This window comes from Spirosoma profusum, from assembly GCF_014699005.1.
Lineage (GTDB): Bacteria > Bacteroidota > Bacteroidia > Cytophagales > Spirosomataceae > Spirosoma > Spirosoma profusum.
Window position 1 is genome coordinate 230687 of record NZ_JACWZY010000008.1, and the last position, 57671, is coordinate 288357.

Annotated in this window: 42 protein-coding genes and 2 pseudogenes (1 of these 44 cut by a window edge); 22 read left to right on the top strand and 22 right to left on the bottom strand. The window is 48.2% G+C overall.

Annotated elements, in window-relative coordinates:
* Positions 1-2: 2 nt before the first annotated feature.
* Both IC229_RS12400 and IC229_RS12405 read right to left on the bottom strand, forming a co-directional pair.
* Positions 3-923: a YsnF/AvaK domain-containing protein gene (locus tag IC229_RS12400; protein ID WP_190887295.1), complete on the bottom strand. Its 921-nt coding sequence runs from the start codon at positions 921-923 to the stop codon at positions 3-5.
* Positions 924-955: 32 nt separating this feature from the next.
* Complete coding sequence (locus IC229_RS12405; RefSeq protein WP_190887296.1) at positions 956-1426, bottom strand: YsnF/AvaK domain-containing protein; 471 nt, start codon at positions 1424-1426, stop codon at positions 956-958.
* Between the two features lie 721 nt (positions 1427-2147).
* Here IC229_RS12405 and IC229_RS12410 point away from each other — a divergent pair.
* Together IC229_RS12410 and IC229_RS12415 are read left to right on the top strand one after the other, a co-directional pair.
* A pseudogene (locus IC229_RS12410) lies at positions 2148-2453 on the top strand (IS1 family transposase); the annotation flags it as partial.
* A gap of 24 nt (positions 2454-2477) precedes the next feature.
* Complete coding sequence (locus IC229_RS12415) at positions 2478-2792, top strand: hypothetical protein (protein ID WP_190887298.1); 315 nt, start codon at positions 2478-2480, stop codon at positions 2790-2792.
* A 184-nt stretch (positions 2793-2976) separates the two neighbouring features.
* On the opposite strand, the gene IC229_RS12420 is transcribed toward IC229_RS12415, so the two are convergent.
* Positions 2977-3225, bottom strand: coding sequence for a hypothetical protein (locus IC229_RS12420; protein WP_190887299.1), 249 nt, complete (start codon positions 3223-3225; stop codon positions 2977-2979).
* A 607-nt stretch (positions 3226-3832) separates the two neighbouring features.
* Here IC229_RS12420 and IC229_RS12425 point away from each other — a divergent pair.
* From IC229_RS12425 to IC229_RS36280, 5 genes and pseudogenes are all read left to right on the top strand, one after another.
* Positions 3833-4423, top strand: coding sequence for a DUF3347 domain-containing protein (locus tag IC229_RS12425; RefSeq protein ID WP_190887300.1), 591 nt, complete (start codon positions 3833-3835; stop codon positions 4421-4423).
* Positions 4424-4440: 17 nt separating this feature from the next.
* Positions 4441-5238 (top strand): ABC transporter permease, encoded by a 798-nt coding sequence (locus tag IC229_RS12430; RefSeq protein WP_190887301.1) that lies wholly within the window; start codon positions 4441-4443, stop codon positions 5236-5238.
* Complete coding sequence (locus tag IC229_RS12435) at positions 5228-5971, top strand: ABC transporter ATP-binding protein (RefSeq protein ID WP_223833969.1); 744 nt, start codon at positions 5228-5230, stop codon at positions 5969-5971. Before IC229_RS12430 ends, IC229_RS12435 begins: the two co-directional genes overlap by 11 nt.
* Positions 5972-5998: 27 nt before the next feature.
* Positions 5999-7072 carry an ABC transporter substrate-binding protein gene (locus IC229_RS12440; protein ID WP_190887303.1) on the top strand — a complete coding sequence of 358 codons (1074 nt, stop codon included), beginning with the start codon at positions 5999-6001 and terminating at the stop codon, positions 7070-7072.
* Positions 7073-7110: 38 nt separating this feature from the next.
* Positions 7111-7215, top strand: a pseudogene (locus IC229_RS36280) (DDE-type integrase/transposase/recombinase); the annotation flags it as partial.
* A gap of 888 nt (positions 7216-8103) precedes the next feature.
* Here the strand turns inward: IC229_RS36280 and IC229_RS12445 are convergent.
* The 3 genes from IC229_RS12445 to IC229_RS12455 all read right to left on the bottom strand — a co-directional run bounded on the left by IC229_RS12445 (position 8104) and on the right by IC229_RS12455 (position 15680).
* Complete coding sequence (locus IC229_RS12445) at positions 8104-8439, bottom strand: LytTR family transcriptional regulator DNA-binding domain-containing protein (protein ID WP_190887304.1); 336 nt, start codon at positions 8437-8439, stop codon at positions 8104-8106.
* A gap of 130 nt (positions 8440-8569) precedes the next feature.
* Positions 8570-11548, bottom strand: a complete 2979-nt coding sequence (locus tag IC229_RS12450; RefSeq protein WP_190887305.1) for a putative Ig domain-containing protein — start codon at positions 11546-11548, stop codon at positions 8570-8572.
* 169 nt (positions 11549-11717) lie between these two features.
* Positions 11718-15680, bottom strand: coding sequence for a hybrid sensor histidine kinase/response regulator transcription factor (locus IC229_RS12455; RefSeq protein WP_190887306.1), 3963 nt, complete (start codon positions 15678-15680; stop codon positions 11718-11720).
* A gap of 987 nt (positions 15681-16667) precedes the next feature.
* Here IC229_RS12455 and IC229_RS12460 point away from each other — a divergent pair.
* Positions 16668-17438 carry a hypothetical protein gene (locus tag IC229_RS12460; protein ID WP_190887307.1) on the top strand — a complete coding sequence of 257 codons (771 nt, stop codon included), beginning with the start codon at positions 16668-16670 and terminating at the stop codon, positions 17436-17438.
* 107 nt (positions 17439-17545) lie between these two features.
* Positions 17546-17773 carry an integrase core domain-containing protein gene (locus IC229_RS36070; RefSeq protein ID WP_190887308.1) on the top strand — a complete coding sequence of 76 codons (228 nt, stop codon included), beginning with the start codon at positions 17546-17548 and terminating at the stop codon, positions 17771-17773.
* A 356-nt stretch (positions 17774-18129) separates the two neighbouring features.
* Here IC229_RS36070 and IC229_RS12470 read toward each other — a convergent pair whose 3' ends face one another.
* From IC229_RS12470 to IC229_RS12480, 3 genes are all read right to left on the bottom strand, one after another.
* Positions 18130-18696 carry a hypothetical protein gene (locus tag IC229_RS12470; RefSeq protein ID WP_190887309.1) on the bottom strand — a complete coding sequence of 189 codons (567 nt, stop codon included), beginning with the start codon at positions 18694-18696 and terminating at the stop codon, positions 18130-18132.
* Positions 18697-18768: 72 nt separating this feature from the next.
* A complete protein-coding gene (locus tag IC229_RS12475) occupies positions 18769-20403 on the bottom strand; it encodes a flavin-containing monooxygenase (RefSeq protein WP_223833970.1) in 1635 nt (544 codons plus the stop codon).
* Between the two features lie 109 nt (positions 20404-20512).
* Entirely contained in the window at positions 20513-21757 is a 1245-nt protein-coding gene (locus tag IC229_RS12480; protein WP_190887310.1) for a serine hydrolase domain-containing protein, read from the bottom strand.
* A gap of 259 nt (positions 21758-22016) precedes the next feature.
* Between IC229_RS12480 and IC229_RS12485 the strand changes: the two genes are divergently transcribed.
* From IC229_RS12485 to IC229_RS12500, 4 genes are all read left to right on the top strand, one after another.
* Complete coding sequence (locus IC229_RS12485; protein ID WP_190887311.1) at positions 22017-23921, top strand: sensor histidine kinase; 1905 nt, start codon at positions 22017-22019, stop codon at positions 23919-23921.
* 18 nt (positions 23922-23939) lie between these two features.
* Positions 23940-25814: a sensor histidine kinase gene (locus tag IC229_RS12490; RefSeq protein WP_190887312.1), complete on the top strand. Its 1875-nt coding sequence runs from the start codon at positions 23940-23942 to the stop codon at positions 25812-25814.
* Between the two features lie 90 nt (positions 25815-25904).
* Positions 25905-27764 (top strand): sensor histidine kinase, encoded by a 1860-nt coding sequence (locus IC229_RS12495; protein ID WP_190887313.1) that lies wholly within the window; start codon positions 25905-25907, stop codon positions 27762-27764.
* Between the two features lie 71 nt (positions 27765-27835).
* Positions 27836-28474: a response regulator gene (locus IC229_RS12500; RefSeq protein WP_190887314.1), complete on the top strand. Its 639-nt coding sequence runs from the start codon at positions 27836-27838 to the stop codon at positions 28472-28474.
* A gap of 190 nt (positions 28475-28664) precedes the next feature.
* Here IC229_RS12500 and IC229_RS12505 read toward each other — a convergent pair whose 3' ends face one another.
* Together IC229_RS12505 and IC229_RS12510 are read right to left on the bottom strand one after the other, a co-directional pair.
* Positions 28665-30764, bottom strand: a complete 2100-nt coding sequence (locus IC229_RS12505) for an outer membrane protein assembly factor BamB family protein (protein ID WP_190887315.1) — start codon at positions 30762-30764, stop codon at positions 28665-28667.
* A gap of 447 nt (positions 30765-31211) precedes the next feature.
* On the bottom strand, positions 31212-31763 hold the full coding sequence (locus IC229_RS12510; protein WP_190887316.1) for a dihydrofolate reductase family protein: 552 nt from the start codon (positions 31761-31763) through the stop codon (positions 31212-31214).
* Between the two features lie 380 nt (positions 31764-32143).
* Here IC229_RS12510 and IC229_RS12515 point away from each other — a divergent pair, with 380 nt between their 5' ends.
* Both IC229_RS12515 and IC229_RS12520 read left to right on the top strand, forming a co-directional pair.
* Entirely contained in the window at positions 32144-32569 is a 426-nt protein-coding gene (locus IC229_RS12515; RefSeq protein WP_190887317.1) for a YybH family protein, read from the top strand.
* A gap of 9 nt (positions 32570-32578) precedes the next feature.
* Entirely contained in the window at positions 32579-33169 is a 591-nt protein-coding gene (locus tag IC229_RS12520) for a dihydrofolate reductase family protein (protein ID WP_190887318.1), read from the top strand.
* A gap of 378 nt (positions 33170-33547) precedes the next feature.
* On the opposite strand, the gene IC229_RS12525 is transcribed toward IC229_RS12520, so the two are convergent.
* Positions 33548-33925 carry a hypothetical protein gene (locus tag IC229_RS12525; RefSeq protein WP_190887319.1) on the bottom strand — a complete coding sequence of 126 codons (378 nt, stop codon included), beginning with the start codon at positions 33923-33925 and terminating at the stop codon, positions 33548-33550.
* 86 nt (positions 33926-34011) lie between these two features.
* Between IC229_RS12525 and IC229_RS12530 the strand changes: the two genes are divergently transcribed.
* Both IC229_RS12530 and IC229_RS12535 read left to right on the top strand, forming a co-directional pair.
* Positions 34012-34338 (top strand): cellulose binding domain-containing protein, encoded by a 327-nt coding sequence (locus tag IC229_RS12530; RefSeq protein WP_190887320.1) that lies wholly within the window; start codon positions 34012-34014, stop codon positions 34336-34338.
* Between the two features lie 54 nt (positions 34339-34392).
* Positions 34393-36111, top strand: a complete 1719-nt coding sequence (locus IC229_RS12535) for a beta strand repeat-containing protein (protein ID WP_190887321.1) — start codon at positions 34393-34395, stop codon at positions 36109-36111.
* Positions 36112-36295: 184 nt separating this feature from the next.
* On the opposite strand, the gene IC229_RS12540 is transcribed toward IC229_RS12535, so the two are convergent.
* The gene (locus tag IC229_RS12540) at positions 36296-38113 is read right to left on the bottom strand and encodes an SWIM zinc finger family protein (RefSeq protein ID WP_190887322.1); all 1818 of its coding nucleotides are present in this window, start codon (positions 38111-38113) and stop codon (positions 36296-36298) included.
* A gap of 135 nt (positions 38114-38248) precedes the next feature.
* Between IC229_RS12540 and IC229_RS12545 the strand changes: the two genes are divergently transcribed.
* Positions 38249-40750, top strand: a complete 2502-nt coding sequence (locus IC229_RS12545; RefSeq protein WP_190887323.1) for a phosphocholine-specific phospholipase C — start codon at positions 38249-38251, stop codon at positions 40748-40750.
* Positions 40751-40868: 118 nt separating this feature from the next.
* Here IC229_RS12545 and IC229_RS12550 read toward each other — a convergent pair whose 3' ends face one another.
* The 6 genes from IC229_RS12550 to IC229_RS12575 all read right to left on the bottom strand — a co-directional run bounded on the left by IC229_RS12550 (position 40869) and on the right by IC229_RS12575 (position 49310).
* A complete protein-coding gene (locus IC229_RS12550) occupies positions 40869-41309 on the bottom strand; it encodes a VOC family protein (protein ID WP_190887324.1) in 441 nt (146 codons plus the stop codon).
* Between the two features lie 137 nt (positions 41310-41446).
* Positions 41447-42736, bottom strand: coding sequence for a DUF5690 family protein (locus IC229_RS12555; protein ID WP_190887325.1), 1290 nt, complete (start codon positions 42734-42736; stop codon positions 41447-41449).
* A gap of 95 nt (positions 42737-42831) precedes the next feature.
* Positions 42832-43374, bottom strand: a complete 543-nt coding sequence (locus IC229_RS12560; protein WP_190887326.1) for a phosphonate degradation HD-domain oxygenase — start codon at positions 43372-43374, stop codon at positions 42832-42834.
* Positions 43375-43379: 5 nt separating this feature from the next.
* Entirely contained in the window at positions 43380-44300 is a 921-nt protein-coding gene (locus IC229_RS12565) for a metallophosphoesterase family protein (protein ID WP_190887327.1), read from the bottom strand.
* Positions 44301-44399: 99 nt separating this feature from the next.
* Positions 44400-45962 (bottom strand): SusD/RagB family nutrient-binding outer membrane lipoprotein, encoded by a 1563-nt coding sequence (locus IC229_RS12570; protein WP_190887328.1) that lies wholly within the window; start codon positions 45960-45962, stop codon positions 44400-44402.
* A gap of 87 nt (positions 45963-46049) precedes the next feature.
* Positions 46050-49310, bottom strand: coding sequence for a SusC/RagA family TonB-linked outer membrane protein (locus IC229_RS12575; protein WP_190887329.1), 3261 nt, complete (start codon positions 49308-49310; stop codon positions 46050-46052).
* Between the two features lie 358 nt (positions 49311-49668).
* Here IC229_RS12575 and IC229_RS12580 point away from each other — a divergent pair, with 358 nt between their 5' ends.
* Entirely contained in the window at positions 49669-51027 is a 1359-nt protein-coding gene (locus tag IC229_RS12580) for a serine hydrolase (protein WP_262893388.1), read from the top strand.
* Between the two features lie 205 nt (positions 51028-51232).
* Here the strand turns inward: IC229_RS12580 and IC229_RS12585 are convergent, their stop codons facing one another.
* The 3 genes from IC229_RS12585 to IC229_RS12595 all read right to left on the bottom strand — a co-directional run bounded on the left by IC229_RS12585 (position 51233) and on the right by IC229_RS12595 (position 54836).
* Entirely contained in the window at positions 51233-52378 is a 1146-nt protein-coding gene (locus IC229_RS12585; RefSeq protein ID WP_190887331.1) for a TIGR03364 family FAD-dependent oxidoreductase, read from the bottom strand.
* Between the two features lie 87 nt (positions 52379-52465).
* Positions 52466-53209 carry an HAD family hydrolase gene (locus tag IC229_RS12590; RefSeq protein ID WP_190887332.1) on the bottom strand — a complete coding sequence of 248 codons (744 nt, stop codon included), beginning with the start codon at positions 53207-53209 and terminating at the stop codon, positions 52466-52468.
* Between the two features lie 148 nt (positions 53210-53357).
* Entirely contained in the window at positions 53358-54836 is a 1479-nt protein-coding gene (locus IC229_RS12595) for a nicotinate phosphoribosyltransferase (protein WP_190887333.1), read from the bottom strand.
* A gap of 153 nt (positions 54837-54989) precedes the next feature.
* On the opposite strand from IC229_RS12595, the gene rpoN reads away from it, so the two are divergent.
* The 3 genes from rpoN to IC229_RS12610 form a co-directional block, all read left to right on the top strand.
* Positions 54990-56435 carry an RNA polymerase factor sigma-54 gene (gene rpoN, locus IC229_RS12600; protein ID WP_190887334.1) on the top strand — a complete coding sequence of 482 codons (1446 nt, stop codon included), beginning with the start codon at positions 54990-54992 and terminating at the stop codon, positions 56433-56435.
* 108 nt (positions 56436-56543) lie between these two features.
* Entirely contained in the window at positions 56544-57182 is a 639-nt protein-coding gene (locus tag IC229_RS12605) for a hypothetical protein (RefSeq protein WP_449451357.1), read from the top strand.
* A 114-nt stretch (positions 57183-57296) separates the two neighbouring features.
* Positions 57297-57671, top strand: the 5' portion of a protein-coding gene (locus IC229_RS12610) for an enoyl-CoA hydratase/isomerase family protein (protein ID WP_190887335.1). Its footprint extends 423 nt past the window's final position; only the first 375 of its 798 coding nucleotides appear in the window; its start codon is at positions 57297-57299; the stop codon falls past the right edge of the window.

Here is a 57671-nt window from a genome sequence, read left to right on the forward strand (position 1 = left end):
GCTTATTTCGTCGAATACGTTACGTCGTCATCCAGATCCGTAGACTGGGTACCAGTCGTCTGGTTCGTCGAACCTAAATTCTCAACATCCACTTCGGTCTTGCGAACGGTATCGTGGATGACCTCGTCCCGTTCCGTAACAGCTTTGCCTACCGCAATTTCTTCCACTACGTTGGCCGTCTTCGATACAACCGGCACTTCCGCATGCTCAAACAACTCAATCTGCCCCTCCTGAAAAGCAGTTAGATCAGCTTCCGTTGCCGGACGGTTGACCGGGGTGCGACTAACCGTCACGCGTTCTTCCCGCAGGCGAATGCTTTCTTCAACGGGCTTGGCCACGATGCGGCTACGCAATCGTACTCCACCCGTCTCGACCGTCCGTTTGCCTACTTCCAGATTTTCTTCGATTACTTTGATAGACTGATCGCTCTCGGTATCTAATGCTGCAGGGGTAACTGACGTATCAGTAAAAGCAGCTCCCATAGACGCACTAGGGGACGTCGTTAGACTGTCGTAGCTGGCCGCCCGTTCGTCTACGTCAATTGCACCCGCTTCGTCCAGAATGTCAGCGGCTTGTTCGGCTTCGTCCTCAGTTTCGGCATGTACCGTCACTACTGAATGCTGACTGGCTACCTGGGCGTATTTCCGGGTATCTTCCTCATCGTCGCCCCCGAATAAATTACTGAAGAAATTGCCAATGCCACTACTAGTGTCTTTTGTGTCATTGAAACGGTCTTCAGTCCGGGTTCCGGAGATATTCGTATTGCGATCCTGGCTTGATGAATCGGAGTCACTGGACGTACCAGATACAGCGGCTGAGAGGTCTACCTGACTACTGGCAAAGCCCTTACTTAGTAATTGATCGACGGCTTGCTGAGCTTCCGTAGCATCGTCGAATATACCTACAACAGTTTGTTGGGTCATGATAGCACTAATTAAAAATGAAAAAACTTGATTTATAACGAAGGCCCATGTGGAGCCGGACGTCCTGAGGATGCATCGATACGTTCGATGTGGACGTCTTCCCGGCGGAGTGGCACCGACTGGGTTTGCTGGGTTTGGATCTGTCGCCGGGTAACCCGAATTTCTTCGACCAGCATCAGCCGTTTCTGAATCACCAGTACTTCTTTCATCACTGGATAAATCGTCGTATCCCCTTCCTGACGGGTAAGGGGTGGTTCCTCCACGTATTGATTTAGTTCGACTCGCTCAATCTCGATTGTCTCGCTGATCAGGGGTATCTGAACTGTCTGTGGCTCTTCCCGAACGGTCTTGGTAATTAAGACCCGACTCGTTTCAACAAGCTGTTTATCAATGTGCAACTGCTCTTCAAGTCGCGGAATAAGCAGGGTTTCTTCGTTCGCACTATCGGTTGCTGGCGGTACGTGGAGTAATGGCGTTGTATTGGGAGGGACTGAATTGTTCATCAGCATAAATACGCTCGAGCCGTTTAAGAACGAAACACTGCTGACTCAGGCGTAAGGAACAGCAAGTGCTTAGTAAGCGGACATAGCTAAAGCTGTCTTTATTGACGTGATTTCCTTCACTCATCCATACATCTAACCTATTTGCCTTACCTAATGATAAATTATAGTTAGGCTATGGACTGAATCGTCATCGATAGTCCTTTGCCAAATTTTCAGGATGCGTTTCTAAACTCCAGGGTAGCCGACCTGTTAGTCAGTTTAACCGCACTAGCGTAGAAAGTAAAGCAAAACTGGTCAGCTATCTAAGTCTTCCCAAGTCAGAATGTGTTGGCTTTGTCAGGATAGGGTGGAAAAGGGCGGTCGTTTTTGTATGTACTTCAAAGCGTAGATGAAAATTCATTCTGATTGCTTTATCGCTCAGTAAACGTAGTATGTACCCACTACCATTTTTTAAATCAAATCTCCATTAGACAATCTAAAACATAAAGAAGACCCGTGGCCACCGCCATTGAAGAACAAACCGCGAAACTCCTCTCAGATATATTTCTGTGGGCGGCTCTCGGGTCTATGGGTGTTTCGGCCTATTTACAGTTCACTACTAAACCTAAACGCAGTTTATTTGTGAGCCAATGGGCGGTTCCTTGCTTCCAGGTATGGGTAGTGTCTCACTCAACCGAATAAGGTTTACGGCTCTACAGAGGGCGAAAACAACGATAAGTGGTATTCACCTGCTGATTGTTCGGGCACGATTAAGAAAGTGATTGACGGTCGTCCCGATGAAGCACACATTTCTACGTCCTACGTCGAACAGCAAAATCTGACCATGGGTATGCACATGAGACGGTTTACACGGTTAACCAACACGTTCAGCAAAAAGATTGAGAATCAGTGCCATGCGATTGCGTTACACTTTGAATATTACAACTTCTGCAAGGTGCATAAGACTTTGCGCGTTACCCCGGCAATGGAAGCCGGACTTACCAGCCGCCCGATGAGCATCCAACAGGTTGTTAAACTGACAGGTTAATCTACATCCTTAATCAACAGCCTTATGAAACCCAACCAAGCCGAAACCTTTTTAAGTGCCCGTATAAAATTACTAAAACGCCATTTACTGGAATGGAAGACGCTGTTAATTAATCAGCGTACTGTTCGGGTCTTCGCACATGAAAATATTGATACGCTACCCTCCCTCTATTGTAATGCGATAAAGGCTAGTGCCGACTTGTCAATTAGACAGGCTAGTCGTCTAGGCGGATTATTGATGAGCCAACAAGAAGAACTTGGACAAATGAAGGCGCGCCACCAACAAGAAGACACCGACTTAGAGCAAATCATAAAAATATCCGAAGAAAATTCAAACTGAGACACTACCTTTTTACAATTAGTAGTAGGAAATCGCTTTCTCCGCCAAGTATAGCAACGATGTAAGTAACGTGAATCAGTAAAAGAACAGCCCCAACGTTTGCCGGAGCTGTTTGTGTCATATGTAGATTGACAACAGACATCTCAAACTGGAAGGATTAACTGTTGGACTGGGAATGCAGATACTATTTGTTCAATAACTTTAGAATCTGTTCCTGATTAGCCAGAATCTTGTCTAATGCCTCTTGATTTTTGAGAATACCACCCTGATTACCCAGGATGGAGTCCTGGTTCTGAATAATGGTCTTTTGATTTTCTAGCAGAGAATCCAGAGTTCCCTGATTCGACAAGATTGATTCCTGATTTTTGAGGATAGTTTCCTGATTGGACAAAATAGTTTCCTGATTTTTCAGGACTTGATCGTTACTTTCCATTGGTTTTGTTTTGTAAAGTGAATAAAAGGATAAAAGATTAGGTGACAAATTTACAACGCCTTCACGTTACATGAATCAAGGCTTTTATCTTATCGGACAAGTCAGTAGCCTACTAATCCTACTTGACCATATTAACCAGTTGCTGGTTAACATAAAAATACCGGACCGCTAAGGCACCGCAAATGTCTACCAATGCTACCCACCATGTTGAATAGATACCTCGAAAGCAATCCGTTGACATTCGTTTGTAGAACGGCTATTTTCATCCTAGTATAGTTTCTGAATGAGCTCATTCAGTGGCTTCGATGTTATAAGCAATTCAATAGGCGATTCCCGAAAAACCAATTGATCAGTGAATCATCCAGTACAACTTGGTAATACTTGTTTGTATGAGCTACTAAATTAAGTTGATAAGTTGTTGTAGACCAGGTTAGCACTTGAGAATAAATCGGGCTAGTTTGAAGATCGTCCACAATTCTCGTTATCGATCAATGGGTTAATACGAATGGAGCATCACCCTTTTCGGCAGCCCTGTTGGGGCGGTAACAAAAGCAATGCCTAAGACTACCCTAATAAGATGTCGTTAAGAACATTTACTTTCGTGTCTATGAAACGCTATCCGTTAGCAGTTGTTTGTTCCCTCGTTATCTCGTTACTTTCCGCATGCTCTCAGCACCGACATGAAGCAGACCATGCGTCAGATTCCCAGAACAAGGCTGCCACTGTATCCTTACCCTTATTCACTAGTGCGGAACCCAGGGTTAAAGATCAGATCCGAGATTGGTTAAAAGTCTATTTTACCGTAAACCAAGCTTTGATCAACGATCGTCTGGCCCCAGCAAAGTCGGCAGTTGCCAACCTGTTATCGACAACCAATAAAGTGGTCATGTCGGGACTGACGGAGGAGCAGATGGATTTTTATTTCATTCAATCCGCTAAACTCAAAACGGATTTGCTCATCATCAGCCAAAGTACCGATATTGAACAGGCCCGATCGGGGCTGGCAGGGGTGAGCGAAGCGATGTATGCTCTGGTGAAAGCGTTTCGGGTGAATACCGCTCCGTTGTATTACCAGTATTGTCCCATGGCACGCAATAATCAGGGTGCCACCTGGCTAAGCGAAACCGAAGAACTCCTTAATCCTTATATGGGGCAACTGATGCTCAACTGCGGCAGAACGCAGGAAAAGCTGAACTAAGAATAAAACAAGACAGTATGACTAGACAAAGTTCTCCACCATCAACCCAAAAAGTAAGTTCACGGCTAGGTAGATTCTCTTCCATTCTGGTTTTGTTGGGTTTGATCCTCCTGTGGTATGGAATTTCGGCGCTCAATTTGTTTCCGGCATATGCGTTCCCCTCTCCAGCCTCTGTCTTGGTAAGCTTTCAGGAAGAATTAACCGCCGGGCGGCTGCTGAACGATATCGTTGCTTCACTTTGGCGGGTCGCCATCGGGTTTGTGCTGGCAGTGGGTCTGGGCGTACCGATTGGCTTATGGTTGGGGCAGCATCTTCAGGCGCGCCAGGCACTTGTGCCCATGCTCAACTTCTTTCGATTTCTGTCACCCCTGGCGTGGATACCGTTTGCCATCCTCTGGTTTCACATTGGGGATAAGCCGGCCATTTTCCTGATCTTTATGGCAACCTTTTTTCCGATGACACTCGCCACTATGGTCGCCGTAGCTAGTATTCCGAGCATCTATTTTCGGGTCGCCAAAGATTATAACTATAGCGGCATAGAACTCCTGACTCAGGTGACCTTCCCAGCCGTACTTCCCCAGGTTATAACCGCCCTGCGAATGAGCTATGGAATTGCCTGGGTTGTAATTGTAGCCGCGGAGATGGTGGGCTGTCAAGATGGATTGGGGTATGGTATCTGGGAGGCTCGGAACGGATTGCGCCTGGATTCTGCAGTTTGTTACATGATCGTAATCGGATCGCTGGGCATGGGCATCGATCGTCTTTTTGCTGAGTTAACAAAATTACCGGCAGTCCGGTGGGGCTATGAACGATAAGCAAGCGAGCAAGTTAGTCGTTGATCAGGTATCGCATCGCTATGGCGAGGTAGCGGTCTTGGAGAATCTTACCCTTGAGGTCAAGGTCAACGAAGTGGTAATGTTGGTTGGTCCAAGTGGGTGTGGGAAAACAACCCTGTTGGATTTGCTGTCGGGTCATATGGCGCCGGTGTCTGGAAAGATTACCAGGCAGGGTACTGCCCGTACGGTGTACCAGCAGGATGGATTGTTTCCGTGGTTAACGGTATGGGAGAATGTCGGCATTGGTCTTCGATCGGTGCCAGACCCAAAGCAACGCGACGATGAGATAGCGGAACTGCTCGAGCTGGTCAATCTTACCAGTTTTAAGAATCACTACCCTCATCAATTGTCGGGTGGTATGCGGCAGCGGGCCGAGTTAGCCAGAGTACTTGCCGGTGATTCAGACATCCTATTGATGGACGAGCCCTTCTCCGCGCTGGACTATCAGGCCCGACTGACTATGCGCCGTGAGTTGGCGCGGGTGCTCCAGAAAAGGCCGCGAACAGTAGTTTTCGTGACGCACGATATTGAGGAAGCGGCTCAGTTGGCTGATCGTGTTCTGATATTATCCAAAAGACCGGCCACGATTTGCCAGGAACTACCTATTACCATTCCTCGTCCTCGAGGATTGGCAGACGATGAAGTCGTTGAGGCCATGCGGATGATCCTACGGGCGCTAGGTCTGAACAATACCGATGGCGTGACTGTATAGCAGCGTGTTGACACATCAACCCTTCCTATGTATCTTGCTGGCATGATGAAACGAGCAGGTATAAAAATTGTTATCGGCGTTGTCGCGGTTATTACCGTGCTGGGCATCCTTCGTTATCGGCCCTTTACTGGGTCTGGCGCAGCCGTTGTTCATAAAGGAAGCAACAAGCATGCTGACCGAGAGCTTACGGTGGGCTTTTTACCCGTCACCTGTCACCTTACTTGTCCGGTTACCGACTTCGCATCCAAGACAACGGCAACCAATACCAATTTCAATTCGCGCGTCTTTACCGATTTCCCGACGGTCGTCAGTGCCTTGGAAGCCAAACAAGTTCAGGCAACGTTTATGATCGTGCCGTTAGCGATGAAGCTTCGGGAGCAGGGTGTACCCGTAAAAATTTGTTATTTGGGGCACCGGGACGGCTCGGAGGTGGTAGTAGGCAAGAACAGCAAGATCCGAAGCCTAGTCGATCTGAAGGGAAAGAAAGTAGCCGTTCCCAGTCTGTTCAGTAATCAGAATTTCGTGCTGCATAAGCTGATGGTGGATTATCAAATGAAGCCTACTGACATCAACTTTGTTGTATTGCCCCCACCCGATATGCCAACCTCACTCGCTGCGGGCGCGATCGATGCGTACTTCGTAGGTGAGCCCTTTTGCGCTAAGGCCGAACTCGACGGAATAGGACGCGTGCTGTACTATGCGCGGGATATATGGCCCAGCTTTATTTCCTGCGCGTTAGTTGTCCATGAAGATCTCATTAAAAGCCAGCCCGACATGGTTCAGGATCTGGTCCGGGGAATTGCGCAGTCAGGTGCGTGGGCGGAAACCCACCGGGCGGAAGCAGCCAAATTGGTAGCGCCGTATTACCGGCAAGACGAGAAAGTGCTGAAATATGTGCTCACAGCTGACCCAAAACGGGTGAGCTACGTCAACCTCACCCCAACCGATAAAGACCTGGCCCGCATTGAAGATATGGGCTTGAGCATGGGACTGTTAACAAAACGTACCCCGATGGATGAATTGATCGATCGTAAATTTGTGCCTGACGTGATCCGAGAAGCACCCATCGATGTAGCCCAGATACCCTCTCCCAAAAAATAGTTATATTGAAATTATACCCCTTCGCCTGCTACAAAGATAAGCCAGGTCAGAAGTGGGTGTCCGATATTACTTACATTCCGACCGGTGAGGATTGGCTATATCTGACAACAGTACTGGATTTGGCAGACCGAAAAGTAATCGGATAGGCATTGAATGATGGTCTGAAAGCTGTCGATACGAGCGTAGCAGTATGGCGTATGGCTCTCAAAACAGGAGTATAGAGGGTGAACTTCTATTTCATCGCTCCGGCGACCCGGTCAGATCGCGGTGTCCAGTATGCCTGCAATGAATTTCGGGGTCAGTTAAAAGGCTTGCCTGTCGTGCAAAGTATGACCGGGCTGCCGGAGCAGTCGCAAGGGCAACTGCCGGGAAATGCCGTGTCGGAGAGCTTTTTCAAAACATTCAAAAGCGAATTGCTAAATCATACTGACTTTCCAACCGGGCTGCAGCCCGGTTGGCCACCTCCGAGTATATTGAGGGCTGCCGGGCCGCCGGTGCGGTACAATCGTCGGCGGAGACATTTAAGCCTGAAGTATCAGACACCTGCTCAACAGGAATCTTATTTTTACACCTCTCAGATGGCTGCCTGAAAAAAATCTCCAGTATACTGTTGCAAGTCTAGAAGCGAGTTGTTTCTGTAACGGAAGAACCTTCAGCTTACTCAGATAATGGGCTATTTTTACCTGTGACGGAGACAACTAATTACTACATATCCAAGAAGTTGGTAGCTGACTTTCTCCGTGACGGAAGAAATCCATAACTTTCCCAATACTCAGTCTCACTTTATCTGTCCGTCCACTAGTTCTACTAAGGGTAATGGACAGCGAACAACAAAACCATTTACCTAAGTGGCATATGAGCTGGTAAAAAGAAAGCCCAGTGGTTAGCTGGGCCGTAATGGGATGGTCAAAAAGTAGTTTATTTCTTCTCCAGAAGCTGCTTCATAAGTCGTTCCAATCCGTCAATACGATCCTTGTCTGTTAATTCTAGATAAAGAAATAATCCCAGCTTGTAGTAGGGAAGGCGTGACACTAGACTTGAAGGTGGCGTAAGAGCTGTCTCACCTCACGGATGCGACGACGGGGAACCACCACCATCTGTGGACTACCACAGCCTGCCAGCTCTACCACTAACTGTTTGGACCCGGGCCGGTGCCAGCTTACAATCAGACCAGGATCAACAGCCAACTGCTGGCTCAACCGCACCAGATACGGATAGCGTTGGCAGACTTTGCCCAGGGTGATGGCCGACAGGGAGTAACTACCATTGTGAACATACACATGGGTATAGTTCCCTTCGGCCAGCAGCCAGCTTACCTGGGGCTGACTATCGGGGCGGTGGGCTTTTAAGTGAGGAGTTGACTTCATCAGCAAAGTAGAGCTACTAGAACGTAACTATTGGTGTTAAGGCTTACTGAGACAGTATGGGCTGACCATGTACTGTAGTCGTAGGAGAACTAGGTTTGATTTGTATGCTACAGTACACGTATTGCAGAGGTTAATTGTAATTGGCTCCCAGCCTTAACCGACTACTGGCACCAAATATCAGTCGGCCAGTTGGCGAATAAATCACCCGCAAAGCCTGTGCCTGATAAGTAGACGGCAAGCTCACCGTATGGTTCAGTGTTACTGCCTCAGTGAACACCGGGATACGGCCACACGACCACACACTGGCGTCATTCCAGTTGCCTGCTTTCAGGGTGAACATACTCCCGCAGCCGCCTGGATTCACTACACCCAAGGGCAGAATCGCATCCACCGAACCACTACTCGGATCGGTAGCCGTCACCGTCACACTGTAGAAAGCACTGGCCGAAGCCGACACGGTACCGGCGATGGTAGCTGGGGCCACAAAACTTAGCCCCTCTGGTAGACCCACCACCGAAAGTGTAAGACTATTCGCTGTCTCGGCATCGGTGAACGTAGTGGCCGGGATAGTATAGCTAAACGCCTGGCCTACCGTCGCTGACTGAGGAGGGATTGCATTTTCTACCCTGGGATTGCCGTTGGCACAAAAAGCCAGCCAGTTATAGCTAAAAGTAGCTTCACCAGGAGTACCCTGCTGACGAGCCTTGAAGACAATCACCGGATTGTCGGTGAACAGGTTCAACTGATAGGGCTCATGGATGGCGACAGTCCTGGCCTCATTGACCGCCGAGAGACTAATGGGTTGGCCATTGGTGGCTTCAAAACTAACCGTGAAGTTGATGCGTCGCTCGTAATAGCTGATGTGATTACAGTCCAGCATGGTCACCCCAGTGATGGCAAAGCTGCGGGGCTGCACCGTCAGACTAAAGCTGGTACTGGCCGACAAGCCTCCGGGGTCTGTAGCCGTTACCGTCACACTAAAGGGTGAGCCTACTGTTGTGGAGGGGGTACCCGTAATGGTGTTGGGCGAAACGAAGCTCAAACCAGCTGGTAGTCCACTCACCACTAGGGTAAGGCTGTTGGGGGTTTCGGCATCGGTGAACGTAGTGGCCGGGATGGTGTAGCTAAAGGCGTTCCCGACCGTAGCGGATTGAGGTGGAATGGCATTGGCCACCGTAGGCGCACAGTTCTGATACGTAACGCTGGCACTAGCCGTAGCTGTACAGCCGTTGGAGCCTGTCAGCGTCACCGAATACGTATTAGCCAAACTTACTGAGATACCCGACGTAGTGGCGCCTGTGTTCCAGCGGAACGTACCGCTCCCCACTGCCGACAAGCTCACCGAGGACGTATTACAGGTTAACGTAGCACTATTCGGATTGATAGTTACCGAAGGCGGAGTCTGATCGGCACTCACGCTGACCGATGCTGTATTCGAGCAGCCATTGGCGCCCGTCAAGGTAACAGAGTAAGGCCCTCCTGCCGTTGCACTGATGGAGGACGTAGTAGCTCCGGTGTTCCAGCGAAACGTACCACTGCCCACTGCTGACAGATTCACTGTGGGACTGGTGCAGGTTAACGTAGCACTACTCGGATTGATACTCACCGAAGACGAAGCGATATTCTGTTCTACGGTGAGCGATTGAGTGGTGGTACACCCACTAGCCGTGGTGACGGTGACGGAGTAGAGGCCAGGGCTATTAACCAAAGCGGTACCGGACGTAGGACTTTGGCTGAGAATTCCCAGCGTGGATTCGCCTGGTCCCCTAAATGCGTAAAGACTACCACCGGTAGCCGTCAACGTAACACTCGGGTTAGCACAGGTGAGCGTACCGCTGCTGATGAGACTGGCTGTAGGCGTGGGCAATACGGTGATGGTGAAAGATTCTGGAGTACCTGAGCAGGCGGCCCGGCCCACAAAATCCCCCAAATTCCCCGAAACGATATCTACAAAGTTCAACGTTGTCGATACCGTATTAGTAGCCGCATCAATCACACTCACACTGTTAGAAGCCTGATTAGCTACGTAAACTTTGCTTCCATCAGGTGTAATAGCGATGCCCAAAGGTCGAGAAACTACATTGATGCTAGTTAAGACGGTGCTTGTAGCCGCGTTGATCACACTTACGTTTTTGCTTTCATAATTAGCCACATATACTTTACTGCCATCTGGACTGAAACACAGGTTGCTAGGCCCAATACCCACTCCAATGGTGGAGGAAACCGTGTTAGTAGCCGTGTTAATGACATGCACTTTCGTATCATTAATATTAGCCACATATACTTTACTACCGTCTGGGCTCACCCGCACACCCAGCGGATTGTCACCTACGCTAATCGTAGTTAAAACGGTGTTGGTAGCCGTGTTGATCACACTCACATTATCGTCCACTCCATTGCTCACATATACTTTACTGCCATCCAGGCTTACCCCTACACCCTGAGGGTTATTGCCAACGCTAACTGTGGCAATAACTGAGTTAGTAGCCGTATTAATCACACTTAGATTATCACTCACATTATTAGCCACATACACTTTACTACCATCCGGGCTGATGCCTAGCCCCCATGGCCTATTTCCTACGCCAATAGTAGCGGAGACGGTGTTAGTAGCCGCATCAATCACACTCACATTATTGCTGAGCTGATTAGTCACATAGATTCTGCTACCATCTGGGCTGATGACAGTGCCAAATGGCAAATTGCCCACCGGTATGCTGGTCAGCTCCACATTGGTAGCTGAATTGAGCACATGCACCGTACCTCGATCATTCGTTGGATTATAGGTACTGATGTATACCGTTGGTAGTATCCCTTTCGGGATTACAGTGATGATAGCCTGCTGGGGTGTATTTCCCCCATTCATCGCTGTAAACGAGCTGATATTACCCGTACCACTGGCCGGCAAACCAATCGAAGGATTCGAATTGGTCCAGGAATAACTATCCGTTGAACCGCTGAACGTAATGGCCCCACTCGCTGTACCGTTACAAAGAGTGAGATTAGAAATGGGGTTAACACTAGCTGCACATTGTGCAAGAGTTTGCTGACTAAAAGCGATCATCAACAGGCAGGCTATTACAAAACAGTAGGTAAAGAAAGGCTTCATAAAACGTCTGGTTTACGTGACGGAATGAGCCGTAAAACTGGTGTATGGCTAAAGGAAAGGCTATAAAATTCCTCCCAAAGGCTATAAGAATTTTCCCAAACTGGGCGCCACCAGCGAAATTTTAAGAAAAATCAGAGTTATTGCCGCGTATGATCGGACGTAGCGCAGGTCAACGACGAAAGGACGTAGCAAACTCGGTGGGTGTCAGTTGATACGTATCACGGAAGCATTTGGAGAAATAAGCGGGACTATCAAAGCCTACCCGATAGGCCGTTTCCGAACTATTGTAGCCTTCCAGCAAAAATTGAATAGATCGCTTGAGCCGATACGTTCGGATCAACTCTCCCGAAGACATACCCGTCAGCGCTTTTACTTTACGATGCAGACTCATGCGACTCATCCGGATTTCTTCCATCAATCCATCTGCACCAAACCTAGAATCGTCCAGATTCTGTTCAATTAATGTGTACAAATTAGTCAGAAACGGATCGTCCGTTTCTGGTGTCTGATTCGTTTCTGCTACGTCTACCCGAGTCAGGGATGATCGTATCCAGTCGCGTAGTTGCCGTCGTTGTTCGAGTCGGTTGCGCACCCGAAGCTGAAGTTCCTGCGGATGAAATGGTTTGGTAATATAATCATCTGCCCCCACCGTCAGTCCCGTAATCCGGCTTTCGTGCGACGATTTGGCGGTGAGCAATAGTATAGGAATATGATTCGTCCGTTGATCGGCTTTAAGTTGCTGACAGAGCGTATAGCCGTCCATAATAGGCATCAATACGTCGCTGATTATGAGATCGGGCACTAACTGGATGGCCTGTTCAACACCTTCAGCCCCGTTCGACGTCCGATAAATCTGATAACTAGTCGGTAAACTCTCCGCGATAACTGTAGCCAGTTCCGAATTGTCTTCCACCAGAAGAATAACGGGGCTTTCTCCTGAACGTTCATAAGTAAACGTTTCAGTAGAATCGGCCGCTGATAAAGGCTGTTCATTAGTAACGGGTAGAACTGCCTGCGCTGGTTGATACGGTAGCTTTACCGTAAATGTGGTTCCCTGACCAACCGTACTTTCCACAGAAATGCTTCCTTTTTGCAGATCAACCAGTTCTTTCACTAAAGCCAGTCCAATGCCGGTGCCTTCCTGCTGACGGGTACTTGAATCATCTGCCTGATAAAATCGATCAAAAATGTGTGGCAGTTTCTCCGCAGGAATCCCCACCCCCGAATCGGAAACGGTTAACGTAACGGATGGGGCCAGATGCACCAAAACCTCTCCCCCATCTTGCGTAAACTTAAGGGCATTTGACACCAGATTGTAGATGATACGTTCCAGATTACGGGCATCGAAAGCGTATTGAGAAGCCATATCGGACGTAGTAAAACGGAGTCGAATGCCTTTAGCTTCGGCTTGCGGACCAAAGGACTGAACAACTTCATCCACGAATTGAACCAGATCCCCTAACGTCTCCTCGCTTGAAAGTGCTTTCGCTTCCAGTTTCGACAAATCCATCAGTTGATTGACTAATTCCAGCAATTGATGGGCATTACGGTCAATTGCTGCTAATCGGCGAACATCATCCGGTTCATGCAGTTTCTGCTTCAATTGCTGAGTCGGAGCCAGAATCAGGGTCAGTGGAGTCCGGAACTCATGGGTTATGTTCGAGAAAAAGCGCGTTTTCATGGCATCGAGTTCCTTCAATTGCTCGGCTTCCTTCCGTCGCCAGTAAGCCCGAACCAGGGCGAGTATGATTCCTCCCAACGTAACGACATAGAGCGCATAAGCCCACCAAGTAGCCCACCAGGGGGGGTGAATCGTGATCGTTACGTTACGTATATGCGAGCTCCAGATTCCTGACGTATTGGATGCATTGAGCCGAAGTGTATACGTGCCGGGGCTAAGGTTTGTGTATATAGCTTCGGGGCGGAACGTATAAATCCAGTCGTTGTCCAATCCCTTCAACTGATACCGGTACTGAAGTCGGCTGGTGTTATTGAACTGTAAAGCCGCAAATCCTACGGTTAGGTAATTCTGATTATGAGGTAACTGTAATTCCTGAACCGCCTGAACCGGTAAAGAATCAATCAAGGCTGGTGAGGCTTGTCGGTTATTAATTTCGATAGTCGTTAGTTCGACCGATGGCTGAAAGCGATCATCACTGAGTGCCTCAGGTTCGAAAGCAGTTATGCCTTCCAGTCCCCCCAGTATCACGCGATCATCGGCAGCCCCTCGTCCGGGCAAGTGCAGAAAATGAAACCGGTTAAACTCATCGGCAAGTAAGCCATCCTTCCGGTTATACGTCCTGAACGTAACAGTACCATTGATGGCGTTACGTCGATTCATCCGGCATAAGCCTTTATTGGTGGCAATCCACAAATTACCCTGCTGGTCAGGTATAGCGGTATATACTACGTTGTTTGGCAGACCATGCAGCTTCGTGATACGTTGGCATTTGCCAGTACGTTTATCGAACCGACACAAGCCCCCTCCGAACGTACCAATCCAGAGAATATCTTGGTCGCTGGGGTCGCTGGATAAACAAAACAACGTATTATGACTCAGGGAGGTTGAATCGTTCGGCTGGTGGACAAACTGGCGAACGCGGCCCGAGGAACGGTCGATGCGGAACAACCCCTGCGAACCCGTCGAAATCCAGAGCGCCTGTTTATCGACGACAGCCTGAAAAACAGTCGTTTTTTTTCCGTTTAGCTGAGCCAAATTCGGCTTGACACGGAACGGAAAAGACTGCCAGCTCCGATTTGATTCGTCGTACCACATAGCGACTGAATCACAAACAGCCCACACTTTTCCGTCAGGATCGGTAGTCAGTGAGATCGGGTAGTGGGCGTCGTTTTTTTGCCAGGAAGCTGGAACGGGAATCGTAGTGAGTTGCCGGGATTGCAGATTGAGTTGATAAAAAGGCGTATTTCCTACGTTGAACCACAACTTCTGGTTTCTGTCCAGCGTATACCGAAAATTGTAGACAGACGCATCAACCGGAAAAACAGGCAGTTGTTTGGCTGGAACTCCCAAGTGATGTACAAGTAAATCGGTATGAAAATTCTGGATATACGGATGAACCTTAAAACGAGTGGCTCGCAGGTTGAACTGGCGTATCCCTGATCCGTCGGTGCCAAGCCAAAGTACATCCGACTGATCGATAAAGAGACTCTTGATCTGCCAGGTTTCAGACGAATAAATGATCGGCTGGAGTCCATCCTGATCCTTAAATCGAAGTAGTTGATTTCCAAAGCTGATGTAATCATTACCCTGGCTATCAATGGCAAACCGGACAGCATCTGCATCAGAAACTGGCTTTGGCAGGGGAAACGCCCGCGTTTGACCCGTTTTAGGCTGTAAAACAGTCAGGTAGTTACGCGATATCACCAGCAACGTACCGTTGCTACGTTGGTGAACGCCATGAAGATTCCATTCTGGAAGCGCAAGCTTAGTTGACTGACGGCGATAAGACGTAATTTGATGGGTTTTGGGTGTCAGTCGGTCAAGCCCTTCCGACGTAGCAATCCACAAGAAACCCTGCCGATCTTCCACAATCGACCGAATCTTATCATTGGTTAAGGCAGATGCTACGTTGGGATTTATCGGATAATGATGAATTTGTTGCGTTGTCAGATCAAGTCGGGCAATGCCCTGTTTCATGAAAACCAGCCATACGCTGTTACGTTGGCCAGGGTAAATAGCCGTCAGTCGATAGTCGGAAAAAGGTTTGTAAAATGCTTGCCGAGAGATATTAACAAACGTTTCATGCAACGGATTGAATAAATCCAGGCTACGCTCCCCGGCCACCCAAAGCAGCCCCTGTTCGTTACGTTTTACATGCAGAACCCCCACGCTCGATAGCGAAGGCCGTCCGCTCGATGAAGGTTGTAATACGTTAAAATGATGCCCATCGTATCGGCACAAACCATCCAGAGTCGCCATCCAGATGAAACCACGCTGGTCCTGGGTAATAGCCGGAACGAATGCCTGTGGTAAGCCCTGACGGTCATTAATTACCTCAGGTTCGGGTAAGAGTACAGATTGCCCGGAAAGCAAGGCAGGCATTTGCAGGAACATCAGACATGCCAGCCCACCAACCTGAATTATCCGTTTTATCGTTTCGTTCAGTATCAATCAATTATCAACAAAGTCGATTTGCCTTCAAAAACCGACTTAATCTACAAAAGAAACAGGTAGAAATTCAAATAGAGCTGATGTCAGTCTCATCCTTCCTAAACAATGTATATCGTCAAATAAAAGTGGACAAAAGGATTAAAACAAGCAGAAACACTTTCATATCCCAGGCACCTTATCACCTTCGGCTAGGGGATACGTCACTAGCTTTATGTAGACAGGGGCTTGTTTTGACTGGGTTCCAGTCGCTAAAAACATACTGATGATTCACTGAGGATAAGACATAGACTTATCTAACAGACACATTCGTAAGCTGAGTATTGGTCAATCACTCCCGAATCTCAACTCATTCCCTCCTTACACACAGTCACAGCCAAACCGCCTTGTGGCTTATATTAAATTTAAGTCAACAAACCCAAACGAGAAGGACGAAATGGCCTAACCAGTTAGGTCAGTAAGGCTATGAAGGGCATCATTACATTTCGCGACAGAATGGCTGATTTTATGGCAAATCAACAATGTATTAATGGTTTTTACATCCAATCCATGCTCTATCTGGGCAAGGTTGCTTTCCTGGCTAATCAAACAGCTTACTCGATCAAAGAGGCCCACCTATGTGCTATTCTGGATCAAGTTTATATTTTTCCTCCTATTCAAGTATGAAATTGGCCTAATCCCCTAAAAGTGAGTCAGTGAAAAATAATGCATAAAAACTAAATTTTACTGGATTACATAAGGAAAGCAGCCGCATTGGTGGTCCAAACGATTTACCGAATCCCAGATTGTGGCGAACGCTCCGGCGTCCCGGTCTCAAACAACAGGACAGCGGTCAAATCCAGATGAACGCTTAGAATAAAAATACAAACTTGTTGGTATGGATTTGCCCTACGCTCAGCCGCCATCTTTGTCCTATCAAAAAAAACACATCCATTTCTTATTTAGCAACCAAACAATACCATGAAAAACTTAGGTAGCCCTTCAAAAACTATGAAAACGACAATGAATTGGACACTTGGCCTGACAAGTATGCTGCTGATCGCTTCGTGCGGCAGTGAACAATATCAAACACCAACTCCTGCCGTCAAATTCACCCAGGTGAGCGGCAGCGGAGACATCACGGCCAAACTAAATGAGTTTCGAGCCTTACTCGGCGATCCCCTTAACACCACGCCGGGGCAGACGGGGGGTCGACGGGAAATCAACTGGGATGCCGTGCCAGCAGCACAAACCAATATCAATACCTTTCCCGGTGATTTTTTCAATAGCACAGACCCGGCCGTAGCGGCTGGTCGGAAACGGGGGGCCATTTTCACCACACTGGGTGGCGGATTCCGGGTCAGCGACAACGACTTTACGGATGTATCCAAAGCGTATGGCGATCAGTTCAATGCTTTTAGTCCGGCACGTACGTTTTCACCCGTTGGTAGTACCCAAACCGAGACGACCTTCCGAGTGCCAGGGCAGGCTACAATTGCAACCGTTAATGGCTTTGGCGTAATTTTCTCCGATGTGGATAATGCCAATTCCACAACGCTCGAATTTTTCGAGGGCGACAAAAGTCTTGGCGTATTCAAAGCTCCTGTTCGAAGCGATGCAGCCGGATTTTCGTTCCTTGGGGTGGTATTTCCTGACAATAAAGTGTCACGCGTAGTAATAAAGTCAGGCAGTGTGCCCGTCTCCGGCAATTATTCCGACGGAACGCAGAATGATCAGGTGGTAATGGACGACTTCTTTTATAACGAGCCGAAAGCAAATTAATCATTGATCCAAAGGCGGCAGTGTCCTCCGAGCTAAACCTAAATTGATGGGTTTAGCTCGGAGGACACTGCCTTTTTATAAGTTGCTGTTAATGAAACAGTAACAAATTGAGCGGTAAGCGTTCAGCACTGAAAACATTAAATTGCAAATTAGCCCGTAGCTTCATTTCTTTCTCATCCGTAGAAGAAGCAGTAGCCAGGGCTATCAATGATTATAACACAGTTCGCCCTCATGCATCGTTAGATTACTTAACCGCACCGACGGCCCGTACACCATCAGATGCATCAATGCCAGCGAAAATCCAAGCTGCGCTGGTATCTGCACAAGAAAGGTAGGTACGGAAATTACAATATGGAGCTGTATTTCGGCAATTTTAACGCGAACTATGGGGTTATTTATTTCAATAAAGCGGGGCTGCGCGCCAGCCAATTGTATATAAACGAGTGTGAATAGCATTTGTAGCCTGCAAAATCTTATAGTTCACGTTCATTTTTATACCTGTCCAACTCAACGCGTAGCATACGTGTTTGGTTATATAAAGATAGCAGATGGGGGAAGGCCAAATCCACACTAGCGTGTTTGTTGTTTTCTCGAAGTCAGCTTAAGGTTTGCAAAAAAAACCACTCCGAAGTACGGAGTGGCCGTTTGAACATGTACTGAAAAAGTAGAATCCGTTATGGTATAATAGCCTTTACCGCGGGTCTTTTACAACAGTATCCATCCGGTTAGTTCGGTTAATAGCTTTGAGAATAAGTCCATACCCAATTAGTCCAATGACAACCCCAAACGAGAGCCACTTGGCTAATTTGACTACCTCACACAATACCGCTACGCCAGTTGACTGAGTTGGGTATGTATTGAGCAAAGTGACGATGGCTGCATTTTCGAGGTAGTCAAGCAGTAGGGTGAAAAAGGGTAGTCCGATAAACAGTCGATTCGGTTTGTTGCGGAATAACATCGTTAGTAGTAACGACAGCAACGTACTATACACGAGCGGATAAATTACATCAGTGGTAAGTTCTGTTCGGGCGTAAAAGCTACGGGCCGCAGGGCCGTAATCGGCAATCATAGCCAACGTTCGGGCAGGGTTGAAGCCAAACGTTAGATCGATGGGGCCAATGCGCTTACCCGCCAACTGATTGATCGTATCTTCTGCATTTTTGAGCCAATATGCCGGAAAACTCACGTAAAGTACCAGCAGGGGCAGTACGGTTTTCCAGGTAGCTATACGGTTGAGAAAATTGAATAGTGAATTCATAATCAGAAAGTCATTTAAACGCCTGTACAGACTGATCAGCCGATCAGTCTGTACAAACCTTGTTTATATTTTTTAGGCTTCAACCAGAGGCTCACCCGACTTAGCCGGCGTTTTTACTGAAGGCAGGGTTTGCAATTCCTGCGTAAGTCCTTTGTACATACCCGGATTGAACGGAGCCATAAATTCCTTAATTGGGTTTCGTGTGCGACGCGTGTTCAGGCCCATATCACGCATGAGTTCGTCGGCATGGTGGAATGAGAAGGGAATAATACACGTACCAGACGAATGTCCATGCGGAGCACGTTTGGCCAACCATGCCTGATGCTGTGCAATTTCTTTCTTCATACCCTCAGCACTAGGTACGTTTAGCTGACCTTTAAAGTATTGCGCCGAATAATGTGCGGCCAGTTCAGACGTAAAGGGCGTAAATAAGGACGGATTATAACCCACAAACGAAAGGTTTGGTACGTCGGTTGGCAGTACGTTCCGATACAGTTGGAACCAGCCTTTCGTGTTACGTAGTTTGTAGCTGATCGTCCGATCGAAAAACGGTACAGTCTGCCGGAAACCCGTGGCAAAAACGAACGTATCGGCGGTGATTTTTTTCCCGTTTGTCAATACAACACCATCTGCTACGTAGCGGGAAATTTCACCTTTCTCAAGCTGGATTTCGCCATTGGCTGCCCGCTCGTAGAAATTGTCGGAAGTAAGTCCGATGGAACAATTGGCGATACTATCGAATGGTTTATCGGGCAAAAGACCGCTCTTTTTTAGTTTGAGCTGTGCGGCAACTGCTTTGCCGATACCTTTTACCAACAGATCAGTAACAGGTTTCCCCATCGGTCCATGCAAAAATTTATGAATGCCGTACAGGAATCGGTAAGGAAACAATGATTCACCAAAACGATGCAGCAACAGATATTTGAAGTTCAGACCCAGAAAAATACGCGGCATTTTCCATTTCGCTTCACGATATATACAAACCGGTTTCTCCGATACGTTACTCACCTGCGACAGAATATCGTGGGCCGATTTAGCAAAACCAACCACGGCAACTTTCTGCGTTTTAGCTGCATCGAGATGTTCCTGGCGAAACTGCGTGCTATGAAGAACCTGACCTTTGAAAACGTCCCGGCCCTGAATCTGCGGCATATTTGGCTCACTGAAAACGCCGTTACAAACGACCAGAAAATCGACTGTTACGTTGGTTAGATTGCCATTTTGCGAAATGTGAAGTAGCCAGCCACGTTTGCCGTCCTCGATTGGTTCGGCTAGTTCTACTTTCGTGCTGAACTGAATGTACGGCAGAATCATGAACTCACGGGCGTAGCTCATCAGATATTGTTGAACCTGCTCACCCGTGGGCCATTCGGGAAAATGTTTGGGCATCGGAAAATCCGAGAACGTATACGTATCGCGGGTGTTTTGCGTCGTTACGTTCGGATACCGGCGATTCGAAATCCAGACGCCCCCAAGTTCCGCTTCTTTTTCGAACAGCACGACTTCGAAACCGTGTTCGCGCATGGTTTTGGCCGTTACCAGGCCGCTGACACCTGCGCCAATAATGCCAACTTTTTTCGGGTGGTTCGACGTAGCGTGGATTAAGGTTTCGGGCGTGGTAGGTTGATCCATGTTTAGCGTTTTCATGTCTTTTTCGATGATTAATTGATAGGACAAAGTTGGCACATCGAACAGGCCTGTTTCCATACAAACAAGTTTGTATTTTTCAGGTAATCACTACGTTGATGGGTGGTTGGGGAAAAGCAAAAGGCCACGCTACGTTCGTAACATGGCCTTTTCATTTATGGGTTAGTTGTTAATTCCAGGAAGTATCAAAAGCGTTTTTTAGCCATTCAATTTCCGATACGCCACCATCGTTTTGATTCGTCACTACCACTACCTGCACGTTCGCACCAGTACATTTAAAGTCCACCAGCACACTAGCGAGTCCACCAGATTTGTTATTTGTATTCCAGGTCGCATCGCCGAAGTGGTAAAAATATTGACCATACTTGCCGTATTTTATACCCATGAAGCCTATTGGATGATCTTTATAGCCATTGCGCATAATGTTCATGGATGTACTATAAACAATTTTATTATAGCGGGCGGCTGAAACGATCTGAGCCAGTTCCCAGGCATTGAGGTTGAATCCGCCTGCGCCCAGGTGTTTGATATTGTCCAACCCGCTGATCGCAACTCCACCTGAATTAGGATTATTATTGCTGTAATACAAAGGCGGGTAAGCGATTGAAGGATCAGTAGCGCCCAGGAACTGCCAGGCGGGTAGTCCGGCAGGTTTGAATACATCTTCACGCACTAAATCCAGAAATGTTTTGGCTAGTTGATCATCCAATGTGCTTTTATCGATTTCTAAAGCTGTAAAAAAAAGATCATTCACTTTTATTACTTTTTTCCAATACATATAAGGTATCAGCACGCGGCAGAGTGCAAAATTCATATTGTTATATTGATACTGATCATACATGGCGCTGTTGTCGGTTTCCACCGATTTCTCCATATCCGATAACGAGAGCGATAAATCGCCTATACCGCCAACCAGTCCGGAATGGTGCGAAAGCAACTGCCCAAAGGTGATCTTGCGTACGCCCTCCGAAACATTCATATAGGATGGCAGGTATTTCCAGATTAATTCAGTGTAGGGTAAATCGGCCCGCTCGATCATGCGAAGGGTCGCCAGCGTCGTGATGTATTTTGAGCAACTGGCCAGTTCCTGTCTGACAATGGAAGCATGGTCGTATTTAGGCGCATCTACGGCTTTACGAGCGAATCCACCACCACCTTCAGCAGACGTAACGCGGTGTCCATCAACATAAATGCTGTAGGCATAGCCTGCCAGATTCCGGCCATCCAGGTAAGCTTCAATTTTTGTTTTCATGAGCGATGCATCAAAGCCGCCATTGCTGAGACCAAAGTCGCCGGATCGTGCTGCGCCGGTGGGCGCAACGGGTTGGGGCTCTTCTAGTTTGTCGCAGCTTGAGAGGGTTAATAGTGTGCTGGTTAAAGCTAAACCGGTCAGGAAATTAAGCGAACGTTTCATGATAATTGTGTCGAAAAGGCAGGTAGCCCTGCTATTAGAAAAGTTGATTGGTTGTCGTTTTGAACGATGCAAAATTGGCCAATCGGGCAGGGGCATTTCCATACAGACTAGTTTGTATTTTTAGTCCTGATACGTTTCTTTGATGATTCTTTCATGCGATGCATAACATTAATACGTTGTATTACAAGCAATTGATTTTTTGTGATAGCTGGTATTATTCTTGCGTAATCAAAAAGAACAGCCTAAACCTTCCTACTTAATGAGCCGATTATGGTATTTCTGGCTGTTTGCCTGGATGGTTCAGGTAGCCTGGGCGCAGCCCATTCAACAGCCTTTGCTTGTCGGTGAATCGGCGCTTCCGTCGGGCGAGTTATCGTTACTTGGGTCGATCTATCAGTTTGAGGATACGACCGGGAACGTAACAATTCAGCAGGCGATTCAGCTACGTAACGCCGGGCGATTCAGCCAGTCGAAAAGTGCTACGTTCCGGCAGGATTTTGGCTACACCACGTCTACTCACTGGCTCTTTTTTAGCCTCGAATCAATACAGAAAGCTGACTTATTGCTAGAAATCGAATACGCCAATATTGACCAGGTTGAATTATTTGAGGTAAAAAATGACGTAGTACGTCTAATGGCCCGAACCGGCGACCATTTTCGGTTCAGTCAGCGACCGTTTGCCAACAACAATTACGTTTTTCCGCTACGTATGCCCGTGGGTACGAAAGCCGGCTACTACCTGCGTTTCGGCCGCCCCGACGCTATTCTGTCGTTTTTTATACGGCTCTGGCCCCGCCCCGTTTTTCTGCAAATCGACCGCGACGAGTACTTCGTTTGGGGTATGTACATCGGCATCGTGTGTATTGTCATGATCGTTACGTTGGTCATGTTGCTCGCGACAAAAGACCGTATCTATCTCTGGTACAGCTTATATCTGCATTTCATGACCATGCACCTGTTTTCGGATGCAGGTCTTGGGTTTCAGTATTTATGGCCAAATCAACCGGTCGTCAATGAGTACGCGCCTGTATATCTCTACGTGTGGCTGGGTATGATTGCACAGATTACGTTCTTGCAGTTTTTTATACGACAAACGCCAAAAAATAGCCGTGTACACCGCTGGATTACGGTTTTCAAAATCGTAGTAATCCTGTCACTTGCGGTGGTAGTGAGTATTAATCTGGCCGAATTATCTGGCCGGGAAACATATCTATACAAATTCGTGGCGTCGGCAACGCGCTATTTTGTTATCGGCTTGATGGTACTTACGGTCATCAGTCTCCGGGAAGCCGTCCACCGAAACGAGCAGAGTGAAAAGTTAATAAACTACTACGTATATGCCCTTATTATTGAATTTGTGGGCTTTGCTGTGGTGTCCATTATTAATTTTTGTCAGGATAAAGGCTGGCCGCTTCCGTTCGATGTGGAAACCTATGTGATTATTGGTACGACGGTTTTTCTGGACATTATCTTTTTCTCATATGGGCTGGCCTATCGCTATCGGACGTTCCGGCAAACGAACCGCACACTCGAATTAAATCTACTGGAAGCCAGACAACTAGCCCAGCAACGAGTCATCGATTCGCTGGAAGACGAACGCCAGCGACTGGCGCAGGACCTTCACGACGAAGTGGGCGCTACGTTATCGACGGCTAAAGGCTATCTGTCCAAACTCGCCCGCGATGAAAAATCGGATGTATTGACGCAGTCACAAAAATTAATTGATCAGGCAGCCAGTGAGTTACGAACGATTTCGCACCAATTGATGCCGAAGCATATTGAACAGACTGGACTGGCAAAATCCATCCAGGAAGCCATTGCTAAAGTCTCGACCGATCACGTTCAGTTTGACTTTGTCAGCCTGGGGAAAACCGTGCCGCTGGCGACGCAAACGGAACGCCTGATTCTGAGCATGGCCACCGATTTGATTCGCCACGTTCAGCATCGCGAAGGCGCTACCGAAGCGACGGTACAACTGATTTACCACCCTGATCAACTGAACTTAATGGTGGAAGACAACGGACGTAGTGAGACGCAGAACAAGTCAAATAGCAGCTGGCAAAACCTGCAAACGAAAGCAAATTACCTGAAAGCCGAATTTCTGGTGGATGCCAGTGAACACGGACATTCAGTGATTTTGAGTGTTCCTTTTACGACAACGTAGCACCTAAACGAAACAGGCATGGCTCGAAATCTAATGGTGTTATTTGTGGTGGTTGTCCTCTCGATTTCAGGGTTTGCCTGGTATCATGCCAAATCGATTCGCCCTCTGAAAACGCTGCCATTACGTTTAGCCCATTGGGAAGATACAACCAGTCGGGCTAACATTCAACAGGTGCTACGTTCGACGGGCTTTGAATCAACGAAGGAAGGAAGACAGAATTTCGGTTATACCGAATCAATTCACTGGTTTCGCTGTCATCTGGATTCGGATAGTTTGCCGGAGGAACTGACGCTCGAAATTAGAAACCACGTCATTAATTACGTCGAACTTCTTGTTATTCAGCAGGGTAAAATAGTGTCGCTCACAAAAACTGGCGACTGGTTACCGTTTTCCTACCGCCCAATACCCACCAAAACCTTCGCCTTTCCCATCGACTCTCACGCCAATCCGACGGCTGATTATTACCTGCGTATCGACAACCGCTACGAAAATCTGGCCACCGAAATTCTGCTCTGGCAAACCAGCGATTTTGAAGATAAAGAGCAGCGAGAGTACTTTCTGTGGGGCATTTTTACGGGCGTTGTGGCGCTGGTTGTCTTGCTGAACCTGATTTTCTGGAACGTAACATCCGATAAAGTTTACTTCTGGTATGCGCTCTACATTGCAGGGCTGTCCGTCCGTCAGTTTGCCGATTCGGGATTGGGGTTTCAGTACGTCTGGGCCAATTTTCCGGCTATCAATGCCCCAAATCCGGTCATCGAAGCCATTTGGTTATACATTCCGGCGGCTATTCAGTTTCAGCAATATTTCCTGGATTTACGCCATACCGACCGCCCTCTTTTTCGAACCGGGCAAATTTTAAAATACATACTCTGGATTGGACTGGTCATAATGATTGGTCTGCAGGTAGCCGACATTCCCCGGCACTATCCATCAACAACAGTCGTCATTACGTCGATTCACGCTGTGCTGGCCAATGTAATCATGTTTGTATTTATATGGTCCAGCGTCGTCGCGCTACGTTCGAATGATGATCTTAAACGCGCTTATGGTGCCGCTTTTGCGTTGCAGACGCTGGCGCAGGCCGGCAATGTGATCCAAAACACCATGCGATTTCAGACGGGCAGTACGTATCTGATTGATCCATACCTGATTCTAATAGCCGTTTTCTTTATTGATTTAGTCGTTTTTGCTTACCTGCTGGCCTATCGTTTTCGGCATTCACTGAGCCAGAATCAGCAGCTACGTATCGATCTGGCACAATCGCAGCAGGATATGAATCAGCAAATCATCGGCGTGCTCGATTCTGAACGTCAGCACATTCACCACTTGCTACGTTCGGATGTGGGCCAGCGGCTTCAACAGACGCGACAACTGCTAACCAACGTAGCACCTTCGCCTTTGCTGACTGATTCGGTACGTCTGATAGAGCAGGTCGACAACGATTTAGAGCAGATTGTACAGAATAAATTACCCGTTTCAGTCGTCGAAAAAGGATTGGTAAACTCCCTACATGAGCTGGCAGAACAACTAAATCAGACGCAGTCGGTCCAGTTCACATTCCAGCAGAAAGGCCCAATTCCAAAACTCACGACCGAGCAGGAAGTCCAATTATATCGAATTGGTAATGAACTAGTTAATAACATTCTCAAACACGCTCAGGCGACTTCAGCACAGATCGAATTAGAGACTAATTCTGAAGGGATATTGCTGACGGTACGTGATGATGGCAAAGGCTTCGATACGTCGGCAGTTAGCGAGAAAACGGGCGGAATTGGCGTACGAAATCTCTACACGCGCGTTCGTAATCTTCAGGCCGAATTGCGCATGGAATCAGGACGTAGCGGGACCTCGATAACCGTACGTATCCCGCAAAAAATACAAACTAGTTAGTATGTTTTCGGAGGTATATGTTGGCGTACTTTTGTCCAGATCAGCGCTTTTCATCAAACAGATAATTATGCGATTTAACCTGTACTAGTCTTGAAGAATTTTGCCGCTATATGGATTCTTTTTGTATTGGCTATTGGCTCGTCCAGTGCCCAGAAAACCTATTGGGTTGGCTCAGAGCAGTACCATCGGCTGGATGGATACGTAGCACATTATGAGGACACTACGGCCCAGAAGAACATTCGTCAGATTATGGGTTTGCAGAAAGAACAGGCGTTTTCAACGCTATCGACGAGTTCGCTGAATCAAGGCTATACTTCGTCGCACCACTGGCTCCACATTCGTCTGCAAAGCCGAAAACAACAAACTGTTTTTCTGGAAATTGACAATTCGCGTATCAACGATCTGCGATTTTATCAACTTAATGGCGATTCTTCTGTCCGTGAGGTGATTACGGGCGATTGGAAAGCTTTTTCTTCACGTAAATTCCCGAATAAAAACTGGGTATTTCCGGTAACGCTAACAGGCAAAGTGCCAACTGATTTATACGTAATGGTGGCCAAACAGCACGAAGTGCTGGGCGTTCGGGTCGGGTTATGGGATGCCGATACGTTCGAGCAGCAGGACCGGGAAAGTTATCTTTTCTGGGGAATATTAACCGGTTTCAGCCTGCTGATTCTGTTCATCAACGTAGTAGCTTTTACCGCCACACAAGACCGCGTTTATTTCTGGTTTTGCGGCCTGATTCTTGCTATTGCTTTTCATATTTCGGCGCAGTCGGGATTAGGTTTTCAGTACATCTGGCCAAATTTTCCGGATTTAAACCGACTCGACCCCGCTTTATTATCCGGCTGGCTGATTATGCTGGCTCAGTTGCAGTTTATGCAAGAGTTCATCGCGCAGAAAAAAGGAAAAAGCCGGGCGTATCTGGCCGTCCAAACATTCAAATACGTAGGATCATTGTTACTGATAATGAACGTAGTACTACGTGTATTGGACGTATTTCCGCAAAACCATTTCCGCTGGACATACAACACTACGTTAGCCTTTATGGTGATTTGTATTTCACTGGCCTTCTGGTCGGTTTTTGAGCGGATTCGTCGGCGGGAAAGTGTCGTGATTTTTTACACCGTAACGGTCACGATTCAGTTGGTCGGCTACCTGGTGGTTTTCTTTGTGAATTTGACGTTTATTCGAGGTCAGGAATCTCTTTATCAGTTCGATAGTTACGTAGTGGTTGTGCTGATTTTTCTGTTTGATCTGCTGATTTTTACGTCGGGAATTTTGTATTTCTGGTTCAAGAAATACCGCCAGCAGAACGAAGCTTTATTGATTGCTCTACACCGGAGTGAGCAGGAGCAATCGCAGAAAATTATTGACGCCCTCGAAATCGAACGAAACCGAATCGCTGAAGATTTGTACGACGATGTGGGCGCGATGTTGTCGACGGCCATCGGTTACGTATCGAGTGTTGGGCGCAAACCGGATATTAAAGAGCGATTTCCCGTACTGGCCGAAGCGCGCAAACTCCTCGACCGCGCCGTTGAAAACCTGCGTACCGTGTCGCATAACCTGATGCCCAAGAATTTTGCGCAGCTTGGTCTGGCAAAATCGCTGGGCGAAACGCTGGACAAGATTGCGGATACTACCCCGGTCCGTTTTGAATACGTAGTGGTAGGTGAAGAACGACGACTCGATGCTGCCGTTGAAGTACAGGTATTTCGTATCGCATCGGAGCTTATTAACGATATTCTGAAAAACTCTACGGCAACCGAGGCAACTGTTCAACTAGTGTTCAATCACGAACAGTTGAGTATTCTGGCCGAAGACAATGGCCCACGAACACCGATCTACAATAACCTGACCTCCAAAGTTGATTTTATTCGGGGGAAACTGACTGTCGATGAAACACAACATGGCGTAACGGCCATAGTCGAAATTCCATATCAATAAAAGGTTTGAAGCATAAAAATCACTCTTTCAACATTCGTTGCGGCCCTCTTTCGCACTTTCGCTTTTTGTAAATGGAAACACCAATTAAGATTCTGATTGCCGACGATCACCAGCTTTTCAACGATGGCATGAAAATGATGCTTTCGACCGAAGATAATCTTCAGATTGTCGGGCAGGTTTTTAGCGGAAAAGATGTACTTGAGGCTGTTAATCGATTGATGCCCAACGTTATTCTGCTTGATATTAACATGCCACACATTAATGGCCTGGACGTAGCGTCGCAGTTGCTGAAGGTGGCTCCAACCGTCCGAATTATTGTGCTGACGATGTACAACGACCGTAAGTTTGTGGACGATTGCAAAAAGATGGGCGTACACGGTTATATCCTGAAAAACTCGGGTGTCGATGAAGTCATCAACGCCATCGAGACGGTGACAGCCGGTAAAAAATACTACGATCCTAAACTCACGCAGGCGCATAAAGCGAACCTGCACGCCGATGATTTTTTCATGAAGCAGTTTCAACTGACCAAGCGCGAAATTGAGATTATCGGCCTGATTGGACAGAGTTTCACCAACGAAGAAATTGCCGATAAACTATTTTTGAGCGTGGCTACAGTGAAGACGCACCGCAACAATATCAACCTCAAATTAGGCATCAACAAACCCGCCGATCTGGTGAAATTTGCGGTTGAACATGGGCTAGCGTAGGAGAATAACCGTATGCTGTAGATTGAGTTGGACACGAATTAATACAGGATGCCAACTTGTAAAATCGGCTATCTAAACCGTTCAGAAAAACGTCCGGACGGTTCAGAACAATGCAGTTTCATCTGAGTCTCCAAATTGCGTCCTGTTTCTCATCAAACTGTAGACAACCTTTCAACGACGAAGGAGCTGTTTACGGCAATGCAAACGCCACGTACCGATCCCCCGACTTCGTTTTGAGCTTGCCTCCCCCACAGGCAATCACCACGTATTGCTTGCCATTGACCGCGTAGGTACTCGGCGAAGCATACCCGGCAGCCGGCAGTTTAGCCCGCCAGAGTTCACGACCCGTTTTGCGGTCGAAAGCCCGAATCAGTTCGTCGCGAGAGGAAGCGATGAATAGCAACCCACCCGCCGTGACGGCTGGGGCACCATAGTTGTCGGTGCCCGTCGGGGGAATGCCCTTCGCCACTAGTTCGGGGTACTCACCCAGCGGTACTTGCCAACGGTGTTCGCCTGTATTCATGTCGATGGCTGTCAGCGTTCCCCAGGGTGGGCGGCTCACGGGGTAGCCAGCCCGGTCGTACCAGCGGGTAAATCCGGTGTGGTGGTAGGGCGCTGTGTTAAGGTCCGCTTTGCTGGCTACAGACGTTGTTTTGCCGAACAAAAAATCCACGATGGCCTTGCGCTCGGCTTCCTTGAGGGAGGTGAATGCAGGCATCATGCCTTGGCCTTTGGCCAGAACCTGGGCCACGGACGTCTCGTTACGTTTTTTGGAAATGCCTATCAGGGCTGGATAGCTACCGTCGTGACTGCCTTCGCGGTTTTGGCCGTGGCAGGCGGCACAGTGGGTTTGGTAGAGTTGACTACCAGTGCGCTCAACGGCCTTGGCCGAACCGGCGGGGGTCGGAACCAGCCCCATGGTGACCGGAATTTGCTTAGAGGGAACGTACATAATGCCGGCTTCGTCCACTGCTGCCCCACCCCACTGGGCACCACCGTCGGTGCCGGGAAAAAAAACGGTCCGGTTAGGGCTCAGGGGTAGGGGAATGAACTCCTTACCCGATTGCCAGCGCCGGAGCTGGGCCAGCACCGTATCGCGGTCGGTTACAAAGTCGTTAATATCGCTTTCAGAAAACGATTGCCGGGTAAAAGGCGCGGGTTTGAGGGGAATCGGCTGGGTGGGCCAGGCTTTTTCCCCCGGAACGCTGGAAGCGGGCATGGGTCGTTCCTCGATCGGAAACAGGGGCTTACCCGTGACCCGGTCGAAGACAAACAGGAACCCTTGTTTGGATAACACCGAAACGGCATCCACCTTTTTGCCACCATGAACGACGGTGAATAAATTAGGGGGAGCCGGAATATCGCGGTCCCAGATGTCATGGTGGATCGTCTGAAAATGCCAACGTCGCTTGCCTGTGGCCGCGTCGAGGGCTATAAGGCTGTTTCCGAACAGGTTCTGGCCGGGCCGGGTACTGCCGTATAAATCGAATGCCGCCGTCCCCGTGGGCACGTACACGATGCCGCGTTGACGGTCGATGGCCATGCCCATCCAGTTGTTGGCTCCACCGAAGTTGCGGTAGCCGTCTTTGGGCCAGGTGTCGGCCCCGTACTCGCCGGAGTGTGGAATGGTGTGGAACGTCCAGACGAGCTGCCCCGTGCGCAGGTCATAAGCGCGCACGTCGCCGGGCAGGGCCGGGGCGACCTCCGACACCCGGTGACCCATGATGAGCAGATTTTTATACACCACGCCCGGCGTATTGCTCACCACGTACTCGTCGGCTCCGGGGCGGGCAAGGCCATCTTTTAAGTTAATTTTTCCACCTTTGCCAAAACTGTCCACTGGTTTTCCGGTTCGGGCGTCGAGGGCGTAGAGCAGCGAGCCATAGGCGAAGAAAATTCGGGCCTCCCGCCCATCGGTCCAGTAGGTAACGCCCCGGCTATTCATGGCGAAGGTATCATCAGTGAAGGCCGTTTTCCAAAGTTGCTTGCCCGTGGCCGCGTCGAGGGCAAAGGCCTGCGATCCCGCCGAAACACCGTACAGCACGCCGTCGATGATAAGCGGATTGCACTGAATCTGGGTGTTGTTTTTGAGCGTATCGACCCCACCCGAAGCATATTCCCAGGCGACCTGTAATCCGGCCACGTTAGTAGTATTTAACTGGGTGAGCGGTGAAAAATGGTTACGATCTGGCCCGCCGTTGTATTCGGGCCAGTCGGTGGTGGCTGGTTTTTCGGTTAGGCTGAGCAGGCCAACGGTGAGGAGTAAGGCTGGGTAGGTGAAGCGTTTCATGAATAGGTTTGGAGGAAAGTACAAATGAACACAAAATGACCGAAAATCGCGGTAGCCTCTAGGCCTGGGTGGCTCAGGAACACCAAAAATTCTGTCGGCATTACCTTTTAATTGCCCGTACTACCTCCCGTTTTCCCAGCAGCCAGAGTCTTTTTCCACAGTAAGCCCTACTTGTTTTAGGCTCGCCGTACCCTGTTAGAAGAAGGCAGTTTCCCATACGATTACTCTGTAAAATACGGAATGTCGGCAAGACTGCCTATTATACGTATTGTAACTGAACAACAGTTACTTAATTAAATACCGATCTATCCATGACGACAGCCATCTCGAGAACATCTTCTGGAAAATTCCCGACGCTATGGCAGCCATCGTGTGCAGTAAGCCCTGAAACAACAGAGCGCATCCGCTACGTCCATAGAAAAATTGTACTTGTCATCAATCCCTCCCTCACTGCTTCAAATAGTGAAGCGCCACACAGCCGGATTTGAAAACTAACGTATCAACCAGCTTTAAAGTAAGCTGTTCCTGAAGGCTGCCCCCATCGAGCAATTGTCTCCCTTTACCCACAAACACTGGATGGACTACCAAATGAAATTCATCGATTAGGTCGGCCGCGATCAATTCCGGGAGTAGGCTTACACTGTCAATTGAAATTTTTTTGCCGGGTTGCTGCTTCAGTTTTAGGAGTTCGTCGACCGGGTTGCTACGGACAAGTCGCGTACCATCCTCTACGTTGTCTAATGATCGAGAAATAACAACTTTATCGATAGCCGTCAGTTTTTGGGCAAACCTATTTTCATCGTCTGTGCCGGATTGTTTTTTTGCAACATCGGCCCAAAAAGGAAACATGAGCTCATACATGATCCGGCCGTAAACGATCAGATCAACATCGTTCAACATTTGGGTGAAATAATCATGAACTTCTTCGCTGGGATTGAAGATAGTATGGTCACAATAGCCATCTAGGCTGATATTCATACCGAATGTTACCGTTCTCATTTTATTGGTCTTTGCTTTTTATGCTGGGCAATTATAGCCATTAGAAGTTGCTAAGAAAATGCTAATGGCTCCTTTTTCAAACTACTTGAGCTTGGCAACAGCAATTCTCCGACTCTATAACGAAATGATTTTCACAGAGTAGAAAAAAAGCCTGCTGGATAGACACTTACATAAAACAGGCTCGAACATAATACCCTATTAGCAGGTTGAAAATAAGTACACATCGGCTGTTTAAGGAAATCCATCATTCGACCTTTATACCCTTTAAACTCTAAAATTCAGCAATACGTCGGGTTCACAACCCGCGTACAGTCTATTTTTTTACTAGTAGTAGGGATGGCTTTTGGTGATATTCTATCCGATAAACTCAACCACAAACGATGAACTCAGAACAAGAAATTCGTCAGATTTACACCGGATGGTTCAAAGGTACGGCGGCTAAAGACATTGATGCGGTCATGGCCAATGTTGCCCCCAATGTCATTTCGTACGAACACGACTCACCCTTGCAGTATGTAGGTATTGATGCGGTTCGCGAGGTATGTCAACACGGTTTTGACGTGTCGGATGGTGAACTAGAGTGGGATATTCCTGATCTACAGATTTTGGTGCGGGACGATGTGGCTATTAGCTGGGGGCTTAATCACATGCAGGTACGCCAGCCCGATGGAACGACAATCGATGGCTATTCACGAGGTACTCGGATTTTTCAGAAACTGAATGGGCAGTGGCAGATGATTCACCAGCACGTATCGTATCCCTACGACCTCAACACCGGCCAAGCCAAAACGGATTTGAAACCTTAGTGTACAATCATGAGTAAAGTAATTGTTGAACTCTCCATGTCGTTGGATGGCTTCATTGCCCGTCCCGATGGTCGCACCGACGAGGTACATGCCTGGTACAGCCAGGGAGATACCCAAGTCAAGATGCCCAATAATGAGCTAACGTTTAGTACCAGCCCGGTTAGTGCCGAGGTGATTCGGGAGACATTTCGCCAGTTGGGGGCGAATGTGACGGGCCGCAACACCTTCGATGACGCTCAGGCCTGGGGTGGTCAGGACCCAATGGGCTTGCCCAGTTTTATTGTCTCTCACGACGTGCCTGAGCAGTGGGCGGGCCCTGATTCGCCATTCATCTTTGTGACCGATGGGGTGGCCAGTGCAATTACCCAGGCCAAATTGGCAGCCGGAGAACGAGCCGTTGGAGTAGCCGGAGCCGACATTGCCCAACAGTGCTTACAATTGGGGCTGCTGGACGAAATACAGATTCACTTGGTGCCAGTGTTGCTGGGCGCTGGTATCCGTCTATTTGATCATCTGGGTTCCGGGACGATTCAATTAGAGCAACTGCGGGTGGTGGAAACAAAGAGTGTGACGCATCTTTGGTATCGTGTTATCAAATAGAGATAGTGCAAAGGCTATCCGCCACCGGTTAAAAACTTGTTTAACGGAATAAGCCCGTGAACGAGGAAGTTTGTTTGACTAACGTATCAGCACATTCCATAAATGTGCTGATACAAGAGCAGCTTAGTCGAAGGAGATCAGCAGGCTCAACATCTAGAACAGACTCCCTGACCAGCTCGCCATGCAAAGTGTGTGAAGCGTTTTGCCCTATAAACAATCTGTGCCAGGGAAGGTGGCCAGGCTTCATTTATAGCCCAACTAATAGCTTACCTCCTATTCCAAAGGATATACGGCCACCAGTTCCATACAGAACTGGTCTGGCATTTCCGCTGTAGCTAATCGGAATTGTAAAGATAGGATTCACAGTTACGTTCTCCGTCAAACTTGGAATATGGTTGCATGACTAGATGCACCGGCCTGTGTGCTAATCCATTTTTTGGTGCTGGCATCAACGTAATAGAGCGTGTTATTGACGTCCGGCTCGACGATAAGGTGATAGGGTTCGGCGTAGTCGAATGAATTGGCAATAGTCAATTTAAGCCAGTAGCGAGTAGCCTCGTAAGGCAACAGAGAGTCATTGGCTACCAACCGGATGGACGTATCGGTCAGAATCTGTTCAAACGTGTAATTCCGATCAGGCATTACGTCATAAGCTCTTAGGAACAACGTAGAGCTATCTTTGAGCGTATTGGCTAACTGTGCCATTGCTAACTTCCAGAGCAATAGCAACGTAACGAAAAGAAGCGTCCTGATCAATGAATGTTTTACTAGAATTAACACGTAGTAAATGCTAGCAAAATAATAGCCATAGGACTTCCCGATTTACCAGTCGCGTTATTTCGGTGAGTTTGACCAACGATTATACCATAGCGCTAAAAGCCCTAACAGCTGTCATTGGTTTGGGGGACAGAACCAACGTAGTGACTCCGGTTCAGAGTCTGAAAATCTACGCGGTGAATAAAACCAGCCCTGCGGCCAACACGATCAATACGTATCTGCAACTACGTAACGAAGGCAACGTATCGGTCAATTACGCTGACATCAGGTTGCGCTACTACTTCACCTCAGAGGGCATGCAACTGCTGAACTTCTATTTTGCCCTGAATACGTTTCGCTTTCCGACCGCTTGGGGTATTTTATTCCACAAATCCTACCGAAAAGTAAAGTGAAACAGGAGAATACCAGTTGTCTGCTAGATTTGACGAAACTAAACTTCTGCCTTCATGAAAGCACTTCTTCTGTTTCTATTGGTATTCGTAGCAGCCAGTGGTCCGTTAGTGGCTCAGACTAACTATGTGGTACGAACACCAAACTTAACTATACCTGGTACCAATAATACACTATTGGGCCCCAGCGCGGGAAATCTGACGATGACGGGTCAGAATAATGTATTTGTAGGCACTAACGCTGGAATTAATAACACAACAGCTCTCAATGGCACCTTTATAGGAGCGTACGCAGGTAGCAGCAATACAAGGGGAAGCCTCAATTCGTTTGTCGGAATGAACTCTGGAACCAATAACACAACGGGTAATAACAATACGTTTGTAGGGTTTCAATCAGGAGTAAATAACACCACAGCCATCAATGGCACATTTATAGGTGCGAACGCAGGTGCCAGTAATTCAGGTAATGATAATTCGTTTTTAGGCTATAATGCCGGTGCATCTACCACAACAGGAAATTACAATGTATTTATAGGTAGTGGAACTGGTTTCTACAATACAACAGGATACAACAATACCTTTCTAGGCTTCTATGCTGGGATAGGTAATACAACTGCTTTTAACAATACGTTTGTAGGTACTTCTGCAGGTCAGAGCAATACAACCGGAAATGCGAATACATTTATAGGCGTTGCTTCCGGGTTAAGTAATACAACCGCTATCAATAATACGTTTATGGGCACTTCTGCAGGTCAGAGTAATACGACCGGGAATTATAATACATCCATAGGAGCGGCTTCAGGGTTTACCAGCACAACCGCTTCTAATAATACATTCATAGGCAATTCTGCAGGTCAAAATACGACAAACTCCGACAATACATTTATAGGATCATCGGCAGGGTTACAAAATTCATCAGGTTTTTATAATGAATTTATTGGGTCTAAAGCTGGCTTAAGCAATACAACCGGTGTCAGTAATATATTTATTGGGGCACAGGCTGGTGTTGGTAATAGTAGTGGAGGTGGCAATATTTTTATGGGCTATAATTCCGGTCAGACAAATACCACGGGCTTTGGCAATATCTTCATCGGTGAAATTGCTGGCACTAACAACATATCAGGCAGCAACAATATCATGCTTGGCCTGAATAGTAAACCGGCTAGTAGCAGTCTCCAGAACGCGGTAGCGATTGGCAACAACTCCAGAGTGGCCATAAATAACGCTATCGTGTTGGGTAATCCTGATAACACCAGTATCGCCGTTGGCATTGGGACTGATTCTCCCGAATTTCCGCTGGATGTACGGGGGACCATCAACCTACGTAACAATGGTAAGATCAAATTCGCCCACTTAAATAATCCTCTTTTTCAGGGTACAACCGACCAATTCTTAACCGTCAATGAGCAGGGTGAAACTGTTCTGGCCAAACACCGCCTGCGTATTGATAACGTGAATCAGTGGAGCGACACGGTCTTTTCACCGACGTATCAATTAAAGCCACTATCTCAGGTAGAACAGCATATTAATCTGCATGGCCATTTGCCAGGCGTACCTTCGGCGGATGAGGTGGTGAAAGAGGGGGTGGATCTGGTGAAGATGAACGCGTTACTGCTTCAGAAGGTGGAAGAGTTGACGCTGTACAGTATTCAACTGGAAAAGGAAAACCGCCAGCTTCATCAGCACGATCAGCAACAACAAGCTGCGCATCACCAGCAACAAAAGGATATTGACGAGTTAAAGAAGATAGTTAAACAGCTAGCCGAAAGAAAATAACTAGATGATAAACATGGATAAATCAACGTATTGCTGACGCCAGGGGCTTCGACAGGCGCAGCCTGACAGTCCATATAAAGTTGTTGACTCAAGTTGGTTTGTCAGGCTGAGCCTGTCGAAGCCCCTGGCGTCAGCAATACGTTGTAAATGAATTAATTAATCGACCATTGTGCCATTATTCACCTTATTTAATGGCACTCAGTTCTTCCTGAAAAGCAGGTCGCTTTAAATAAGTGGCTTTTAGTTCGTTTATCAGGGCATCGGTCTTCAAGTGGCTGTTGGCAATGGTTTTTCGAACCAGTTTCAGCCACGACGCTATGCCTTTATAATCGGAGCGCGTATTGGCATGTTCAGCTAATTGGCGAATGGCGGGTATAAGCAAAGCCAGCATTTCGGACGGATAAAGACTGGCTAAATGCGGGAGTGCCTGTTTCAGGGCATCAAGTCGGGGCGCTTGCTGAATCAGTACCAGTAAATCAGGCCATTGCTTTTCTTCCGTAAAAATTGGCCCTAATCGGTTCAGCAGGTCGTCGGCAACATTAATACCCCAGCCAGAACGACGTTTTTTTGTTTCATCTGCAATGTCCTGACGAATCTTCTCCACCAGCCGTTGATATTCGATGGCCCATTCTTCCGGCGAAAACGTAGCTTTCCATCGGCGAAAATACTCGACGTTAAACCAGCGGTCGAACGCAAATTTCTTCGCCCATCGCCGAATTTCATCCGTATCTCCTTCGGCTTCGGCAATGGTGAGAAAAATTTGCTCCCACTGCTGCACTGTGCCCGGATGCTTTTTCCCTTCAGCGATCCGAACGCCGTCGTGCAGTAACTTTTTTGCCCGGTCATACTGCCTGGCCTGAATCGCCTGATTAACCGCCTGCGCCCGAACCGCCACAATATCCATATTGGCCTCGGTTTCCCGATCGGCCTCCTCATCACGACCGATATCGCGCAGAAACTTTACACGCAGGGTCCGCAAAAAATCTTGATAAAACGTACTGCTACCCGATTTATGGATCGGCATCAACTGGTCGAGCAGATCCAAAAACAAGTCGGGTTCATGTAATTTCACGACTGCCTGACGCACTACGTCAAGCAACAAAATGCCCGCATCGCTATAGCCGAAGTAACGTTTATCGAGTACTTCTTTGGCAAGCTGGTCGACCAGTTGACGGCGCAGGGACGGAGCGGCATCCTCCTGTATAGCTATTTCCTGTAATAAATCGATAGCCCCGCTGACTGAGCTACCAATATTTCCGGCCGAATCGTCGCATTCGCCCAAAACGATCATCATTTCCCGAAGCAACACCATACTCAGCGTGAGTGCGTCTTTAAAATTGCGCTGGGCAATCATTTTTACGCCCGTTGCCTGCAACGTATTGATTTCTTTTGCCAGTTTGAACGTACTGCGATAGTCGATAAAACCGCGTCGATCGGTGTGTTCCCGAATGATTTTCCGAACTAAATCGGTGTACTGTTTACCTACATCGATACGTTCGTCTTTATCGGCAAAGTGAAGCTGTAGCTTCGACGCGAATGTTTTATCGGACGTAGCGTGGCCAACGACAAAGGCACGTAGCTCATCGGCGCTCACTTGCTGCACCAGATCAGCAATCGTCAGTTTACCCGATTTTTTGCCGACTTTTTTAGCGGCCTTACCCGACGTTGTCCCCTGTTTCCGAATGGCTTCACGTAGTGCAAACAGCACCGCTACTACGTGCTTACAAGTCGGACTTTCAACGGGGCAATCGCAAAATGAGTCGGCAATGGTACGTCCAGAAAGCGTTATTTCAACGGAGTACGTATCAGAGCCTTCCACCTCCGCCTGCCAGATGCCGTTTGAATCCTGTTCTACATATAACACCTTTTTATTCTGAAAATAAGGCTGTGCTTTTTTCAGTAAATCTTTCGGCAATTGCTGATCGAAATTATCGAGCGTAAGCATGTTCGTAAGCGAATGATCGGCCACAAAAGTAGTGAATCGATACGTGGAAGATTTCATAAAACGCGCATCACCGTGGCCTGACAAGCCAGTAAACCGGTATTGTATAAAATCACGATTTGCTAACAACAAAGCTGTTTCCCAAAAATCCCAATCAACGTACATTTGTATTCGACCTAACGTAACGAAAATCGAATGGATACACGGCGCGAGTTTTTGAAAAAAGCGGCTCTATTGGCGGGCGGTGCAGGCATCTGGGACGGCCTGCCGGAATCTATCCAGAAAGCGATGACCATTGCGCCAGCGCCGGGCAGTACGTATCTGGATGCTGAACACGTCGTCATTCTGATGCAGGAAAACCGCTCGTTCGACCATACGTATGGTACGCTTCAGGGCGTTCGTGGATTTAATGATCCACGCGCCATTACGTTGCCGAACAAGAATAAAGTCTGGTTTCAGAGCAATCCGGCCGGCGAAACCTACGCCCCTTTCCGGCTGAACATACACGACACCAAATCCACCTGGATGAGTTCGCTGCCGCACTCGTGGGCGAATCAGGTGGATGCCCGCAACGGTGGCAAATATGACCGCTGGCTCGAAGCCAAACCGTCGGGGCATAAAGAGTATGCGCACATGCCGCTCACGATGGGCTATTACGACCGAAAGGATATTCCGTTTTATTACGCCCTTGCCGATGCGTTTACCGTTTGCGACCAGCATTTCTGCTCATCGCTGACCGGCACGACACCCAACCGACTGTATCTCTGGAGTGGCACTGTTCGTGAAAAACATTCGATGGACGTAAAGGCGCGGGTACGTAACGAAGACACTGATTATGACAGACTTGCCAGTTGGCCCACCTTCCCCGAACGGCTGGAAGACAACGGCATTTCCTGGCGCATTTATCAGAACGAAATCAACTTATCGACAGGATTTACGGGCGAGGAAGATGGCTGGCTGGCCAATTTCAGCGACAATCCAATCGAGTGGTTTTCACAGTATAATGTTAAGTTTTCGGACAGTTATCAGCGGTATCGGGCAGAAGCGCTACGTACCTTACCCAACGAAATAAAAGCCCTTGAGCAGCAGGTCAGTACGTTAGCCGAGACCAGCAAAGAAGGCGTTGCTGCCCGAAAGACGCTTCAACAAAAAACAGCCTTACTGAAAGAGTTGACCGACGAAGGCGACCGATACGTAGCCAGTAATTTTGAGAAGTTGTCGGCCCGCGAGAAAGCGCTGCACCAGAAGGCGTTTACCACCAATGTCAACGATCCGCACCACCGCCAGTTAGACCGCCTGACGTATCAGGACGGCGACGTAACGCGAAACGTAGCGATTCCGAAAGGTGATACGTTGCACCAGTTTCGAGCCGATGTACAATCGGGAAAATTGCCGACGGTTTCGTGGATTATAGCGCCGGAAAACTTCTCTGACCATCCGGGAGCGCCCTGGTACGGATCGTGGTATCTATCTGAAATTCTGGACATTCTCACCAAAAATCCGGATGTCTGGAAGAAAACCATTTTCATTCTGACTTACGACGAAAACGACGGTTATTTCGACCACGTACCGCCGTTTGTAGCTCCTCACCCCAACCGCCCTGAAACGGGAAAGGTATCTAAAGGCATTGATACGGCGTCGGAACACGTCAGCATGGAACAGGAGTTAAAGCGGAACGTAGCGAATCCGAAAAAAGACGCCCGCGAAAGCTCTATCGGTTTGGGGTACCGAGTGCCTATGGTAGTGGCGTCGCCCTGGAGCCGGGGTGGTTACGTTTGCTCGGAAGTGTTCGACCATACGTCGGTGTTGCAGTTTCTGGAAGGATTTCTGAGTCAGAAAACGAAAAAGCCAATTCAGGAAACCAACATCAGCAACTGGCGACGTACTGTTTGTGGCGATCTGACATCAGTCTTTCGTCCGTACAATGGCGAGAAATACCCATTACCGACTGCGGTTCAGCGTGATACGTTCATCGAAGGCATTCATAAGGCACAGTTCAAGGACGTACCGTCGGGTTACCGGGCGCTGAGTAAAACTGAACTGGAAGCGTTGAATCAATCAAAATCATCGTTGATGGTGCATCAGGAAAAAGGAACCCGCCCGTCCTGCGCCCTCCCCTACCAACTCTCGGCCGATGGTAATCTCAGCTCCGACAATCGCCAGTTTAACATTACGTTTAGCGTGCATAACAACCGGTTTGGAAAGGCCACGGCGGGCGCGCCGTTCACGGTTTACAATATGGCCGATCACTCGGTGCGTGACTACGCCGTTAGAGCTGGCGACGTAGTGAATGATACGTTTCCCGTAACGCCGGATGCTACGTATCATTTTCGGGTGTACGGCCCCAACGGTTTCTTCCGTGAGTTTATGGGAAAAGCGGCACAACCTTCTTTGACGATACGTTGCGTCGATGATAGCCCATCATTAACAACACCCAAACTGACGATTCAACTAAGTAGTCAGAGTGAAAAGCCGTGGAAAATCAGCGTGATCGATAACGCTTACAAACAAGATACACAACGACGCACGCACAGTGGTAAATCTACTACGTTGAGTCTGGACCTGAAAAAAAGCTTCGGATGGTACGATTTCAGTATTCGTGTCGAAGGTGATACGTCGTTCGAACAGCGTTACGCCGGCCGTATTGAAACCGGGGCCAGCAGTATCAGTGACCCGTTTATGGGTGGGGTGGTGTAAACTGACAGGCGTCAGTAGTTAACGTGAATTATGGGTAAGTGAACGTATTGCTGTCGCATAGGGCTTCGACAGCATATAGTTTTAAAATCAGGCGATTACCCTGTCACTTGTCTATCACTTATAAATTATCAATATTCTTGTGGGTAATCACATTGCCACGTTCATCCATGGGAATATATGGATTGTAAGCCACTTCAAGAACATTGTCTTCTACGTCAGCAAAACAGAAGAAGTAACCGCCAAAAGGCGTATCCTGAGGTTCGTTCAGGATTTTAACCTCTTTTGCGTTCAGTTCTTTAAATAATACATCAACCTCTTCCTTCGAATTTACATTGCAGGACAATGTAAGGGATCGGAAACCGTTTCCCGTAGCTGATACGCCTGCTCCTGTTGCCAGGCTATTTCGGTCGAAAAGACTGAACAGAAAACCATTCATCTTATAAAAGACAATATCTTTATTTTCAGCTTCTGTTTGCCAGCCGAGCTTTTCGGAGTAAAAACTCTTCATAGCTGCCAGATTATCTGTACCTAACGTAATAACACTTAGTCTCTGATCCATTTTGTTATCTATTTCACGTTCGCTACTTTGTTATTGTAGGTAACTCGATGCGAGTATAAACAGTTAGATAAAAGCAAGCTCTAACGTGCTAGTCAACTGGCACTAAACCAACAATTTCGTATTCATACACTAAGAGCCTAAATGCCTTCATAGGCGGATTGCGGAGCGTGCGATTTGGCAGAAAAACGCCCTTTGAAATACAGAAAGGAAGCAGCCACCAACACAATGTAGAGAATAGCCAACGTATACGCGCCGTAAATAAAAAACTCCCGGTAACTGATGTTTGCGTGACCGAAGTTTTTATAAAGCAGTACGCCTACGCTGCCAAGATAGCCATACCAGTCGGCTAACGTAACGATAAATCCCACCGTGCTAACGTAGCGAAACGACGCAATCAATCGCTCGAAATAGAGTCCATTGCAGGGCACGTAGGCCATATAAAGTCCCAAGCCGGTGAGCAGAAACCAGTTGCCGGGTGAGAGTGAACCAATTGTATAGGCATACGTACTAAGCCCAACCAATGCACCACCAGCCAGCATCAGTACGTTCAGTAGTGTAAAGGCACGAAAATTATCTGTAACTCGCTGAAGTAAAGCCATAACCACCAGAATACCGAACGCCACCATCGTTTCGGTTTTGGCGAAAATACCAGCGTTTTCGACACCTGCATCCTTTAGAATTTCAGGGCCGAAATTGTCGCGAAAATCGCGGAATGCGGAGAGCAGTACGTAAGATAAAATCAGGAGAATCAGGCCGGGACGAAAGTTTTGTACGAACGCCCTACGTTCGTCGGCATTCATCGGTTTGCGCGTGGTACGTAGTGCCTGGTCTTCGTCGGTTGGCGGAGGTAACAGCGTCAGGCCGTAAATGGAAATGAGCATCGGAATAATGAACAGGCTGCCCGTTACGAAGGGGAGCCAGAACTCCGATATACCCCACGCGCTTTTGATGGTCAACGCCACCGTTTTCACGAATCCCGACGCAAAAATGAACGACGCGGTCAGGCCAGCCACCAGCGCATCGGTTTGCCGACGGCCTTCCAGAAATCTCAGCATAGTGCCATAAATCAGGCCGAGGGGCAGGCCATTCAGAAACAGAAACACGATGTTCCAGGGGGCAGGCACCAGCGCAAAACAAAGCAGCGCCAGCAGCGCAATGGCCACATAAATCAGAATATTGATTGCACGTTTTGCGGGCGACATTTCCGAAACCACTTTCACACCGATACCCTTCGAGACGGCATAGCCAAACACCTGCGCCGTCACCAGCCAGATTTTATAGCTTACTCCGGCAAACGTCATACCTTCGAACGTAACGGCGGTGATACCCCGTCTGAAGGCGTACATACAGGCATATGTACAAAAGGCCACAACGGCCCCGTAAATGACGAACGTAGTAGGGTTACGGAGAAAAGCGGGTGAACGCATAGTTTATTGAAAAGGCTTCGGAACGGCAGAAGCATGACAAAATAGTAAATAATGGCCAGCTCACCAACGCTACGTTCCCCAAACTGGGTAATAGTCTAATAACCAGCGCTCCGCCGACAGATAGCCATGTAGTACTCCATGTCGGGTGTGGGTAATTGGGGAATTTTAGCCTGCTCGTCCCAGGTACGTAGCAGTAAAATTCCTTTAAAATAAGGATTTGTTTCGAAAGCTGCGGCCTCCCCTGCCGTCATCGGACCGCCCTGAAATTCGAGGGTTTTCAAACTAGCTTCCGACAATCGGGCAAAGTAATTCGGATTCTTGAAAACCAGATACCGCTTGGCATTGACGTGGTTTTCAATCAATTGCGCCACTTTTTCCGAGAATCCACGTTCACGCAGGTAGTCGGCACCCAGTTTTTCATGGTCTACCGTACCGTAACCATCCATATAATCACCGGCCAGTTCGGGTGGCAACAGGTGCCCAATGTCGTGCAGAAATGCAGCCGCAATGGTATCATCGTCAGCACCCGACTGCTCCGCCAGAAGAGCACATTGCAGGGCGTGTTCAAGCTGCGTAATGGGTTCACCAAAGTACTCATCCTGACCACTTTGCGCGAATAAATTTCGAATAGATTCCATGCGAGTTAGCTGTATTGCAGATAGGTACGTTCTACGGTGCCGTCATCGTAAAGATCAAAAAGCGCATAGCCCGCTTTGGTTTGCTGAAACGTATCGGCTTTCCACCAGTTTCCGCATACGGCGCCATTGCAGAGATACGTAACACCATTATAATCAACCCGATCCAGTAAATGCATATGGCCGCTCAGGGCTGCTTTTACGTTCGGATACTGATAAAACAGCTTCAGCAATTCCGGTGTATTCGACAAAACGACCGCGCCTGAAATAGACCAGTTACCATTTTCCACATTCTGCTCGTTGAAGAAACTGGTAGGGCTAAAAATAGGAATATGCGACAGAATCAGTACGGGCGTTTTCGAATCAGTTTTTGCCAGATCGCCTTTCAGCCACTCCATTTGTTCCGGGTCAATAAAACCAGTGTACCACTTGTTTTCTGGGGTAAGTTGCACGCTGTCGAGGATGATAAAATGCCAGCCGTTCCGATCAAAACTTCGGTAACGATTGCCGATTTTCATCAGGTCAACGGCCCATTTCTTACCATACATCGGGTCGCTTTTAGCCTGTTCGTACCCCCAGATATCGTGATTTCCAATGCAGTATTCAATGGGCAACGAATTCTCGGCTTTTGCTACCGTATGCCAGGCGTCCCACTGTTTCTGAACTTCAGCCCGGTCTACCTTCAACGCATCCATAATCACATCGCCACCATGCAGAATAAACGACGGCTTATCGGCTTGACTCTGCACCTGATGAAAGCATTTGGCGACGCCTTGCATCGGCGTGGTATCGGGTGTGATGTGCGTATCGCCCATATAGGCAAAACGTAACGAGCGTTTGCGAGCGGCCACAACCGACGCTGGCTGGGTCAGCGATTCGGGCAAGAAAGGAAGCAGCGAAGCTGATTTGAGGAGGGTCCTACGGTTCATAAAGCTTGATGAGTGATAAATGATGAACGATGAGTGACGAACAAAGGTAGCTTGATAATTAAACCGTTCATCACTCATCGCTCATCACTTGTCGCTAATTTACTTCAGCAACCACATTGTGTCGTTAATATCGTCTTTCCCAGCATATTGGCTCTGGATCGACGTAGCGTAATTCGTGGTATTGTACGAACGTTCGGAAGTTGGGTACTGCCACCGTTTCGGGATGCGCTGGCTGTTACCCGTTCCAGGACCAATCAGGAAGGTAGGCACACCTGTACGGCGCTGATTATAAAATGCTTCCAGCCCTGAATTCTGAAAAAATGCCAGGTATTTCTGGGTCAGAATCTGCGTCAGACCAGCAGCCGAATTGCCCGCGTATTTAACGGCTGGCTGGGCGTAATACGTGGCAAAATTAACCGCAACCTGATACGTAGTAAAATTTCGATAACCGCCATCCGCCGAGAAAAATACATCATTGTTACCATCCTTCAGGCCATAAAACGACCACGACTCCTGAATACCTTTCTGGTAATACGTCTCGGCATTGCCGCTAGCCCAGCCCCGGTTGATACCTTCTGCAATATTAAATTGTAGTTCGGGGTAGCCGATGATGATATACGGTTCAGCGGTATACGTACTATAATAGCGTTTCCGGTTCTGGAACGAATAATCACCTTTATTCGCTTTCGACGACATATCGGCCAAATCCTCTCCCGACGACGCTCCCACGAAAGCCGCAAAATCGGTTGGTTTAACACCAGCGGCCAGTTTAGTGGCTGCTGGCTCGGCTACCACAAACGTACGCGGGTCTTTCAGTGAAGTCAACGTACCGAGATACGTAGCGGCCATGTTTTCGCGCGTAGCGTTCTGTCCAAAATTATCCGGATTGCGCGGGTATTTGTTGAACGTACTGTTATAAACGTACTGGAGGTTATCATCGGAACTGGCCATTACCGGAAACTTCGTCGGGTTGCTCAACACTTCCGCGAAACGCTGTTTTACGTTCAGGTCCGTGTCTGTTTCTTTTTTACTCAAGCTAATCAAAACGCGCAGTTTATACGTATTCACAGCTTTCTGCCACTTACTCAAGCTGTTGCTAAAATAAATATCGCCCTGCTGGTTGTTATCATTTTTGGCAATCAGTGCCGCCAGGTCGGTGTTGGCCTCATCGAGCCATTTCAGGGCCTGTACATATACGTCTTTTTGTGTGTTGTATGTCGGTGTCAGATTGCTTTGTCCTTTGAGCGCGTCATTCAGCGGAATATCGCCTACACGCTGGCTCATGTTCACGAAATAATACGCCCGAAAAAACTTGCCCAGCGCCGAATAGGCGTTCACATCGGGTAAACCAGTCCGTTTGGCCTCCTCCTCCATTTTCACTACGTTCTTCAGCGTAGTATACTGAAAACCAGTAGTAGTCCAGGTATATTCGTTGGTCGCGTAGTAGTTGTAATTACTGGCGTAGAACTGATTCCAACGTTGTTCCGGTCCCCAGCCACCGCTACCAGCAGATGAATAAAGGTCGTTCAATATCCCGTTGAAAACCAGTGATGGAGTGGCATTAGTTGGCCGGTTGGGGTCTTTTTCGAGCTCTTCGAACGACTGCTCACAACTCGCCAGCGCGAGCGCGAAAAAGGGAAGAATGAATTTATAAAGTTTCATAGTTGTAAAGTCATTAGTCGACAGTCATCAGTCGCTAGTCATCAGAGTTTTTTACTGACGCTAGCGGCTAATGACTATCAACTCGTTTTAGAATGTCAGATTCAGGTTAATACCATACCGGCGCGTGGTCGGTGTTTGCAGATCAGACGTACCACCGGTTACAAACTGGTCGAGGTCGAGGTCGTTACGTTCGGCGAAATAGAGCAGGTTGCGTCCCACCACCGACACCGTTGCCTGTCGTACGCCAACGCGATTCAGGAACGTATTGGGCAAGGTATACCCGATAACCACTTCGCGTAGTTTGGCATAGCTCCGACTGATTAGGAACGCTTCCGTTTGACCGTACACCCGCGCTACGTAATCCTGCGCAAAGGTTTTCGTGGTATTCGGTACGTATTTCAACTCGCCGTAATTCACTACGTTGCCTACTGGGTCGTAGTTAATGGTGCCGCTGCTGAGTTGCACGCCTTCGCCCAGATACGCTTTCACGCCCAGTACATCCTGTTTACGAGCTTCGCCAAGAGCGCCCTGCGCCGTTTCGAGGTTACGACCGCCCTGATACGTCTTCTGCTTAATGTAATCGCCGATTACACCGCCAACCCGGCCATCGAACTGGAAGCTGAAATTCCAGTTTTTGTAGGCAAAACGGTTGTTGATGCCCCACACGAATTTTGGATTGACATAACCCAGAAACTGCGACACCGGATTGACGATGGGCCGGCCACCAGCATCGTTGATAAGTTGTCCATCCGGCGTGCGTACAAACGCGCCAGAATAGTAGCCGTCCGTCCGGTCGCCGGCTGTGATGAAGCGACTGGAACTGCTTCCACCGACGAAGAAATTCGACGCCAACGTATTGATATTCCCCTCAGGATAAACCTCTTTTAGCTTCTCGGTATAAGTCGAATAGTTGGCTACTACGTCCCAGCTCAGACCACTCGTAGTACGTAGCGCTTTGCCCGTTACCGACACCTCTACCCCACTCTTCTGTGTTCGGATACCATTGACCAGACGTTCAGTATAACCCGTTGTTTCAGAGGTAGGTAATTTGAAAATCCGAGGACCATCATTGCTCACAAAATAAGCCGCATCAAGTGCAATCCGGTTATTCAGGAAACGAGCGTCCAGACCAACTTCAATCTGCGATGTTGAATTCGGTTTCAGGTTCGGGTTGTTCAGCGAGTTGGTATAATACGCAGCAGGACGATTATTATACGCCAGCGGCACCGAATACACAGCTGCGTTCTCATACGTAGGACCGCCATAAGAAGAAGCGTAGTTATCACCATATCCAAGCGGGAACGACAGCCCCGGTGTTGAGCCAATTGTCGCGGCCGTCAGACCGTCTTTCACGTTGGCATACGACGCCCGCAGTTTCAGGAACGACACTACGTCCGGTAGCTTGATGTAATCCGAAACCACCGTACTCAGCGCCACCGACGGATAGAAGTACGTATTGTTACCTTTGGGCAAGGTCGAAAGTTTATCGACACGGCCCGTGGTGGATAACGTAGCAAGGTTGCGGAACGTAAAATCAGCTGAGTAATAAGCCGATAGCACTCGCATGTTGGCTGTGTAGTTGGTCGCCATAACCGGATTTGAGGAGTTCGCGAAGTTGTACACGCCCGGTACGTTCAGGTAGTTGGTGCTGGCGAAATCAGAATTGTAGTTCAGTACGCGCAACTCTCCACCAGCCAGCGCACTGATAGCCAGATCAGGTGTTACGTTCTTGTTATACTGAAGCAGCACCTGGTTGATGTTGTCCGACAGATTCCGGCGGTCTTCGCGGTAATCGCCCCGCGCTTCTTCCCGTCCATACACCGTCATCGAGTACGGGAATTTCTCGGTACGTAGCAGATTCCAGCTTGTCAATTGTGTCTTTCCGGTCAATTGCAGACCATCGGCAATCTGGTAACGTAGTGAGGTATAGCCATATAGGTCGTTTTTATAGTGACCACGTAACCAGTATTCGGCCATGAACCAGGGATTGTTGTAGCGTTGATATTCGGCGTAAATCTGCTGCGTACCTTCTTTGCCCGGTTGCCAGATTTGTTTCATATCATCTACGTTCCAGTCGGCCCCGCCCCAGATTGCCATGTTGTAAATCAGCGAGTTTGGGCCGTAGTTAACGTCGGGAAAATTAGGCGTAGCCTGGCGACTGTAGTTGATATTCGACTCAAACCGAAGTTTGGGTGAGAAGTTGTAGCCCAGCGACGTATTGAAGTTGGTGATATTCAACTTCGAATTCGGAACCAAACCGCGCTGGTAGTTGTGCGACAGTGAAAACCGCAAATCATGCTTCTCACCCGACGACGAAACGGCGATATTATTGGTCGACAAAATACCCGTCTGGATGAACCGTTTCAGATTGTCTTTTCCGCGAGCCGTCCAGGGTGTTGGTGTGCGTTTGCCCGTAGCCGGGTCAATCGGGCTGTCATATTGCGGTAACAAACGACCGTCTAGCGGTGGCCCCCAGATGTCGTAATCACCATCGTTTTTACCGTTGCCTTTACCATCCACGAACTCATAAACACCGTGATCGCCAGGGCCGTATTCATCCTGTAGTTTCGGAATAGCAATGAATCCCTGATCAAACTGCTGGCTGGTGTTCACTTCGACCGAGAAGCCGCGTTTGTCTTTCGAACCGCGTTTGGTCGTAATCAGAATCGCGCCGTTTTTTCCCCGGAAGCCATACAACGCCGACGCCGACGCGCCTTTCAGTACGGTATAGGTTTCAATATCGTCGTTGCTGATGTTCCAGGTATCGGAGTTGATGGGTACACCATCGACCACAAACAAGACGTCGGTGTTGCCACGTAGCGAAATCGTCGGGCGACGTAGCAGTTCGGCGGAAGGACCAATTGTCAAACCAGCTACTTTACCCACCAGCGAGTTAATTGGGTTGGGTTCACGCGCTTTCACCAGCGACAGTCCATCTACCGTCTGAATGGCCACGCCCGTATTTCTGACGTCTTTTTTAATCCCAAGCGCAGTCACAACTACCTCGTTCAACGCTTTAGGGCTTCCTACCAACGTAACGTCAATGGTGCTGCGACTACCAATGCTAATTTCCTGGGTTTCATAGCCGATAAAAGAAAATGTCAGTACGTTATTGGCCGTTGTGTTGATCGAATACGTACCATCAGCGCGCGACGTAGTACCGGCGGTGGTGCCTTTTACGACAATCGATACGCCGGGCAGTGGCTGATTATCATCGCCAGAAAGAACGCGCCCAGTGATTGACTGAGCCAGTGCCGACAGGCACGATAGAAGGCTAAACAGAATGACTACCAGCCATCGACGTAGTGCGCGAATAGGTGGTAATGTAGCACGTAGCGTATGCTTCATACAATTGCAGGTTAGTATGCGAAATGGAGTTTCTGCAAAAGTATGGCCTCTCTACAACTGGATACTCATGATGATTATCAAGGCTTTATGAATTCATTTTGAAAAACTTCATAAAATCTTAACCCAATGTAAATCCGGGATTGGTTCTAAATCACCTCACTAATTTTTCTGATTGTTTGTAACCCAACTTCGAAATTGAAGTTTCCAGCGAAACCAAAATCGTATGGGTCGCAACAAATATCAAGTATGGACTGGGCTAGCAATCTGCTTTTATCTTATAACCTGTTTATATTCCTTCGGCCAGCCTAAACCGAGCAATGAAACCACGTTCCAATCGTCTAAAGAGATCGATGCGTTTTTGCAAAAACAGATAAAGGAACGTAGGATTACGGGCCTTCAGGTGGCGGTGGTTCAGCATGGAAAGCTGGTGCTGTCGAAGTCCTATGGCACCGCAAATGTGCAAGATGCGGTGCCTGTTACAAATCGAAGTATTTTCCCAATCAATTCCTGTACAAAGGCGTTTACAGGCGTGGCCATTATGCAGCTCGTGGAAGAAGGGAAAGTAGACCTTTCGGCCCCGGTTTCCCGGTATCTGGATGGTCTTCCTCAAGCCTGGCAACCCGTCACGATCCGGCAATTGCTGACCCACGTTTCGGGCTTACCTGATATCAACCGGCTTTTAAATCCGGGTACGTACGGACTTCAGGGCGTTGGTACGGAAGAAGCTACGTTTGCTAAAATTCAGGCATTTCCGATGGATTTTGCGACGGGAACGCAGTTTAGCTACAATCAAACCAACTACCTCCTACTCGGCAAAATCATCGATAAACTTCAGGGAAAACCGTTTGCTCAGGTCTTTCAGGAAAAACAGTTCGACGTAGCAGGGATGCCCGGCACCGGCTTTGGCGATTCGCGCGATATCATTCCGGGGATGGTGCAATCGTACCGCTACGTAACGAACCTCGACGGCAAACCGCTTGGCAAAGAAAAACTGATTATCAATTACGCCGAGTTTCCGCCCATGCGTCGGACGGCTTCGGGTATGAACAGTACGGCGGAGGATATGGCCCGTTGGATCATAGCGTTGCAGCAGGGCAAATTGTTAATAAAGAAAGAAACACTTAAAACGCTCTGGACAACAGGGACTTACAATGATGGAAAGCCAACGCAATGGGCGCTTGGCTGGGTATTGAAGCCACGACCAGTTCATGACGCTATGGTGATCACAGGTGGTGGTCGTTCGGCCATGTTTGTGTATCCAAACGACGATCTGGCCATTGTGGCACTCACCAATATTGCCGGTTCCTATCCTGAAGAATTTGTCGATGAACTGGCCGGTTTCTTTAATCCATCGATTCCGGCATCCGACCCCATTACAGCGTTAAGAATGCAACTGGAGAAGCGCGGTTTCGACCAGGCGCCGACCATCTTTACCGATCTAAAACGGACGAATCCAGCTTTTCAGCCAACGGAAAATGACCTGAACGACTGGGGTTACCGGCTGATGAATGGGCAGGAAAAACCGAAGGAAGCGCTGGAAGTCTTCAAGTTAGTTGTTAAACAGTATCCCGACAGTTGGAATGCGTATGACAGTCTGGGCGACGCACTGTTAAGGAATGGCGAGAAAGCCCAGGCGATTAGCATGTACCAGAAATCAGTCGCGCTAAACCCTGATAACCATGACGGTAAGAAAGTATTAGAGCGAATTATGAAATAATAGAGAATTCATAGAAAAGCTGTTTTTGTCATGCTGAGGCACGAAGCATCTTAATGTTTCATTATTCATAAGTAAGGGAGATTTAAGAGTAAGGGAGATTTAAGATGCTTCGTGCCTCAGCATGACAAAACAGGCTGTTACTTCATTGGGTACTCATGAGCAGAGCTTTTCGAAACGATACGTTGTTATGGATGACGTAACGCAATTACCCCACTACGTTCATCCATTCTCGTAGGCTCTGTTCGGCGTAACCAGCGCCCGAACTCATGCCTTTTCCACCGATGCCTGTAACGATACGTATGTTTTCGTCTACGTCGTGTTCAAAAATTTCGGCTTTGGTCTGGCTATAAAAACCGGCCCATGTTTTTTTCGTCACCAACGGGAACGTAACGATACGTCGGGCTTCAGCCAGCATCAGGTCGTTGATGAAATCCTGCGTGTAGAATCCTAAATCTTCGGCCTGCGTAGCGTTGGCGTATTCGTGTGAATCACCCAGGATAATGGAGCCGTCGGTGGCTTGTTTGAACAAAATATGGATACCCCATTTCTGGAGTTCACTGTATTGGCTGGGCGACTGAATAGAGCTATACGATGGGCAATTCTGGAATGCTTCGTACCGCCGGATGGTCAGGCCGGTCAGAATATTACCCGGCAGGTTCAGCCCGGGCACTGGTGCCATCAGGAGCATTTGTAATTTACTCACAATCAACCCTGCCTCGGCCAGTACGTCGGGAAACAACAACCGAACTTCATGACCACTGCAAATCAGTATACGCCCAGCCTGATATCGCTGCCGGTTTGCCAGTGTCAGAATGGCGCCGGAATAATTCGACTGCACATCAATTACGGCTGCACCCGACTGATACTCAACGTTGTACTTTTTCTGGATATAAGTAATCAGCCGGTAAATCATCTGGTCTGGCTCTACGCTCATTTCGCTGGGAAAGAACAAACCACCCACCGGATAATTAGATTGCAAAGTCGGGTATTTTACCAGGCATTGTTTTTTGTTGAGCAGCTCGCAGGAATAATTTAATTGCTGGTAGTGGTCGTACAACTCGTTGGCGAGCGTCCATTCGTCGGCATCCGATGCTACGTAGACAGTACCGTTTTGGCGTACACTTAAGTCGGTTTCCTGCTGAATGCTTCGGTAAATTTCCAGACTCCGGCGTCCGTAATCGAACCAGCGTCCAGCCAGCCCCGACGGTACCACCTGCCCAAAATTCCGAACGGTAGCCCCTACCGGAAAACGGTCTTTTTCGAGCAGCAAAACCCGCAAACCCGCTTTAGCTGCGTGATACGCATGGAACGTACCGAGTGCTCCAGCACCAACAACAATCAAATCGTACATAGCTGGTTAATAAATAATGTAAAATGGATAATGAATAACTAATTCCAGGATTAAGAGGCTCACCATAAACCCATTATACATTTTCCATCATGCATTATTCATCTCAAAAGACTGACGGCTCTCGACTAGATCCGGCAATTCCCGCAGGGAGCCAATTAGTTTATCATGGGGGTAATCTTCCAGTTGTTCGCGGGTGTGCGTACCGTTAGTAACGCCCAGATTTAGCCCCACGCCAGCCGCCCGACCTGATAGCAAATCAGAAGGCGTGTCGCCGATGTTTACTATTACTTTGGGATCAGAAACGCCAAGCAGTTTCATGGCGCGCTCAATCATGTGCGGATACGGACGTCCGCGCTCCACTTCGTCGCTGGCAATCGACAACTGAATCAGGCTGTTTGGGCCACCGATACGTTGGTCGTTAAGGTCATTTAGCCAACCCAGTTTTTCCAGAATGATATCGGTCACTACGCGGTAAAAACCTGTTGTCAGGGCAATTTGTATTCCCCGTTCGCGCAACCAGGCGAACGTATCGAGACACCCTTCGGTAGAGGTTGCTCCGTGTGTGCGGTAATGGTTTTCGAGTATTTCGCGGAACGTATCGTAAGACTTGTCGACGTTCTGAGTCACAAGAGAACTCTGCGCACCAAGTTGTTCCTGCCACAAGGTTTCGAAGACGTACCGTTTCGACAATCCCTGCATGGCCAGAATTCGCTCGTCCGTTACGGTCAAACCCGTTTCTCTGGCGGCTTCGGCAAAGCAACGTTCTACTTCGTGATGATCGGTTACGGTCGTACCAGCCATATCAAAAACTACCAGTTCCACGGATTTCATAGCTTACGAGTTTGTGCATTCATCCGGCAAAAAAACCAATAATCTCTGTACAGTCCTATTAAGCGTCTGTTAAATCAGCGCTCTTTGTCATAACCTGAGTAGCGCAAACAGGGACTTTTCGCGGTAGCCAACGTAGCAGAATTAAGGCTTACTCGCCCCGCAGTTTCAAAATAAGTTCGGTTTTCAGGTCGTTGAGATTCTTCTCAAGGCCGACTGGATACAGGTGTGGATTGACAAAGCGTTTCACACCGGGATGCAGATTTGCCAGTTGCTTTTGTACGCGGGTACGTACCGAATGAATATCCGGATTTTTATAAACCTGTTTACCATCCTCAAAAACAGTCACTAATAAGTCTTCGTGTGGTTGTCCCGCTTCAAAACGGCGACGTTTCGTAAAGTCCAGCGGGTCAATCATAACGGAGGGTTTATCGGCCGAGTGTCGGTCCAACCCATCCATTTCCTGATCGTAGATCATGTCGGAAATAAAACCACGTTCATTCTGAAACCGACGTACCTGCTGAATCCCTGGCGTCGAAATTTTGATAGCCTGCTCCGAAAGTTTCATTTTATAATCCCACGTTCCTTTTTCGTTACGTAGTGCTGCCAGTTTATACACACCGCCCAACGCCGGCTGATCGTAGGCCGTAACAAGTTTGGTACCCACACCCCAGATGTCGATACGTGCGCCCTGTTGCTTCAGGCTGCCGATAATAGTTTCATCTAAATCGTTGCTGGCGACTATGGCCGTATCCTGAAAACCAGCTTCGTCGAGCAGTTTGCGGGCTTCGATACTTAGATACGCCAAATCGCCGGAGTCGAGCCGTATACCAGCCAGCTTGTGCCCCTGTTCCTTCAGGCGGTTCCCCGTTTCAATAGCGTGTCGAACGCCCTGCAACGTATCATACGTATCGACCAATAGTGTTACGTTGTTGGGCAGTACGTTGGCATACGTATCAAAAGCCTGCTTTTCATCGTCAAACGACATCACCCAACTATGCGCGTGCGTACCGCGAACAGGAATATCGTAGAGTTTACCCGCCAGTACGTTCGACGTAGCATCGCAGCCGCCAATGTAAGCGGCACGACTGGCCGTCATCCCCCCATCGACACCCTGCGCCCGACGCAAACCGAATTCCAGTAACGTATCGGTCTCAGCCACCAGTCGCAATCGGGCCGCTTTAGTGGCAATCAGCGATTCGAAATTGATCAGGTTCAGCAAAGGCGTTTCCAGTAGCTGACATTGTAGAATGGGACCTCTTACCCGAATCAGCGGTTCGTTCGGAAAAACCACCGTGCCTTCTGGCATGGCGTCGATGGTGCAGGTCAGTTTGAGCTGGGCCAGATACTCAATAAATGCTTCTTCGAAGAGCGGTCTGCCATCGTTTCCGGTTAGTGTTCGGAGGTAGCGTAAATCTTTTTTTGAGAAGCCAAAATGGTTGATATACCCAATTACGTTGGCCAATCCACAGGCAATGGTGAAGCCTCCGCCGAAGGGGTTTTTCCGAAAATACAGGTTAAAAACGGCCTCTTTCTCAGCCGTTTCAGATTGCCAGTACCCGTATGCCATCGTTACCTGGTACAAGTCCGTCAGCAAACTTAGCGACGTATCATAAAGCTTGTTTGTCATGGGCGCGAAGGTACTATTTCGGCGGGGAACAGAAAATTTATAGGCCAAAAACAAAAAACTGATTATTTTGGTCTGATAATTGCGCAGGGCAAATTTGCCTATCACCAAATACTCGACGTAACGCGCACAACATCTACAGCTCACAGCACCACCATGCAGAAGTTAAGCCTTGCCCAATCCCTACAGCAGAAGCTATCTCCGCAGCAGATTCAGTTTATTAAACTGTTGCAGATCCCAACGGCTGAGTTAGATGCTCGTATTGAAGAAGAATTAGAAATTAATCCCGCCCTCGAAGAAGGCATGGATGAAGAATTTGACCAGAAAGACGATGATTCGTTCGATGAAGTCGATGATTATAAAGATAGCGACAACGATCTGGACATCGACAGCTATATTCAGGACGAAGACTATGCTGGTTACAAAATGCAGGGCGATGGGAATTACAACGACGAAGACCGCGAAATGCCGCTGGCTACCAGTTCGAGCCTGACGGATTCGCTGCTTCAACAGTTTGGCTATCTCAATCTGACCGAAACACAAGATACCATTGGGATGCAACTCATCGGCAGTATCGAAGCCGATGGCTACATCCGCCGACCACTTCAGGCCATTGTAAACGACCTTGCTTTCGGTCAGAACGTATTGACCGATACCGATGAAGTTGAGGAGGTATTGACCAAAATTCAGTCGTTCGATCCGCCGGGAATTGCCGCCCGTTCGTTGCAGGAATGCCTACTGCTGCAACTCCACCGCAAAGACCCGTCTGACCCATATAACCTCCTTGCCATTCGGATTATCGAAGACTTTTTCGATGAGTTTTCGAAAAAACACTACGACAAAATTCAGCGTCGCCTGAATATCAGCGATGATTCACTCAAGAAGGTAATCGACGTGATCATCAAGCTGAATCCCAAACCCGGTTCGGTAGAAAGCGAAGACGGCACCGCGCAATACCTGCTCCCCGATTTTATTCTGACCAACAACAACGGCAAACTCGAACTGTCGCTGAACGGCAAGAATGCCCCCGAACTACGTATCAGCCGCTCGTTTGCCGATATGCTCGATACGTATGACAAGAGCAGCAAGCAGAATAAAGCCCTGAAAGAAACGGTTTCGTTTGTGAAGCAGAAGCTGGACGCGGCCAAGTGGTTTATCGACGCCATCAAGCAACGCCAGCAAACCCTGCTAAAAACCATGAACGCGATTGTCCAGTTTCAGTATGATTTCTTCCTGACGGGCGACGAATCGAAGCTAAGGCCGATGATTCTGAAGGACATTGCTATGTTGATCGATATGGACGTATCGACCGTTTCACGGGTAGCCAGCAGCAAATCCGTGCAGACCGAATTCGGTTTATACCCGCTTAAATACTTCTTCTCCGAAGGTATCTCGACCGACACGGGTGAAGACGTTAGCAGCCGCGAAGTGAAAAACATTCTCCGCGATTTGATTGATGCTGAGCCAAAACTCAACCCCCTTTCGGACGACAAACTCGAAAAAATCCTGAACGATCGGGGCTACAACATCGCCCGACGTACCGTGGCCAAATACCGCGAGCAGCTCAACATTCCCGTAGCCCGGTTGCGGAAACAACTTTAATAAAGTGATGAATTATGAACGATTAGTGATGAGTGGCTTTGTACTATTAACTTTGTAGCATAAAATGCTCTGACGAAGCATTCATCACTTATCACTTATCGTTCATCGTTGACAAAGTCGTTTGCCAATTTCCTGTCGGTTGTTTTTCATCCGCTGCTGATGCCGACCTGGCTGTTCGGCCTACTGTTGTTTAAAACGCCCAGCGTTCTGAGCATGGATTCCATCCCTGGTACCGCGCGGCTGAGCCTGCTGGTACTGATTTTCATTGGTACGTTTGCCGTACCTTCCCTGCTGATTTATTACCTGTTCCGCAGCGGCTACGTTCGAAGTCTGCAACTCACTACGTTGGAAGATCGGCGTCTACCGTATTTCCTGACGGCTTTTGTCTATACAATTCTGGCATATTTATTTCGGTTCCAGATGCAAGGTGTATCGACGCTAGCTCCGGAAATTGGGATTCTTATCGCCAGTATCGCTGTTTCTATTCTGCTGGTTGGTTTTATTAGCCTGAGCTGGCAAATTAGTGCACACAGCGTAGGACTAAGCGGAGTAGTTGGTGTTATCGGTGGATTTATTCTTCGGTACAGCCTGACGGACTTATTTGGTACGCTGGTTTTGCTAATTATGGTAACAGGGCTGGTGGCGAGTGCCCGACTTAAACTCAACGCCCATACACTCAATCAGGTAGGCGCAGGCTTTGTATTAGGCCTGAGCGTCAGTCTTATTACCGTATACTGGCTCATTTAAAACTGATTCAGAGTTCAAAAAGAATCCCAAAAAGAGTGTTTTTGTCATTCCTCCTTCGACTCCGCGTCCCGGTCGGCATGACAAAAACGGCTCTTGGTAAAACCCTTTCCTTTTATGTTCGAAAATCTCCTTTATGAAACAAGCGACGGCGTTTGTCGGATTACGCTCAACCGCCCACAGGTATATAACGCACTCAGTGCTAGTCTCATTCGGGACATTACGGGAGCTGTTGAGGCTGCGGGAGCTGACAACCAGGTACGAGTGGTGCTGATTACAGGCTCGGGCGATAAAGCGTTTTCATCGGGAGCCGATCTAAAAGAAGGCTTTGCCCAGGCTGCTGCATCTGGTGGACAACTCGCGCTGGGCGAGTCGTTGCGGGCAACGTATCACCCCATGATTATGGCGATACGTCAGTTATCCAAGCCCGTAATCGGACGTATCAATGGTGTGGCTGCGGGAGCGGGTTGCTCACTGGCACTGGCCTGCGAC

Coding starts and splice junctions, on each gene's coding strand:
- IC229_RS12405 (WP_190887296.1), bottom strand. CDS start 1,426: ATGAACAATTCAGTCCCTCCCAATACAACGCCATTACTCCACGTACCG.
- IC229_RS12555 (WP_190887325.1), bottom strand. CDS start 42,736: ATGCGTTCACCCGCTTTTCTCCGTAACCCTACTACGTTCGTCATTTAC.
- IC229_RS12445 (WP_190887304.1), bottom strand. CDS start 8,439: ATGAAGTCAACTCCTCACTTAAAAGCCCACCGCCCCGATAGTCAGCCC.
- IC229_RS12570 (WP_190887328.1), bottom strand. CDS start 45,962: ATGAAACTTTATAAATTCATTCTTCCCTTTTTCGCGCTCGCGCTGGCG.
- IC229_RS12540 (WP_190887322.1), bottom strand. CDS start 38,113: ATGAAATCTTCCACGTATCGATTCACTACTTTTGTGGCCGATCATTCG.
- IC229_RS12590 (WP_190887332.1), bottom strand. CDS start 53,209: ATGAAATCCGTGGAACTGGTAGTTTTTGATATGGCTGGTACGACCGTA.
- IC229_RS12470 (WP_190887309.1), bottom strand. CDS start 18,696: ATGAATTCACTATTCAATTTTCTCAACCGTATAGCTACCTGGAAAACC.
- rpoN (WP_190887334.1), top strand. CDS start 54,990: ATGCAGAAGTTAAGCCTTGCCCAATCCCTACAGCAGAAGCTATCTCCG.
- IC229_RS12510 (WP_190887316.1), bottom strand. CDS start 31,763: ATGAGAACGGTAACATTCGGTATGAATATCAGCCTAGATGGCTATTGT.
- IC229_RS12545 (WP_190887323.1), top strand. CDS start 38,249: ATGGATACACGGCGCGAGTTTTTGAAAAAAGCGGCTCTATTGGCGGGC.
- IC229_RS12425 (WP_190887300.1), top strand. CDS start 3,833: ATGAAACGCTATCCGTTAGCAGTTGTTTGTTCCCTCGTTATCTCGTTA.
- IC229_RS12430 (WP_190887301.1), top strand. CDS start 4,441: ATGACTAGACAAAGTTCTCCACCATCAACCCAAAAAGTAAGTTCACGG.
- IC229_RS12500 (WP_190887314.1), top strand. CDS start 27,836: ATGGAAACACCAATTAAGATTCTGATTGCCGACGATCACCAGCTTTTC.
- IC229_RS12460 (WP_190887307.1), top strand. CDS start 16,668: ATGAAAACGACAATGAATTGGACACTTGGCCTGACAAGTATGCTGCTG.
- IC229_RS12585 (WP_190887331.1), bottom strand. CDS start 52,378: ATGTACGATTTGATTGTTGTTGGTGCTGGAGCACTCGGTACGTTCCAT.
- IC229_RS12560 (WP_190887326.1), bottom strand. CDS start 43,374: ATGGAATCTATTCGAAATTTATTCGCGCAAAGTGGTCAGGATGAGTAC.
- IC229_RS12435 (WP_223833969.1), top strand. CDS start 5,228: ATGAACGATAAGCAAGCGAGCAAGTTAGTCGTTGATCAGGTATCGCAT.
- IC229_RS12575 (WP_190887329.1), bottom strand. CDS start 49,310: ATGAAGCATACGCTACGTGCTACATTACCACCTATTCGCGCACTACGT.
- IC229_RS12415 (WP_190887298.1), top strand. CDS start 2,478: ATGAAACCCAACCAAGCCGAAACCTTTTTAAGTGCCCGTATAAAATTA.
- IC229_RS12475 (WP_223833970.1), bottom strand. CDS start 20,403: ATGGAAACAGGCCTGTTCGATGTGCCAACTTTGTCCTATCAATTAATC.
- IC229_RS12595 (WP_190887333.1), bottom strand. CDS start 54,836: ATGACAAACAAGCTTTATGATACGTCGCTAAGTTTGCTGACGGACTTG.
- IC229_RS12450 (WP_190887305.1), bottom strand. CDS start 11,548: ATGAAGCCTTTCTTTACCTACTGTTTTGTAATAGCCTGCCTGTTGATG.
- IC229_RS12440 (WP_190887303.1), top strand. CDS start 5,999: ATGTATCTTGCTGGCATGATGAAACGAGCAGGTATAAAAATTGTTATC.
- IC229_RS12520 (WP_190887318.1), top strand. CDS start 32,579: ATGAGTAAAGTAATTGTTGAACTCTCCATGTCGTTGGATGGCTTCATT.
- IC229_RS12485 (WP_190887311.1), top strand. CDS start 22,017: ATGAGCCGATTATGGTATTTCTGGCTGTTTGCCTGGATGGTTCAGGTA.
- IC229_RS12505 (WP_190887315.1), bottom strand. CDS start 30,764: ATGAAACGCTTCACCTACCCAGCCTTACTCCTCACCGTTGGCCTGCTC.
- IC229_RS12480 (WP_190887310.1), bottom strand. CDS start 21,757: ATGAAACGTTCGCTTAATTTCCTGACCGGTTTAGCTTTAACCAGCACA.
- IC229_RS12420 (WP_190887299.1), bottom strand. CDS start 3,225: ATGGAAAGTAACGATCAAGTCCTGAAAAATCAGGAAACTATTTTGTCC.
- IC229_RS12550 (WP_190887324.1), bottom strand. CDS start 41,309: ATGGATCAGAGACTAAGTGTTATTACGTTAGGTACAGATAATCTGGCA.
- IC229_RS12400 (WP_190887295.1), bottom strand. CDS start 923: ATGACCCAACAAACTGTTGTAGGTATATTCGACGATGCTACGGAAGCT.
- IC229_RS12490 (WP_190887312.1), top strand. CDS start 23,940: ATGGCTCGAAATCTAATGGTGTTATTTGTGGTGGTTGTCCTCTCGATT.
- IC229_RS12515 (WP_190887317.1), top strand. CDS start 32,144: ATGAACTCAGAACAAGAAATTCGTCAGATTTACACCGGATGGTTCAAA.
- IC229_RS12535 (WP_190887321.1), top strand. CDS start 34,393: ATGAAAGCACTTCTTCTGTTTCTATTGGTATTCGTAGCAGCCAGTGGT.
- IC229_RS12565 (WP_190887327.1), bottom strand. CDS start 44,300: ATGAACCGTAGGACCCTCCTCAAATCAGCTTCGCTGCTTCCTTTCTTG.